The organism is Nocardia sp. NPDC003963, from assembly GCF_053605105.1.
The window spans coordinates 1-52,079 of the sequence record NZ_JBSGIP010000040.1 but is presented as its reverse complement, the minus strand read 5'-3'; the positions used below and the strand labels follow the sequence as shown (position 1 = coordinate 52,079).

Sequence of the window (52,079 nt, the reverse complement as noted above, 5' to 3'; positions counted from 1 at the left end):
ATGCGCTGCCGGCGGGCCATCTCACCGTTGATCACGTCTTCCATACGAGTGACGAGGTCGGCTTCCTCCTCCATATTGGTGACGACCGCGGTCACGTGGGAGAGCCGATCGAAACCCAGGAAGGTGGCGCCACCCTTGAAGTCGACGAGCAAGAGATTGAGCACATCCGGGGAATGCTCGGCGACCGCGGAGAGCACAAGGGTGCGCAGGAATTCCGATTTACCGGAACCGGTGGCGCCGATGCACATTCCGTGCGGGCCCATACCCTCTTCGGCTGATTCCTTGATGTCCAGGTGCACCACCTGGCCGGTGGGGTCGTGTCCGAATGGAATGTTCAGCCGTTTACGGTCGGCATCGCGGCGCACCGGCCACTGCCGATCCACTCGGATATTGCCCGGATCGGAGAGGCCGACCATATCGTCCCAGGAGGTGCTGCCACTGGCCTGCTCGGCGGCCACCGCTTCCACCACCGTGGACAGCCGGTACGGCGACAGTTTCCGGGCTACCGCGGTGGCCTGCGTAATCGACATATTGTCGGCGGTACCGACCAGCCGGCTGCCGCGCGGTGTCAGTTCCTGGAGTGCGCGATCGTCGGTGACGGTGAACTTCAGCGACCGCGGCAACGACTGCTCGGACTCGCCCATCCGCACCCAGGTGCAGCCGTCGATCCCGGAGATATCGCGGTCGGTGTTCGCCCCACCGGATTCCACGACCAGCACGAAATGCGATTTGTCCAGCGCCGGCTCGTTGTTCGCCGAGAACGGGCCGCGGTTGAGCCCGGCGAGTACTTTGGTCCGCAGTTCGGCCACCGTCCGATACACCATCCGGCTGGAGCCGATGGCATCGGTTTCCGCCGGATGCTGGGTATGCGGTAGCCATTTCAGCCAGGCCCATTGTGGATCGTCCGGGTTGTTGAGCACGGCCGCCACCGCGACCTGATCCGGTCCGTGCAGGACCGCGATCTCGGCCAGCATGGCGCGGACCAGACCGGCCACGGCTTCCGGGTCTCCATCGAGTCCGACCAATGGTGCGGACAGCAGATTGATCGCCACCGGCATTCCGCCGACCGTGGAATACGCCTTCGCGAACCGGGTCAGCTCCACCACACCGACCGGATCCAGGTCGGAGGTGGGCGCGGCCTCCGGCACGATGACCCGGACCTGGTTGGCGATCCGGCCCCGGCCCATCCGCACCCGTAGGAACTGGGGATTGGCGACCTGCACCTCCCACATCCGCTTACCGCCGACCAGGCGGCCCAGCCCCGCCGGGCCGGGGTGGGTGTAGGAGAGATAGTCGTAGAGTTCGGTTTCGGCCTCGTGCACCGTTTTCCGGTTGTCGGTGATCGAGCGCAGATAATCCTTGCGTTCCTCGTTCAGTCCCGCCGCGGTGCTGTTGGCTCCCCCGCCGCCGCCCAGCTGGCCGCCGAGCATGCCGAACATCGACACGATCATCATCATGGGGAACATCAGCATCATCGGCGACATGGCGCGGCCGCCGGAGAACATCATCACCATCATGCCGACCATGGCGCACACCATGATCACAGGCATGATCATCTTGAGCTTGGACATCGGCACCGGCCGGGGCAGCTCGGTGGGCGGTTGCAGCCGCAATTCGGTGACAGCGGGAGCCTTGGGGCCGCGCACCGTCCGGGCCGGCCGGACGAAACGACGCGTCGCGGTCATTTGTTACCCGTCATCTGCACACCCGTCATATTCGGCGGTATCCCGTCGTGTTGGATCATGGCGTCGCCGACCGAGAGTGTGGGGCCCACGGCGAACAGCGAGACGATGCTCCACGGCGCCGGCACCGGTTCCTTCAAGCCCAGGGCGGCGAGCGATGGATCGCTGCGGCCGCCGCCCTTCAGATCCGCATCTATTCCGTAGCGGACACCGCTGTCCGATATCCAGAACAGCGATTCACGTAGCGGCGAACCGGGTTCGGCCCCGGTGACCTGGACGAATTTACCCGTGGTGCGCGGTAGATAGGCATAGTCGGCGGTCATCCCTCCCGAGTACGGGGCGGTGACCAATCCGACGGTACGTCCCTGTTCCTGTTTGGTGAGCGGTAACTGCCGGCCGAAGAGCAACCGGGTGTGCGCGTTCGGATCGGTACCGGTGCGTTCCCAGTGGTAGCAGGTCACCAGATCACGGATGGGGTCGAGGATCTCGACCGGCTCGGCCGGGTAGGTCGCGGTACCCGGCCAGTCGCCCGGGCGTAGATTCGCCGCCGCCACATCGGGCCCGATAGTGCTCGTGGCGACCGCGCCGTGCGAGTTGGCATTGCGCACGATCGACGCCAGCACCGGGCTGACCCGGACCAGCCCGGCAGTGGACACCAGATAGTACGTAGCCGGTTGATTCGGTGTGGATACTGTGACGATCGATCCGACCACCGCGTCGAGCGCCGGTTTCAGGGTCGTGGTCGCCCCGGATCCGGGGACATCCGGCACCCGGATCGGCGCGACCTCCGGTATCGCCCCCAGCAGCCCGGGTGACGCGGCGGCCACCTGCGCGGCGCTGTCGATGCCGAGGGCCAGCATCACCGGTGAATCGGCGAGGTTTATCTCGGCGCGTACCACACCCTGTATCGGATCGGCGTACACGAGCCAGGTCGCTTCTTCGCCACGAAGCAGCCGCGCCTGCCGACCGCTCAGCTCGTGGACGGCGTCGTCGTCGACGGTGAGCGGCCCGGCCATGGCGGTGGTGAGCACCGCCGAACGCAACAGGGTCGGCAGGCCGGTCTTCTGGTCCACGGGTGCCGCGGCACCGGTCCGGGCAGTATCACAGACCGTCCATTCGGAGTCTTTTTCGTCTTCGTCGTCGATCTGCCCGGGCGCACCCGGTATTCCGACCCAGGGACCACGCGGATACTTCGCGAGCTCGGACTGCGATACCTCCACCGGTTTGGCCGGCTGCCCCACGATGAGCCGGGCCGAAGTGAGGTTGAGGGCGGGGTGCAGACGCTCACCCAGTTTCACATACAGCGCGCCGGTGTCCTTCTCGGCGATGATCGGTGAGTCACCGACAGGTTTCGCCGGTTTGAAGAACGCGAGTACGGCGGCCCCGGCGATACCCACGCAGGCCAGGGCCACCCCGACCGCCAGCGCGGTGGACCGGCCCCGGGACGGGTCGTCGATCATCGAAGCGTCGCGCCGGACCAGGGCATGTTCGATCCGGTGCAGCAGGAACCGCCAACCCGAAACCTGGTGCTTGGTCACCACCCGGAAGCGTGCCACCGGTATACGTTCCCTTCCGCCGACCTCGGCCACAACCTAGCGCGCACGCCTGAACCGGCCACTCCCCAGAATTGGGAACAGCCGGCCGGGCGGGTTGCGGGGCGCTACTTTCCGACCGGCGCCAACCCCTGGAGCGCGGCGGTGATATCGAACGCGTCGACAGTCATCAACTCTTCATCGGTGAGCGAGGCGATATCCACATTGTCGCGGGTGAACCGGAAATCACGCTCCGCCTCGGCGGCCTCCACGACATTGCGCACGAAACGGCCGTTACCGGCGAGATCGATGAGACGGCGACCGTCCCGGTTCTGTTCCGACATCATCGTGCACCGGTCCCGCAGCACCTCACGGGCCTGATCCGACAGAATCGAATCCTTCTTGCCGGCGATATGATCGGCGATCTGGACGAGTTCGTCCGGGTCGTAGCTGGGGAACCGGACGCGCTTGGTGAAACGCGAGGACAGACCCTCGTTCGACTGCAGGAACCGGTCGATCTCGGCCTCGTAACCGGCGATGATCACGACCAGCTTGCTCCGGTCGTTCTCCATCCGGGCCAGCAGCGTATCCACCGCCTCCTTACCGAAGGCGTCACCACCTGACAACCCCTCTTGGATAAGGGTGTACGCCTCGTCGATGAACAGCACCCCGCCGAGCGCGGAATCGATGAGCGCATTGGTCTTGGGTGCGGTGTGGCCCAGGTGGGTGCCGACCATATCGTTGCGCGAGGCCTCGATGACCTCGGCGTTCTCGACCACGCCAAGGCCGGCGAAGATCTTGGCGATAACCCGGGCGATGGTGGTCTTACCGGTACCGGGAGGGCCGGAGAAGATCAGGTGATTGGATCGCGAATCCACCGCGAGACCACGCTTGGCCCGGACCTGATCCATCAGCACACCGGATTTGAGCCGGTCCACCTGCTCCTTGACCGAGTCCATACCGATCTGCGACTGCAGCAGTTTGGAGGCCTCTTCGAGCAGTTCGTCGCGTTCGGCCTTGGCCGCGTTTGCCGCTACTTCGGCCGGATCGTCACCGGATTTCGGATCCCAGATATCGATCCGGGAGGCGATCACCGCGGGCGTGGTCACCTCGAGCCGGAAGTTCTTGTCCCGTACCGCGTCCTGCCACTGCGGGCGATTGGGCCACAACCCCGAGCCCTGCAGACCCTTGAGGATCTTGTCGGCCGCATCGTGTTCGCCGTTGTGCCGCAGAATCATCCCGAGCAGATAGTGCGCATCGGCCCAGATGTAGGACAGGCTTCCGGACTGGCTGTCCTCCACGATCCGCTGTGCCCGCGGCAACGCTTCCCCGAACCTGCCGAGGTGCGCCAGCGCACTGGCCGACATCAGTTCGGCGGCGATATCGAGCAGCCCGTCCTCGATCACTGTTTTCGCGGCGCGCGCGGTGAGGACATCGGGCCAGCGCCCGGTCCGGTAGAACAGCGCTATCCGGGCGAAGTCGGCGACGTCGTCACCACGCACCTCGTCCAGGATCGCGACCGCTTCCTGCCATTCCCCGCCGTCGGCATAAGCACACGCCTGGGCGATGGCGATCTGGTCGCGATCGGCCATCGCGACCCGCAGGCCGAAGACACCGATCTCGACCTGACACCACAGCGCCCGGTCCACCAGACCGGCACGCTGCTGATCACGATAGAGATTGTGCGAGGAGCGATAGGCACCGTAGATGACCTCTGACGTGACCTCTCCCGCCATGGCTCGCCCCAGCCACGCGTCGCACATATCCGGATCGATATCGGTGGCCGCCGTGAATGCCGCGCGAGCGTGCTCCTCATTGCGCACCCCACCGGCGACCAATCCCAAACTCTGCACGCCCGTGTAGAACGCGTCTTCGGCCGCTGACACCTCGGACTTCCCTTCCGCCAACCCTCGTCTGCTGGCAGGGTAAGCCACCCGGAGCCGACGGTAGGCATCGGGTATTTCCCGACATTGGGAAGTGCCCGAGGCCGCACCGGCCCCTCGGCGAGGTATTCGATAACTTTCCGTGGACAGGCCGATCGCTCCAGAGAAGATCCGGACGAAAGCCGCAAACCTCCGCAAACGATTTCCCATCGCCGAACGAGCCATAATTTAGCGATAAAGTAGTACTTCAGTTTTACATCGCACTCCACCGCAACCCCGCCCCACGGCGGCGATCCGACCACACCTTCGGTGCGAAACGTGTTGATATACAAGGCTTTCAGGAGAACACGCGATGACCCGCCGGCAACCCGGCGGCTACCCGAAGCGGACGAAGTTATTTCCCCCAAAAACAGTGCCGTTGTTGAACGGCACATTATTTGCGGCTATAGTTGGCGCCAGGTCACCAGTTCCCTCATCCCTGATGACCTGAACCGCGGCGGCCGGTGGAAACAGCGAGCCACCGGCCGCCGCACCTAATCAATTCACCCGCGGCGGCGGCCCTTCGTCCGCACGAACCGGGGCGGACACCGCCGGAGCCGCGACTTCCGGCCGGGCCGTGTTCGCCCCCGATTCCCGTGCGGCGCCGTCTTTCCCCTCGGACCCTTGCTTCTGATCCCGATCGGCCGATACGACAGGCGCCGGCGTATCGCCCTCCGCCGCAACGGCGGGAACCACCGGCTCGGTGCGCTCGGACGGTTTGCCCCACGGAGTGCGCGCCGGCTGGGGCGTCGCGGCCGGACGGGACGACCAAGGGTTCGGCCGGGCAGCCCGGCGCCGCCGGCCACCCGCGGTACGGGCGGGTTTGTCGCCGTCGGAAGCCCGCCGACGCCCGCGCCCTTTGGTCCCCGCGCCGCCCGGCGAGCCCCCGGGCGCGGGCGATTGCCGATTCCACGGGCTGGCCGGACCGCCGCCCGCGCCGGCCGGTGCGCCGCCCGCGCCCCCGGCCTGCCCGGCCGAAACGCCGGAATCATCCACAGCCCGAACCGAATCCGTACCGCCGGCCTGTGCCACCGGCTGCTCGGCCGGCCCACCGAACTCGCTCGGACTGTTACCTGCCGGATCACCCACAAGTGACCGAGGCGCGGCCGCGGCGGCCTCTTGGCCGACCGCACCGGAAAAGCGCTCACCATGGGACTCGGCCGATTGCGCAGCGGCCGGAGCAGTCTCGGCGGCAGGAGCGGCGGCGGGACCGGTGGCGGGACCGGTGGCGCGGAGATCACCCGCCCCCGGACCGGTCCCGGCGCCCGCGCCCGGCGCGCCACTGTTCCCGGCCGGTGCGGGCCCCGCCTCGGGCGATCCGGTGGCTCCGGTCGGTACCGCCGGGGATTCACGGTCGGTGCGCGCAGCCGCTCCAGGGTCCTCGGCCGGTGTTGCACCCGGTATCCAGTTGCGCGGTGCGGTGGCGACTTCCGGGGCCACGCTCTGCCCGGCCGGTACGTTCGCGACCGGGGTGTTCGACGGGGCGATCTGCTGAGTAGCCGGACCGATCGCGGCGGGTGGCATCCCGACCGGAGTGGTGAAATCGAGCGCCGCCACCCCGGTGGCGAACTTCTCCGCGTGTTTCATGATGTCGTCGGCATGGTCGTCGAGGACCTGGGCGTAGCGGCGCACCTCGTCCGGATCGATGTACACGACACCGTCCTTGCCGCCGTCGACGCCCAGCAAATCCGCAGCGGTGTTGTAGACCACCCCGTTGATCATGTCGCCCACCGCGTCCTCGAGCGGTTCGATGGCCTTGCCCAGCACTTCGGCCACGATGTACCCGATGAGCATCTCCTCCATGGCCTTGACCAGCCGCCGGGCCGCCAGCGAGATGGATTGACTCAGCGCGAAAGAGGCACCGGAGGTCGCCACGGTGGCGGCCATGGCGGCAGCATAGGCGGCGGCGAGCACCGCGAGCTCGGTCAGCACCGCCACTTTCACCACGGCGATCACTTCCGCCGCGATTTCCAGCGCCTTCGCCACCCCGCGACACAGTTCGTCCAGCCGTTCCATATGCGAGGAACTCAGGCTCGCCCAGGACGCCACCAGAGCCCGGTACGACTGCCCCTGATAGACCGACCCCATCTCGCCGATCGCGCCGGTCGCCGCGTCATGAGTCCCGGAGACCTCGTCGGCGAAAGTGCGTACATGCCCGGCCAGCTCGCGGACCTGATCCTCGTTGATATCCGGATAGGGGATACCGATGAAGTTCAGGAACATCGCCACTTCGTGGGGTATCTCGATAGCCAAGGGCGAGGGTTCCGCTCAGACGACTCGTACCACGACCGCGCTGGGCGGCATGGAGGAATAGGTCACCGTGGCACCCGAATAAGGCGCCTCGATCACCATACCGTTACCCGCGGCGAGTTGAACGTGTTCGGGCCCACGGGAACTGAACGACGAGGCCGGGAACACGAGATCACCGGCCCGCACCTCACGCGGATCGATCCGCTCCCCCGCGTAGATCTGTTCGTACGTCGTCCGCGGCAGGACCACTTCCCCGTTCGTCGCCTGCGCGATGGCGTACTGGGTCAGGCCCGAACAATCGAAACCGCCCCCGCTGGGACCGCCGGCTCCGCCGCCGCCCCAGATATAGGGAAGACCGAGTGCGCCGTCCGCCGCCTGGGCCGCCCGGCCGCCCCGGGTCTTGTCCCAGTTGCGCCGGATACCGCGGCGTCCGGGCTGATGGACCACCTGCTGACCGGACACCATGCGCGGTCGTCGGCGCCGTCGTTTCCGGGACGGCGCCGACACTGTCCGAGTGCGCTCGGCGAGCGCCACCGGCGGCATTATCCGGGCCGCCTGTCTGCGTGCCGCGTCGATATCGGCGTTCACCTGCCTGGTCGCGTTCGTGATGGTCTGCTGGGCCGAATCGAGTAGAGCGGGGCCGCTGAACCGGGTGTCACCGATGATGGTGATGGCCTGGAGCCGCGCCTGGAGATCGGAGATCTGGCCGCTCAACACCCCGCGTCCGTTGAGCGTTCCGGCCCCCGACTCCCCGGCTGTCTTGGTCACGATGCCGTCCCGGCCGTACTGGGTGTCGAGCACGGTACGCTGAATTCCGAGCGCGTCACCGTAGCCACGAGCGCCCCCGCCGGACAGTCGGGTCAGATCGGCCGCCATGTTCTGGGCGAGCATCGCGGACGCGCGTTCGGCCGGCTGCCCGGCCCCGTACAGCCCGAGCAGCTCGCGCAACACACCGTGCACATCGTCGGTCAGTGCCGGCATGCGATCAGCTCACCCTCGCTCATCGCACCGACTTACCTCTCTGCCCCAGCACTCTGGGCAATTTCTCGGCAATCAAGCCTTTGTTGTCCGTTCGACTATGCGACAACACGCGAATGAACGGCGGTCCCCCTATTCCCACCTTTAGGAAGACAACACAATGAAGAAGACATCACGGGAGGCGACAACAGCGGATGGACACAAAGACGGCAGACGCGGATCTCGATACTCCCGGAACGACACCGGCCGATCGGCGGCCACCCGGTGGACTCCGACCCGGTGACCCCCGCCCCGGCCAGCCGGTTCCCGGCGCCGCGGAGGACCGGCCGACCACCCTGATGAACACCACGGACCCGGCCACCGGCAAGCCTGTCGCGATGAGTGCCGACGGCCCGGCCGCCGAGACCGCGTTGCTGGCCGCCGAGCGATCCGGGCCCGCGAAACCCCTGCACAAGGTCGAGCTGGTGCGGATGAAGGTGGACAGCGAAACGAACACCATCGTCAACAATTTCATCGCCGACGCCGAGAACGCGATGCAGCAATCCGTCGATATCCTCGGGTTCGGCCGGTCCGATCCACCGCCCGCGCCGCGCGGCGGCCAGATGCCGGCCAAGGTCCAGGCCGCGTATATGCCGGGCGCCGGTAAAGGTGTCGACCTGTACAAGCAGCAGGTGTTCTCCGCGGGCGCGCGGCAGGACTCGCTGGTCGATATGGACGCGCAGGTGGACGGCACCTCGCAGGTAGTGGCCGCCGAACAGGCGCAGACGCTGCTGAAGATCACACATATCGAGAGTGACCTGAACGCCGCCCTGCTGACGGTCGCTACGAAGAAACTCAAATCCGCCGAGGCGGCCGCGGTGATGGACCATATCGCAGCCGCGGTGGTGAAAGTGGACGAAGTGGTCACGGCCGCACAGGATGTGAACACGGGCGCCGCCGGCGGCGGCAGTTCGGGTGGATCCGGTGGCGGCGGTGCCGGTGCGGGCGCAGGCGGCGCCGCGGCTGGAGCGGCCGGCGGCGGTCTCGGGTCCATGCTGCCGATGCTCGCCATGCTGCCGATGGCGCTGATGCCCATGCTGGGCCAGCTTCCGGAACTGCTCGGGCAGAAGAAGGACGACGAGGACAAAGAGAATGAGGACGCGCCGGCCGGCCAGCCGGCCCCCGCCGCCGCGGGCCCACCCTCCGATCCGACAGCCGCCGGTCCGCCGGTCGGCGCGGCACCCACGCCCGGCGAGAATGCGCCGCAGAATCCGGGGCAGCCGAACCCACAGAACGAAATTCCGTACGGCCCGACATCTCCCAGCAAACAGGTCTGACGGCTCCCGCCCGGCGGAACCGAGCCGGCCGGGCGACTGCACAGGCTGTCGACACACACTCGCCCCGGGCGAGGCCCCGGAAAGCGTTCCGCCTACGCACGGCCGATCCATTCCGGCGGATCTCCGTTCTGGCCGAACATGATACGAGCCGGCCGATCACGCCCGGTCGAGCGCTCGCCGGCGGAACTTCACCGGCCTTTACCGCAGCCGACCGGCCACCGAATCCATCCGTCTCCGTGCTCTGCCGGAATGGGTCGAACGTCGCGCTCATGTGATCTGTCGGCCGGAAGCACCTCCGTGGCTGTCGGTCCTAGCACGGTACCCCGGCCGGACGACGGGGGGCACGATCCGGGACGACAGCGACGAGGTCAGCCGTATTCGACTGGCGATATGTGCCGCCGAGCGGGCGCCCGGGTGCGTTGCCCGGCCGACGGATCGCTCGCGGTGCCGTCCATACCCTCCCGCGCCGCCGGTGGGAGGGCCTTCAGCGGAAGATCAGGACGATGTTCCGCGCTGTTCCGGCGGCGGCGTCACCGAGGGAGGCATCGCACCACGCGGTGGACCACCGGATTCCGGAGCGGCGACGGCGCCGGTCGGCGGTCCGGCGACAGCCGACCGATCCGATTCTGCGGGCGTACCTGCCTGTTCCACCGGTGCCGAAACACCGGACGTTCCGCTGTCCGGGCGCGCCACCTGCTGCTCGTCGGCCGCGGACACCGCGGCCGGGGCGGCGACGAACAACGGGTGGTCGAGAATCGCGCAGTGCGCGTAGACCGCGTCGCGCAGAACCTGCCGACTCGGCTCCTCCGCCAGGAGCGCCACCAGCTCGTTGCACCGTCGATCCCACACCATGGCGCGCAACGCCGTCACCTCATCGTCAACCCGGATGGCGCCGAGATCGACCCGGGCCACATCGATCCGCTGCGAGATCATCTCCGCAGCCAGGAGGTCGTCGGCGTCGCGGAGTTCGTCCCACCAGGACTGGGGCACCTCCTCGCCGGCATCCACCCGGGCCAGGATCCGATCCCGGATCGCACGCGCGCCCGAGGTGTCGAAATGGACGGGAACGGACCGGCCGACCTGGGCATGCGCGTCCAGCGCCAGTTCCAGACAGCGCCTGTGCACCTGGGCATCCGGTATCGCCGCGACCGATTCCAGCGCGGGCACCGAACCGGTGAGGCCGAGCCGGTCGGTCGTATCGGGTGTCGCCGCTCGGAGGTCGAGTTCGGAGCCCGCCTCGACGAGTCCCTGCATGGCGACATCGCTCAGCCGACTCTGCAGGCCGGGGTCGATCGGACCGGAGGAGGCCAGCGCGGAGAGCACCGCATTGGCTTTCCCGCCCCATGCCCGGCCGAATTCGACCAGGATCCGCGCCGGGTCCGAAATCCCTTCCCACGGTGCGGCGATATCGCCGTCGGCCCCGAGCAGCTCGTCCCACAGCCACGGTGTCGACACCTGGCGCGGCAGGAAGAGACCGGCGGGCAGCCAGCCCCGGCCCTCGTTGGAGGTGATGAACAGACCCGCGCCGGCGGGACCGCGCAATACCGCTACCGCCCAGGTCGTTCCGACCGTATCGGTAGCGGCGAGAACGGCGCCGAGCAGTGTCTTGGCGATAACCAGATCCTCGTTCACCGCATCGCCGACGATGTACGCGGGCTCGGCTTCCTTGTCTTTCGCGGAGTCCACGGCCGAATTGAAAGGTGTCGGGCCGCCGACCACCGGGACCGGGGTCCCGTCCTGTGCGTTCGCCCCGGTGGGCGGGGCCGTGGCCGAACCACGGTCGTCGCTGGAACCTGCACCGGGTGGTCCCCCGACCATCGCGCCGCCCAGCGGGGCCGTTCCGGCTCCCGCGGGGCCACCGGAGGCCGCACCGGCAGCCGGCGCGGCTCCCGTCCCCGCCGCGGGCTCAGCGGGCGGCACGACGCCGGGCGTTGCGGTGGCGCCACCGGGTACCGCGCCGTTCTGGCTCTGACCGGGTGCGGCACCGCTCGGTCCCGATGCGCCGGGACCCGCCGCGGCCGCCGGGTCCATCCGGTCCGGTCCCTGCGGGGGCGTCGGCGGGACTGCGCCGGTGCCGGTGCCGTCCAGACCCCCGGGTACCCCGCCGCGACCGTTCGGGCCCGTCGAGACAGGGCCACTCAGCGCCGGGCCGGGATCGCCGAAGGTCCGGCCGGGGCCGCCGGTGTCCTCGCCCGAGCGGTTGACAGCCACGGCGGCTTCCGAGTCGGTCCGCTCATAGGCGTCCGCGGATTCACGCAGTGAGGCCGCGGTCTGTTCGTGCTCTCGGGCCAGGGCCTCCCCCGCACGCAACCGAGCATCGTAATACCGCTCCAGCGCTTCTTTGACCGGATTGGCGATCTTGCCGTAGGTCGGTTCGAAGTTGGCGAGCCATTCCGACGGCGGCTGGGCCCATTCCCTGGTCTCCGCCGCTACCTGATCGTGTTGGCCGGCCAACTGACGCAGTACCGCAGGGTCGATGTCCAACCAGTCCGGCATGCTCGATCAGTCCTTTCCCGCGGCAATTCTCTCTAATTGTCAATTCTTCCCAATGATGGGGAGACCGTACGGTCGGGCGACGGCCGGGCTACTACCGGCGGGCACCGGTGGTGACCGTGGCCCGGCGCGGGGCAGACGGGGCCGTCGGCGGAGCCGTGAACAGCGGATGCCCCAGCACCTGTGCGTGCGCGTAGATGGAGTCGCGCACTGTCTGGCGCGATTTCTCCTCGGTCAGCAACAGGGTCAACTCGTTGCAGCGCCGCTGGAAGGTGAGCGTGCGCAGAATCGACAGATCCGAGCCGGGATCGAGATCGGCCGGGTCGGAACGGAGTTCCCCGAGCCCGATCCGGCCGGTGTCGGCACGGTGCCCGAGTGCGGTCGCGGCGATCAGATCGTCGACATCCTGGAGTTCTTCCCACCAACTGTCGGCGAAATCGCGGCCGTCGCGCAGCGCGCGCAGGATCCGCAGTCTGATCTGCGGGGCCTCCATGGTGTCCACCTTCGCGAGTTCGGCTCGGCCGACCCGGGTATGGGCATCGACCGCCAGTTCCAAACAGCGCAATGCGATATCACGGTCGGCGACCTTGGCCGCGCGATCGAGCAACCGGGGCGCGGCGGTGAGACCGAGCCGATCCAGCGTGCCCGCCGTGGGGCTGCGTAGATCCATGGTCTCCGAGGCCGGCACCGAACCCGCCAGTGCGACAGAGCCGAGAGCTACGCCGAGACCGGAATCCAACGGCTGCGAAGATGCCAGCGCGGACAATTTCGCACCCGATTTCGCACCCCAGGTGATAGCGAACTCCACCAGGATCCGGGCGGGGTCCGCGATACCTTCCCATTCCGATCCCTCGGATACCGCCCACAGCCACGGCAGCGAGACCTCGCTGGGCAGGTGTAGCCGCGCGGGCAGCCAGCCGCGGCCCTCGTTCGACGTGACGAAAGCGCTGACTCCGCTGGAGTGGCGCAGAACCGCTACGGCCCAGTCCACACCGACCACCCACGAATCGGTGGCCGCGCGGATACCACCCAGCAGAGTACGCGCGAGGGCCAGATCCCCGTCGACACGTTCGCCGACGACGAAGGCCGGCGCGGACGCGGAGATCATGGCCGCGCCGACAGCGTCCTGGACGAGATCCCCCGGGCCGTGGGATTTCCCCGCACCCGCATGACCGTCCGGTACCGGCACCGGTTGCTTCCCGACCGTAGCCGCACTCACTCCCGACGGGGACCCGGAGGTGAGGGGCTTACCCGTGGCACCGGGCCCGCGCTGCGCTTCGACCGATGTCACCGCGCCCCGGCCGGCCTGCGTCGACGTCACTGCGGCCGACGCGGCGGCCGCACCACTCATCGGTGGACTGCTCGCCGGACCCGGGGTGCTCGCCCCGGGTCCGGCCCCGGCCGCAATAGTGCTCGCTCCCACGGCCGGACCCGTCGCCGCCGGAAATACCGCCGGCGGTACGGCGCTCTCGGTATCAGGGTCCTGCGTCGCGGATACACCCAGCTGCCGTGCCGCACCCCAGGCGTCCGGAGTATCGGCGCCGCCGTCGGCCGGTATCTCTCGGTCCGGTTTCACGGATACATCCGATTCGGGGTCGGACTCGGTACGCGGTGAGTCGGCGGCCTCGTCCGCGCCGGCCCCATCGGTGCCGTCGGCGCCGGCGCCGGTTTCCGCCGCGTCCGCATCTGTGTCCGCCGGTGGAGCCGGGTTCTCTCCCTGCTGCCCCGGCTGTGGGACTCCGGCCACTCCGGGCCCCGGGTCGGCCACAGCCGGTGCCGGACCCGTATCGGCCTGCCCGGCCGGATCCGTCAGTGCGGGAGGTATATCCTCCGCACCTACCGGCAGCTGTACATCGAGGGTCGGTGGTTCCCCCGGGATCGACGGACCCGGCCCCGGGTGCAACAGATCGTCGATGAGATCTATCAGGTTCTGCCCGAAGATCGGATCGGGCTGTACCGGCCGGTCGAATCCGGGGACCCACGGTCCGGGCTCGAACCCGGGATGGTTACGACCCGGACCGTCGGGGTGGCGACCGGGCCCCCCGCGGCCTCCGGGTTTGTGCGGTCCCGCACCCGGCAGACCACCCTTGCGCCACGGCCCCGGCTGCCCGAGAGCCTCGGAGATATCGTCCAATCGAGGTAACCCCTGCGGCCCCAGCGAACTCAACGCCGCGGCGACGATATCGCGCACATCTCCCCTCGCATCGGCCACGATGGCATCCGTGGCCTGCTGATCGACCGCGGCCTCCGCCTCATCCCCCACCTCGCCGTCGTCGTTGTTGTCGCCGCGGGTGGCCTCCTCGATCCGGTCGTCGGCAGCGGCGACCACATCGAGGATCTGGTTTCGGGTACGCCGAACTACATCGCCGAACGTATCGAAGGTATCGGCGGCGGCCGAGAGGGCGGCGGCGAACGCCCGCGGATTCTGCTCCAGGGCCAGCAGAGCACGCCGGATCTCCGCCAGCCCCGCCGACTGCTGCACCGTTTCCTCGAACGCGCGTCGCGCCTGCTCCACATCGACGAGGTTCAGGGCCGCTGCACCCTCACGTGCGTTGTCCGCCAGGCTGTGCCAGGCCGACGGCGGTATCTGCGGCCAGTTGTCGCCGACGATCCGATCCCAGTACGGACTCGTCTGCTCCGGCGCCATCGTGTCCGGTCAGACCGTGTTCGAGCGCACGGCCGCACCGCCGTCGATATCGGCGTCGGCCAGCACGGTCGTACCGTAGCCGGTGGCCTCGACGGTGATACCGGACTGTTCGGTGACATCGGTGGCCGCGGCCGCGCAGGTATCGCGGATCCAGTCCAGCTTGCCGGTCATATCGCAATCCAGCGGCGAATCGGCCTTCGATGCCAGCACGAGCGAATCCACCGTGGTACCGACATCATCGGTCAGCACCGTGAGCGCCCCCGCGGCATCACCGACGATCGCCTTCACCGCATCGAGGGAGACGATATTCACCATGTTCGTATCCTGTCTGTCCTGTAGAACCGATCAGGCCGGGCGGAGACCGAAAGCCTGGTCTTCCATGGCCTGATAGGCGGCCTCTGTCGGCAGGCCGAACGAATCGACGGTATAGGAGCGAGCGCCGTTGGTCTCCATCTCACGCCGCAGACCGAGTCGCGATTTGGCGTGCGCGAGTCCGGCGATCTTGAGAATCTCCGCGCCCAGCCAGCTGTCACCGTTGTCCCGGGCCTCGTCGGTGATGTGCAACCCGACGATCTCACCGTCTCGATCGCAGGCCACCCCAACGGTGTGGTCGGGGTTGAACACCTCGTGTACCTGCGGGGTAGCCGTGGCCGGCGCTGCCGCGCCGTCGACTTCGTCCTCGGTGTCGTCGTAGTCGTAGTCGTAGTCGTCGTTCATATTCTTCTCCTGCGGATCTAACCGGCTGCCCGGTCCAAGGTTTCCGACAGCGCCTGCCACGGCGCGTCGTCGATGGTCATCACCAAACGGAGCGGCCATACCCGCGCGCCCAGGTACATCTCACCGGAACCGTCGCCGATCACGTCCAGATAGTCGGAGCCCTCCACATCGGAATTCATCGAGACCGTGGTCACCGGCGGATTCCCGTCGTCCACACTGATAATGGAACCGGTCCCACCTGGTATGAAACTCTTCCGGCACCGTGGACTGCTGCCGATGGCGACATCGGCGCTATTGGTGGTCACGGTGATATCCGGATTAAGCAGCAACTGCATCACCCAGGAACGTGCGGCCAGTTCGGGTCGGCTGCCGTTCACCCCGATGACGAGCGATCCGGCCAGATCGACCACCAGTATCTGGTCGCTGTGGGTGATGCCGACGATCACCAGCCGGTTCGGACCGTCCAACGGAGCGGGCAGATCATCGGCCGCGACCGTACTCGAATCCGCCCCGATACCACCGTTGGCCGCCGGGAACTTGGTGACGATCCCCGTAGCGACATCGACAACGAACGCGACGGCCGGGTTCGGCGCACCGGATCCCAGCGCGGCGAGCCGCGTGAGCCCTTCCTCGTGCAGCCACCCGATGGCATCGGCCGCCGATACCGAATCATCGGCGGCTTCCACACCCGCGAGGTCGGGACCGGTCATCGCACCGCCTCGGCGACGCCGGCGGGTTCACGGCCGTCCGACGTACCGTCGGACTCGGTTTTCTCGGCGTTCTCGGCGATCACGGTTTCCATGATGGCCTGATACTGCCGGGCCGCGTCCTGGGTGCTCTCCCGGATCGCGGCCATGATCTCGGTCGACAGTTCCGCGCTGGTGAACCGGTCCACGGTCCCCGGCGCCAGATACAGGCTGGTGAGCCGCCCCATCGCGTCCACCTCGGGAATGATGGTGCCGCTGGGCGAGGGTCGTCGGGCGCGCACATCGTCGATACGCTCGCGCATATCGGCGATGCGGTGCCGCAGTTCGCGGGCCGCGTCCAGCGCGGCCTGTACATCTGGATGGATGCTCATGCGTTACCTCCGGAGCGGGTCGGGGCCTGGTTGGCCGGCGTCGGGGTCGGCTGGGTGACCGTCGGCGCGATGGTGGGCCGTTCGCCGATGACGGGTTCGGTGTGCGGGGTGTCGTCGACGTACATCAACCGGTCGGGATGCCAGGCGACCACACGATTGCGTTCGTTACCGCTACCGCCGCCGGCACCACCCATGCCCGGCCCCATACCGCCCATCGGCATCATCGGCATTCCGGCACCGGCTCCGCGACCGTACGCGGCACCACCCGCGCCGCCGGCGCCACCGCCCAACGGCAGCTGGGCCGGGGAGCCGACATTGCTGCCGGTGGCGCCCGGAATCAACGGCACCATGGTCGTCGCCGAGAGAGCCTGCACATCGGAGGCGCTGGGAACCGTGCTCCCGGGCAGGGAAGGCATAGAAGGTGATCCACCGCCGGGGCTGCCGAGCGACGGGATCCCGTAGCCACCGAGACCGTAATCGTCGAAGGAGTCGTCGTACCAGTCGTCGTCGGAGATATCGTCGTTCTGCCCCAGCCCGTTGCTGCCGAGCTGCATCATGTTCATCAGCATCGGCAGCATCTGTGAGAGGGAATCGGCGGAACCACCGGAGCCGGACTCCGCCGCCGCACCGTTGCCCTGCGACGAATTGGCCAGACCGGTACCGGTTTCGGTGGCATAGGAACCGGCGGCCTCGTCCGACCGCAGATTCAATTCGCTGTATTCCGCGGTCGCGGCGGCGAGGGCCGCCTGATTCTTCGCCCGGGCCGCGGCGAGCATCCGCTTCCGGGACGCGATGATCTCTTCCGGCGTCGGGTGTTTCGCCTTGACCCGGGAGAAAGCGTTGCCGTAGTCGTCGGCCCCCTGCGCCAGCTTCTCCATCGCGTCCCCCAAATGGTCCATCCAGCCGCGGTAAGTCGCGAATCGCTGGGCGACCTCCGAGCCCACCGGAGTCCAATTCTGCAGGATCGCTCCCGCGCCATCCATATCGGAGGATGCCTGGGACCGCGAGCTGGCATTGAACAACCGCACCGAATCGGCGAACCGGTGCGCCGGTTCCGCCCCGGGACCGCTCTGTAGCTGCTTGGCGAAGGTCAGCGGATCCCCGGTGACAACCGGCATATTGCCCAGTCCCTCCGGCACCCGCCGGTAGCCGACCGGTTCCACGGCCGGGACCGGGTTGGCGACCAGTTCACCCCCCGCCGCGTTGACACGGCGGGCACCTTCGTCGTCCGCCCCGGAGTACTCGGTCGCCGCCGCGCCGATATGGTGCGCATCGCGCTGGATCTTGTTCAGCACGCCGATGGTCGCGTTGAACAATGACGCTGCCTGTGCGTTGAGCTGCGGAACCGCCTGCGCCGAGATCGGATCCGCCCCGGCGGGCAGCACCCATTCGCGCGGCATCGCGGCTCCCGTGACACGTGCGAGATCCGCCGACCGGCCCGCGACGGACACCAGTTCGCCGAGATCGACATTCAGTGGCATGTCCCATCTCCTCTCACCGAGCACATACCTCCGCTAGACCGGCATCGAAAGCGCCGGTATATCGGCTGTGGTCTGGTCTCCGGACGTCGCCATCGTCTCGGAGTCCTGGCCCTTGGTGCCCGCGGCCTCCACACCCTTCGGATGTTTGAAGCCCGCGAAATCACCGAACTCACCCTCAGTATCCGACATTTCCGCCTCGAACTGCCGGAGCTCCCCGTTCACCACGGCTTCCAAGGTGCCGCTCTCCCCTTCGCCGAATGCGACCAGCACGGCGGTCCGGTACTTCGACTCGTCGCTCGAACCCGTATCCGGCTTGTCCTTCGGAGGCTCCTCGTTCTCGCCGGTGTCACCACCGACGCTGACCATCGCGGCGGGCTGGATCTCCGGGGTGCCCTCGGCTTTCGCCGGTACCTCCATCGGCTTCTGCGGTTCGGTGACCGGCTGCCGGATGATCCAGGTGCCGATATCGCCGGTGGCCAGTTCGGCGGGATCGACCGCGGGACCGATATCCTTCGAATCCGCCCACGCGGCGGCCGTTCCCTGATAGGCGGCCTGGGCGTCGGTGCCGCTCTTGTTCGCGAACGCCTTGTCGAGCGCCTGCGCCACCGCGAGCGGAACCCGCTGGGTCCGTCCGTCCGGGAACGAGTAGGCCACCAGACCGTCCTCCCCCGGTACACGGTTCGGCACCCCGGTACCCGGCTGGGTGGAGGTGGCGCCGCCAGGGGCTCCGGTCGGCGAGTGTGCGGGTTGGGCCGGGGTCGCGGCCGGGTTGTTCGCGGCCGCAGCCGCCTGATTCGACCACGGCGTGGTCCCGACGGGTGGCTGCGCCTGCGGCAGGGTCGGGACAGCGGCCTGGTCGAAACGCCCCGGATCGAGATCGTCGATCCGGCCGGCCATATCGCTGTCGGCCATATCCCGCATGGCCTTCTGCTGCATCATCATCGGCAACATGCTCATGAGGCCGCTCATCCCGCCCATCGGATCGGTGGACCCGAGTTGGGAGGCGCCAGGGTTGAAAGAAGAGCCCGGATCGAAGGAAGCCGGGGTGACCCCACCGGGGGTGTTCGCGGAGCCCGACAGGCGCTCGGCCTGATCCCGGAACCGCTCGCTGGCATCCTGCAGAGCCGAGGTATCCGGGGTCGCGGCATCGCTGGTGCCGAGGTTGCCGGGGTTCCAGGGATTGTTCAGGCCGATCTGCGAACTGTCGGGCGTCAGACCCGGGTTGTACTGCTGACCAGCATAGTTGCCGACGGAGTTGGCCAGATCCTGCGCGGCTTGCTGATCGGCTGCCGCATCCGGCTCGCCGATACCCTGCGCGGCCAGCTCGTTGGCCGCGGCGGCATCGTCCATGGTGGAGATCAGTTCGCTGAAGGCCTGAGTGATCACGGTCAGGAAGTTGACCTCGGAGGCATCCGGAATATCCGTCATCACCAAGTTCACCCCGGCGATCAGGGCGGCGATATTGGCTCTCCCTGTTTTCTGGATCTCCTCCACCTTTTCGACCGACTCGGCGACCTTCTCCTGCGAACTGGTCAATTTCTCGGCGGCCGTGGCCAGGCCGGCCGCGACCTGCTTGTACGAACTGGCACCTTGGCTCGCCTGGCTATCCGCGACGCCGATTGCCGGGAGTTTGGGAACATCCTTCAGCGTGATCGGTTTTTTCAGGTCGGGTTTGCCGAACAGTTGATGATTGTCGACCACCGAGGCGGCGAAGGAATTCCCTGCGGCTCCGTACCATTTCACGAGGTCGGGGTTCAGTTCCGTGGGCCGGAGCAGGAATCCGGTTCCCGCCGCCGGCGTACCGTCCATGGCGAAGGGCTGCTGGTACATCACTCCAGCCGCCACGGCAGGATCCAACCCGTCCCAGGTCAGCGGCGTCTTCGGGGTCGCGCCACTATCCGGGTCCCCGCCGTCGGGCTCGTCGGACCACAGGTTGTACGCCCCGACCAGGCCCGCGCTGCCCAGCCCGATCAGCCCGGCCCGACCCCAGTTGTGGGCCAGCTTGCTGCCGTTGCCGAACTGATTGTTGAACCCCTGCGCCCATTTATCGGATTTCTTGGCCTTGGCGAGAGCCGCTTCACCCTGCCGGGCGGCCGAACGGTCCTGTTTGGCCTGCCCTCGGGCCCGCTCTCGGGCCTTCTTCGTGGCTTTCTGGGCGTCTTGGGCCTTGCGGACCGCTTTCTCCGCCTGCTTTATCTCCCGGCGGGACGCACCACTCGCCCTGAGCTGTGCGAGGTGTCCCTCCGCATCGCGGAGCGCGTTACGCGCGAAGATATCCGACCGCGCCGCATCCTTGAGCCCCTTGACCGCGGCGGCGAACTGATTGCCCGGTTCCTCCGCCTTCGCCAGCGCCTTGGCCGTGGTCTCCGCTCGTTCACTGAGCCCCCTGCTGATCACCCTGCTGTTGAGGCCGTGTGCTCCCAATCCGCCCAGCAAGCCGAGGCCCAGACCCGACGCCAAGTCCATAACCCCGGTGTTTCCGTCCACCGCCTGCCCCGCCACACCGCCGAGCGCGCCGCCGAGCATGGCCCCCTTCGCCCCCGGTACGAACCGGCTGACAGCCGTACCGACCGCGATATCGGTTAAAAATCCCTGCCAACCCATCGGACTTCCTCCTATGCCGATGCGACGACGGGCGCGGACTGATCACCCGTGGCATCGGCAACTGGCGCCGTTTCGGTGGCGGGCGCTTTCTTTTCGATTCCCGGCGGATGGAAGAATCCGGTGAACCCCCCGAATTCACCCGCACTGTCGCGCATTTCGGCCAGCGAATGCACAACCTGTAGGGCGCCATCGATCACTGCCTCGAGCGAGCCGTCGGCGGACTCGTCGACAACGACCAGCACCGCGGTCCGCTCCTCCCACACGCCGATATCGCCCGTGATCACTTGATACGGATCGATTCTGGTGCCGATCCGCTTCGCGTCCGGCCACGCCGCCGGCGTGCCCTCATAGGCTTGTCGCGCATCGGTTTTCGCGGCATTGCCGAACGCGGCGTCCAACACCCGCGCCACGGTCGCCGACACCTCTTGTGTCCGGCCGTCCGGAAAGGTGTAGACGACATTATCGTCCGAGGTTCGCGCCGGCGCCGCCGCGGGTGGCGTCGCCGCGGGCCCGGCGGGCGGCGCTACGGCCCGGGCCGGCGCAGCGGCCGGCGCGTTGGACTGCACGGCCGGCGGCTGCGCGGCGGCCGGGGCTGTCGACGGGACGGTCCCGGGAGCCGCCACGACGTCGCCGTGTCGTTCGTCCTCTTCGCGATTGCGCTGCCTACCGCTACGGTCGTTGCCCTCGGGGCCACGGTTACCCAGCATCGCCTGCATGAGCTGCGGAAGCATCATCGATTCGAATCCCGAACCGAGTCCCGAGCCGCCACCCAGGGCCGGAACGGCGGCGGTCGGCGAACCGACCCCGCCGGAATCCCCGCCGAGCGAAGTCGATGGGCCGGTATCGGTTCGGCCGGGATCAATACCGGGATCAGTGGTCGCGGGGTCGTCGTCGCCGAGGTCGAGCGCGGGCGGAGCCGAAGTGTTCCCGCCGGGGGTGGTCGCGGTGGGGGTGGTCGCGGTCGGTGTCCCGGAAGCAGCGGGCTGGTAGTAGGGATCCGGGCTGCTGTTCCCGGGAGTCACCGGAGTTTCGGGAGTGTCCGGTTTCTTCGCTTCCTCGGCCGCCTGCTTCGCCTCTTCGGCCGCCTTCTTCGCCGCTTCGGCCTCCTGCTGCTGGGCCTCGGTCTCCGCTGCCAGGTTCTGGAACGCCTGCCCGTAGGCGGTCACGAGCGCCTCGGCACCGGCCAGGGCGGTCTCGATGAGCGTCAGCACGTAGGCGTCTTCTTGCGGCTCACCGGTGATCTGGGTCGTATCGATCTGCAGCAACGGCAAACCGGTGTTCGCACTGGGTTTCGCGGCGAGGTCCTCGGCGTGCTTGTTGATGCGCTCGATATCGCGCGGATCGGTCCCCGCGAGTCCTTTCACACCCTCGATGGTCGCATCGATATCGGACCGGCCGGCCCCGCACAGTTCGGCCGATCTGTGCACCGCCTCGGCCACGATCTCCGACCCTTTCCGGAGTCGGCCGTACTGCTCGCGCATCGCATCGACACGCTCGCTATAGGTGGGAATGTGTGCCGCGTCGTCCCCGGAGATATCGGCGATATCCAATTCTTTCGGCAAATCGGTCTCGCCGGAATCCTTCCCGAAATTGCTCCGGAGCCCCTTGTACATCGGCGGCAGGGTTCGGTAGTTCTGCTGCATGGGCGAGTTGAATGTGAGCCCGGGAGGCATACGCGAGGGATCCGGCATATAGACGTGCGCCATCTTGGCGGGCCACTCCTCGTCTTCATCGCTGATATCCATCAGGGGTATGGCCGGGTAACCCATCACATTGGCACGAAAAGAATCCTCGAGAAAGTTGCCGAGCGACGGCGCGGTCGCCGCCCCGAACAATCCGAGATAGGTCGATCCGGGAGTCAGGTGCGCACCGCCGATCTTGGTCGGCAGCCAACCCAGCACCGGCCTGTTCAGCGCGAGCTTCGCCGCCGCGTCCCGGGCAGCCTGAGAACCACCTTGCGCAGCCAGATTCGCGGCCTCGGCCCGCGCGACCGACCGTCCCGCACCGATGAGTCCCCGGACTCCGAAACTACCCATACCACCGGCCAGCCCACCCACTGCCGCGAAACCCGCGCTCAGGGCCGCGTCCTGGAGACTCTCCCCCTGCGCCAGCGATGTGATACCGCCGACCGCCGCCCCCACCGCGGCCGCACCGATCGGACCACCGACCGCGAACCCGGCGACACTCGCCGCGCCGACCAGGATATCGTCGCCGTGGTCCTTGAAGAAGCTGCCGACACCGCTCCAGATTCCCACGGCCTCACCTGCCGTGAGTCGAGGTGTTCCGCGCGGAAGTCACACCTGCACATACCATCCGGCGCGCGGTCTGCTCCCGGCGGGCTCGAGGCACCGGGCACGGGCGGACGACCATGCGCGTGACTCCTTCCTGACCCACTCATTGTGTTGGATTCCCAATGACGGGAAGCGCTGACCTGGTGTAACGGGTCATCATCGAAGTCCCCGGTCATACACTGACGTGCACGAACACGACTGCCCCGAACTTGTCGAGGGTCGGATAGCGCCGCAGGAGGAAACTTTCGATGAACCTGCGTTATCTGCACGGTGGAGAGCCGGCAGGTGGTCCGGTCCCGATCCGCTGGTTCCCGGACTTCCGTCCCAGTTCATCCGCGGCATCGGCGGCCGCCCGGCGGGGCGAATGTCCGGCGGTGAATGCCGTATGACCGCGCCGACGCTGACGAAACCCACCCGGGACGCGGAGCGGCCGAAGTGGGATCCGCTGCGCTTCTATCCGGACACGCTCGTGGCCCGGGGCCGGATGTGGCTCGTTCGGCACCCGTGGCGACGACGGCTGCTGTGGTCGCTGCTCATCGTCTTCGCCCTGGTGGTCTTCCCCGGAATCGTCGGCGCGGTGGCGACCGCGCAGACCAGCAGCGGCGTCTCCCAGATCGACGGTCTCAGCTGGATGAACGTCCGTGATTCGAACGGCGTTCCACTTTCCGGCTATATCTTCGCCACCGACAAGGGCGGTTTGCTCAATCCGGGCAACACGGTGTTGTGGACGCTGATCAGCCTCGAATTCGTCGGCTACATCGCCATCGTGACCACCGCCATCTGGATCATCGGCTTCGCCTTCAGTTTCACCTGGCTCGATATGTTCGGGGATGCCCTCACCGGCGTCGCGGGCGCTCTCACCCGCCAGATCGCCACCCCGCTGGTCCTGATCACCGCCGCCACCATCGGTACGTTCTTCGTCGCCTGGTTCATCGTCCGCGGTTTTCCCAGCAAGGCGACCATGCAGATCATCACCATGCTCGGTGTCGCGATACTGGGGCCGGTCTTCCTCGCCGAACCGCTGGCCGATGTGCTGTCCTCGGACGGTCTGCTCACCCAGGGACGGAATGTCGGGATCTCCGTGGCGGCCGGACTCACCGGAGACAACAATCCGAACCCGACCCAGCTGGTCACGGTCATGCAGCACGACCTGGCCGACAATTTCGCGCGTAAACCCGTTCAGGTCTGGAACTTCGGCCATATCGTCGACAACTACCCGGCCTGTGAATCCGGTTGGACTTCCAGCGTCCTGACCGGCAAAGACGGCAACGTCCGCGAAGCAATCAAGAACTGCGACGATGCCGCCTACGCCAGAACGAAGACTCCCACGATGGGCCAGGTCGGTACCGGGTTGATCCTGCTGGTCTGTGCCACGCTGCTCCTGGCATTCGCCATCTACCTGGCACTCAAAGTGATGAAAGCGGCCCTCAACGCCATCTACCACGGGTTCATGGCCATCTTCGGCTTCGCGGCGGGCGGATTCGTGTACGGACCCACCCAGACCTTCCTCGTCCGCAATATCGTCGATGCCTTCGTGGCAGCCGCACGGATGACCGTGTTCATCGTGTTCCTGGGCGTCTACGTGCTGTTCATGGGCAACCTGTTCAACGAAGCGACCGGACAGGTCATGTCGGTGATCGTTATCGCCTGCGTCGTGGAAGTCGTCGCCATCTCCCAGGTACGCCGGCTCAATTCCAGCCTCTCCCGCGGCAACAACTGGATCGCCAACCGGTTCTCGCTGGCCATTGCCGGCAGTGGTGGCGGCGGCGGTGGCGGCGGCGGTGGCGGTGGTGGAACCGCGCTCGGTATGGGCCCGAGCGGTGGTGGCGGTGGCGGTGGTGGCGGTGGCGGACTGTCCGGCCTGGCAGCGGTCGCCGCGCTCAACACCGTCAACAGTTCACCCATCACCGGCTGGCTGATGATGGGAACCCCCAACCCACTCAACCCGCTCGCTTTCGGGCGGCGCCGTTCGGACCTGGCGAATATGCGCACCGCCGCATCACGCGAGGAGACCTACCGCTGGACCGGAATGGGCCGGGCGAACTGGCTCCGCAAGGCACATGCCCGGGCCGATCCGCACGGCGGCATGATGAACGCGCTCGGTATCGCGAACGCACTCGACGGCCTCGGCGACAGCCGCGTACCCGACAGCTATCTCGCTTCGGTACTGCGAGCCGGTGGAACGCCCGAGGAGCAGGTCCACCAGGTGCTGCGGGCGCAATCGGCGATGAAAGCCAGTATGTCGACGAATCCGTACGGCTGGGCACCGCTGCAGAAGGCCATCGCGGCGTCTCGCGCGGTCGAGAACCATCTGCGGCCGACCGACTCCATCACGACCCAGCGGGCCTTCGCCGCCCAGGCCGTGGTCGCCGCCGAGAACTTCGCCCGGCATACGAGTACTCCGCCGCCGGGAGCCCTGACCGATCTCGCTTTCATCCAGCGTGTTCGCCAGAACTGGGATTCCGATATCGCGCTGAGCGCCGCGATCAGTCCGAACGAATGGAACTCCGTGGGTCGTAATACGCGCTGGGCCATCGCGAGCGAGGTGGCGACGTCGTTCCGGCAGGCCGCCGTGAATTACCACAACAGCCCTTCGGATGTCACTCGGCTCGAGCTGGCGCGGTGGTCCACCCGGGTCGCCAACCTCGACCACCTCGATCCGGCCGCCGGCCTCGATCCCTGGGATTCGTAGCACCGGCCACTCGCGCGGCAGGCGGGTGGGAGTCCGTACACTGCGGCTCCCGCCCGCCGTTCAGGCGAAACGACGGGCTTCGTAGCTGCGCGGGAGATTCGCGATCTTCACGGTCTCACCGGTTCTCGGCGCATGAACCACCTGACCGTTGCCGATATACATCATCACGTGGCCCATCTGACCGTTCTTGAGACTGGTGGACGGGAAGATGAGATCGCCGGGTTGGATATCGGCGGGATTCACCGCGGGGAGTTGCCGATATTGATCGTTGGCGACTCGCGGGATATTCACGCCGGCATGCTGGGCCGCGTACTGGGTTAGTCCCGAGCAGTCGAAGCTGTTCGGCCCTTCGGCACCCCACACATACGGATCGCCGATCTGCGCCAGCGCGGTCTTCACGGCGAATTGCGCACGCTCCGAACCGCCCGGTACGGCCGTGGGGCCGGTCGAGGCCGCCGCGAACTTCACCCCGCCGGGAAGTGGCTTACCGATGATGTTGTACAGGTACTGGTTGGTGAGCTGATCGATCGCCGACGCCGTATCGCCGTTGTTGGCAGTACCGCCGGATACGATCTTGTGCGCGGTCTGCAGGGCCGCGGTCAGAATCTGGCGGACCTTCCGCTGCCCCTCTTTCGTGTACGCGATCGGCCCCAGCTCGGCCAGAGCTTCGTTGGTCATCTTCAACAGCCGCTGAATGGCGTTCTGGTCGACCTTGTTCGAGGCCCCCAGGGTCGAGATGTAGTTCACGAACTGCTTGTCCAGATTGTTGAAGGCGCCGGCGCGATTCGCCTGGAACAACCGCTTCGCCTTGACCATCCGCGGACCGTCACCACTGCCCTCGTCCGAATCGGTGAGTTTGTCCCGCAGTTTCTTCGTACCCGGTCCGGTCGGCTCTCCGTCGCCGTATACGGACCCCAGTGCATTCAGCGCCTTCATCGCCTCCTGGGACTCCGGGTCCATCGCCGTGCCGCCGCCCACCGCGCCGGGCGCGGCACCGCCACCGGAACCGCCACCGAGCAGACCCGACAGTGCCGACCCGATCATCGGCAGCAGGGCGGCGCCGGCCATCATCGCCATGGGCGCCATCTGCGCCACGGTCTCCGGATCGACCAGCGGTTCGGGTTCGGGCCGGTCCTCGACCGGGGCAGGCGGAGCGGGCGCGGGCGCGGCCGGCGGAGCCGGGGCCTGGGCCTGGGCGGCAGGGGCCGCGGGCGCGGGTGCGGGCGGTGCGGGGGACGCCGTGGCAGGTGGCGATACCGCCGCACCGGGTGTAGGGGCGGCGGCCGGTGGGGGTGCGGAACCGGCCGGCGCGGGATTACTTCCGTTCGGGGTCTGCGAACCGGGCGGCGCCGACGGTGCCCCCGGTGCCGAACCGTTCGGTCCGGCACCGCCGGGGCGACGCGCACCGGGCTTCCCCGGCGCCGCCGGTTGAGCATCACCGCCGTCCCGTTCCCCGTCGAGGCCGATCTCTATCGGATACGGACCGATTTCCGCGCTGGTCACACGGCGGCTCCCAATACCCGTTTGATCTGTACCTCGGCACTCTCGGGAACACCGAGGCGCACGAACTTTCCGTTGTCCACCGTGACCAGTTCGCCGGGTCCGAGCGCGATCCCGACCCGGGTCGCGGCACGTCCGGTGTAGTCCCAGAACACCAGGTCTCCGGCAGATGCCGCCGCCCGGGCGACCAGTTGCCCACAGTATCCCTGCTCACCGACCGTCGCCGGCAATACAACGGATGCAACAACTCCGGTGGGGTCCCCGCAATTCTTCACCGCGGTCGCCGCCGGCGCCCGGGTCGGGGCGCACACCCCGGTCGAACCAGCGACCGAGGCACTGTAGGTCACGTCACGTACGTAGTCCGGCATTGTCGCGGTGCCTCCTGCTTCCGGATACCGCAGCGCCAGATCGGCAGCACACGAGACAGCCGGTCCGGTATTGATCACCTGCCACGGCTCGTCCTGTATCGGCGCCGTTTTCATTGCAGATTGGCATGCCAGATCCCGGTCGGTGACATTGGGATCATCGGGATCCAAGTTCAGCTCGGCGTAGGGGTTGGTCGTCGGCCGCTGTTCCCGCGCCGCCGATTCCGAACCGGGCTCGCTCGTCGTGGTCGGGGCCGGGGTAGTCGGCGATGCCCCGGGCTCCGGGCCGAGCGCAATATCGCATTGCAACGTGTAGTGCTTCTTCCCGACCGACATCATCTCCCCCAGCGGGGCGAATGTCGCGAACCCACCACCGCAGCAACAGCACAGCAGCAGGACCGCCACCACGATCAGTAACCGCAGCGACCCCTTGGAGTCTTCGGACCCCCATCCACTCGACATCTCACCCCCCGGGTCACCGCACCGCCTCCGGCTCTCGTCGCTCGGTCTTCGCGACGGCGGTCGGCGTACTGGTGATGGCTTCGGCCCGATCGGTCCGGGCGGGGCCGAGCACCTTACCGCGCCCGATCCGGTTCAGCGCGTCGCGCATGAACATCTCGCCCCGGCGCTCCTCGGGCACCTGCCGTCCGGCACCCACCGGTGGCGACGTCTCCTCGCGCAGCGCCTGCAACAGGAACGGAGCTTCCTCCAGATCGACTCCCAGCCATTCCAAGCTGTTCCGGGCCAGCGTCTCGTCACGCTGGCGGAAAACGAAACGGTTGGGGATCAGGTTGTGTGCCGCCCCCTGGAAGTCGGTGGCGGGGTCGTGCGACGCGAGACCGATGGCAGCCAGGTGTTTACGGCCGTCGCGGCTGAAATCGGAAGTGACGGCCGAACCCACTTGAGTCTGCGTGAAATGGTGCGCCTCGTCCCCGACCAGCAGCCCGAACCGGCCGTTGTCGGACAGGAAGGCCTCCCGGGCCGTAACCCCGACCAGCTCGTACAGCGCGGTACCCAATCGCTTGGTGAGCGGCAGCCGGTTGTACAGATGCGGTGTGGTGAGTTCCTCGGCGGTGGGCAGGGCGAGCCGATGAGTGCGGACCACCGTGGCCGCGGCGTCGAGCCGGATCGGCGCCAGTCCGGGATCGAACAGCACCGGTACCCGTTCCACGATGGTGCCCAGCCGGGACGCCAGATCGGCATACTCCTCGAGCGCCCCGGGTTGGTCACTCAACCGGCGGACCACCCGGTACAGGTCCAGCAGACTGGCGATCCCGTGTTCGGCGATCCCCCGCTGGGACAGCAGATTGCTGATGACCGCGCCGGTGCCCGAGGTGGGCGAGAGGTCCAGCAGCGGGAGCACCGAGTCCAGCGCGCGTTCGCCGGCCACCCGCGGATCGAACAGGCGCAACGGATCCAGCGATACCGTGGGGTTGGCCAGATCGATGACGACGGCATCGTCGATGGCGGTGGCGAAATGCTCCCATTCCCCGACCTGACTGCGATCGATGGCGAGGAACTGCCCGCCCATATCGTGGACGAGCACCGCCATGAGCTTGAGGAAATACGATTTACCCGATCCCAGCTCACCGGTCACCGCGAACGACGCCGACAGATCGTGCAGCGCCGCCTCCATGATCCCGAAATGGATCGGCTCGAAATGGCCGGACAGCAGATTGATCCCGATGACGGGGCCGCTGTCGTCGCCGATCTGACTAGTGGTGAAGGGTACGAATCCCGCCCACATATCCGAGGGCACGATATGGGCGAAATCGTCGAACGCCCGCCGCGGCGGGCTACCCGGGACCAGCAGCGACCAGAGATCGACCTGCGCGCCCACCGGTGCGGTCATCTCCACCTGGAACCGTTTGTACCGGCGCCGCAGCGTGTTGACCGCGTCCATGGTCTCGTCCCGGGACGGGCCGCCGATGGCGATGACCGTGGTGAACGAGACCTCCGATTCGCCGCCGTTCACCTCGAAATGCTGGTTGTATTCGCTCAGCATCTGAGCCTTGGACATGAGCGTGTTCTGCGCGAAGGAGATCTCCTGGTCGCGCTGGTCCATCTGCTCACCGAGCCGCCGCAGGTTGATCTCGTTGGCCTTGAGCACCTGGTCGGCGGGTTTGGTGGAGATCCGCATCCCCCAGTCGACGGTGACATCGCCCAGACCGTCGATCACATTCAGGAATTCACTGCCCCCGGGAAACATCATGCCCGCGTACGGGAAGGAACGCGGCGTCAGCATCGCCTGGTAGGAGGGCCGATAACCGGTGTCCGGCTGTACCACCTTGATCACCGGGACGAACGAAGGACGCAGGCGCCGTTGTGAATCGGCGCGGGCCCCCTCGTCCAGCGCCGCGGATTTGAACACCGCCGCGGTCGCGTCGTCGAGGGCACCGGCCCGGGTGGGGGCCACCGGATCGCCTACCGCGCCGCGCGCCAGATAGTGCTCCCACAACCACTGGAACATCGCCGCCGGCACCGGCACCGGATCGAAGTCGGCACCGATCCGGGACAGGATCTCGTTGGCCTCGGTCTCGTAGGTGTCCAGTTCGGCACGCGAAATGGCGGTGGCATCGATCGTGGTGGTGCTACCCCGCCACATCCGCGAGAGCGCGGAGATACCGCCGGTGTTGGCGGTACCCACCGGGATCGAGAGCAGGAAGATCCGAGTCTGCGGGGAGATGGCGCGGACCCGCTCGTAGGAGGCGAACACCTCGTCGGCGTAGTCGGCGCATTCGTCGAGATCCACACCCTCGACCATTTTGCTCAGCACGTCGATCGTGTTCTGCCGGGCCTGGATACCCAGTAGCAGCGCTCCGTTGGGCAGGTTGTTGACCAGCGAATGATGCGCCAGTTTGACGTCGAATTTATCGCCGGCCTTGCGCAATCCGTAGCCGAGCGGGGTGATGAAATAGGTTGCCGTGACCAACCCGGTATGGGTGAACTGCAGATGCCCGCGAATCGCGGCCGTGGGTTGTAGATCCCGATTGAACCCCATCAGCGTCCCTCTCCGCTCTTCGATCGCCCCCCGTTACCGCCGATCATCGACCGCCAATTGGAGGGCGTACCGGAGGTGACGACGGGTTCGACCACTTCCACCGGACGCAGGAAGCGGTTCGTGCCCAGTATTTCGAGGATCTGCCCGCCGCGCGCGGCATCGCGTCTACCGCGTTCCCGCGCCGACAGCGACACAGCGGGCTCGTGCGGCAGTATCGCCACCACCGTTTCCTCGACGAACATGGTGATCCGGGCCGACTCCGGGGTGACCGGCATCCCCGAGGCGAGCGCCGGTTTCGGATAGAGGAACAAACGGCCGAACCAGACGATCCGGGACAGCAGCCGCACCCCGGTGTACGGGATCAGGCCCAGCCCGAACCCGATCACCACGGTCAGCGCCACACCGACCAGGAAGGTGATCGCCGGATTCACCGGCAGGGTCATCGCGCCGAGGCCCGTGAGTATCAAACCCACGGCCACACCCGCCACCTGCGGCAGGGTGTAGGGCCCGAACGGCAACTTCTGGCCGTTCTGGGCCTTGCCGATCATGGTGGGGACACGTTTGACCGGCGTGAAGACCTTGATCACCTGGGTCACCTATAACCACCCACGGGGTGGTCCGGCACGATCATGTTGGCGTCGCCGCGGGCGTAGTTCACCAGGGTCGGCAACATCCAGAACAACACCGCGGCCAGGATCGCCGAACCGGCGACACCCAGGATCTTCGCCGGGGAGAGTTTCGATTTCGCGGCCTCGGAGATCATCACACCCATCGAGACGATGGTGATGAGGATCAGGCCCGCCCAGCGGACGAAGACGAGAATGCCGTACAGGATATTCGATATGTTGCCCATGTCTTGGTCGCCTCACGTCAGTTCTGGGTGGCCCGTGGAATCTCTACGGTCGTAGTGGGTGCTCCGGTTGTGGTACCGGGCGCCGGACCGGCTTTCTCCCCCTGGTTCACGACGGCGGTGAGCGGCTCCTTCAGGGCCGGCAGTGCCTCGATGACCCGCACCTGCCACTGCCCGTCCCCGCGAACCATCGTCAGCGGGTAGGCGAGCGCCGGCGCGGCCCCGGACGATCCCTCCGGAGTCACGGTCGCCAGCACCCGCGCGGTATCGCCGGCGGTACCGCAGGCCGAATCCTCGGCGGTGACGGCCACGGTTTTCAGCTCGGTGAACGGAGCCGGGCGCAGCGACGCGATCCCGGAGTCGACGCTCACGTAGCGCGCGACATCACCCGAGCCGGTCAGATAGGCGGTGAGGAACCCGGTGACGACCTGGGTGAAGGGGGTCTCCTCGCCGCACGGCGCCGAATAGGCCTGGGCCAGATCGGCGCCGATCCCCGGCGGCTGTACCGCGGCGGGCAGGGTGAGTGCTCGCAGGTTCCCCTCCGACAGCGAGACCGGCACGCGATAGTACTGTCGAGCGCCGTCGGTCTGACCACGCCCCACGTGTACCGAAACAGTTACCGACCAGACCTCCACGGTCCCGGCGGACAGCGTGCGGCTGGTGTAGACGACGATCGGGTCACGGACCTGCTGGCCGGTCTTGGGAAGCGAGAGTTGCTGGGATCCACCCACGTAACGTGACAGCGCCTCCTGCTGCGCGCTCCCCGCGCTCAGATAGGCGACCACGAAATCCTCGGCGAAGGAACCGGCCAGGCGATCGTGGCCGGCCACGGTGACCATGGCGTCGTCGCCGGGCGGTCGGGGATCGGAGGCGAAGAAATCGTAGACCGCGTGTCCGCCACCCAGTACCGCGAGGACGGCGAGAACGACCACGACAATATTGTCGCGGCGCCTGCGCGCGGCCATCTGGCGAAGCAGCGCTTCGCCCGAATCAGCACGTCCGGCCACCCCAGTCCTCACTCTCGAAATGGTAAAGAGCGGTCGGGCGACCGATCGGAGATCTCTTCCCACATCTGGGGACTCGGCCGGCCCGGCACGCCCGCCGTTCTTTCAGGACATCGCGCTGTGCCGCAACCGGCCGGCCAGCCGGTATCGGAGTTGATCGTCGTATCCGATCGGCGTTCCCGGTGCGGCCAGATCCGTCGGTTCCGGCTCCACCATGGGGATATCGTCGGCGACCCGTACCAGCTGGGCAATGGCCAGCTCGCGATTGGAGAACCCGGGATAGGGATAGAGCAGCAGCGAGGTCGGGGTGTAGCCCCCGGCGTAGTTGAGCGCGCGCACCGTCACGCCGGCGCTGTCACCACTGCGCACCCGGGAGCCGAGGTCCACCAGCCGGACCCGGTCGTCCGGATGGAAGACATCGACCGGCCGGAACAGATAGTCCCATCGAATCCACGGCGCCGGATCGGTCAGCCAGTGGGAGATACTGGCGTGCGCGAGTTGCACCACCGCCAGGTGATTCCCCGCGCGCCGGTGCGCCTCACGCAGTCCGACGCTCTCCAGCGTCGGCCAGATCGCCGGGTCGGCATCGGACGTGATGTCCTCTATGAGCCACCAGGCACCGCGCGCGCGTTCGTCGTCACGCGCCCGAACCGTGATCCGCCACCGGGTGGCCCGGCCCGCGTTACGCAGTACGGAGACTTCGAACTGCAGTTTGTCGCCGGGCACGGGGCGATAGAGGAGATCGAGTACTTCGGCGTGCCGGTCGAAGGCCGAGACCCGGTGGAAGAACTCCGCGATGGACATCCGCGGTACGTATTCCTCGGGCGCGATACCGGACAGGGCGGTGATACCGCTGGGCTGCGCGAGGGTCTGGCTGTCCAGATCCCAGATCACTCCGACAGCGCCCGGCAACGGCGGGACCGGGCCTTTTTCCGGTCCGGCCCACCACCGGACCGCATGGACTTCGCCGCCGGGCCCGAAGACGGGACGCACCAGCAGCCGGTGCGGGCCCGACCGGGTAGACACGATCTTGTCCACATCGACCGAGCCTTCGATGGAGGCGCGGAGGGCTTCGGTGATATCACGGGTGCTCAACCCGTCGTACAGTGCCGGCGTGCGAGCGAGCTGCCGTTGCAGTACTCGCCGCCAGTCGGCGAACTCACGTGCGGTATCCCCGACCGACGCGACCGAGAATCCTTCCGGCGCCAAAGTTTCGACCGTCACCCAGGGGATCACTGCGCCCTCTCATCGCGTGCGTCCTACTGTTGCGCGGTGGATGCCTCAAACGAGACAACGGCCGCAAAAGATAATGTACCGTTGCGCAGCGGTACGTTCAACAGTGGACCTTGGGCTTGATACAAAGCGCGAGCCCGGCAACCGCATCGGCCCGCAACCCCCGTTGACCGAGCCCCGAACGGGCCCACTCGGAAATTCTACGGAAATCGTTGGCAACACGAACCGTTCGGAACGCGCAGCGGCGGCCCACATCGAGTATTACCCGAGCCGAAGGCATATCGCGAACCCCACCGGACAGCTTCGCTAATCATCGGCAACCGCCCCCGGGGCGACGAACACGGCACCGGCCACATCGCAGCGTCTCAGCGCGGCGTCACGAACGCGCCGACCGGCGTCGGCTCCCGTTTTCCGAGAGCGGGATTCACCCGCTCTGTGAGGTGAGGGCGATAACGCCGGCACCGGCCAGCAGGCCGAGGTCCTCCAATTCCGAGGACACCGCGCGAAGTCCGGTGAGGAACGGTAGCCGCGCGTGCATCGCGACGGCGTTGTGCACCGATTTCCACAGCGGCGACCCGGATATGGCGATCGGCCCGCCGATCACCACCCGGTCGATATCGAGCAGGGGGGCCACCGAGGCTATCGCCCGGCCCAGCGCCGTACCGGCCCGCTCCAGCGCCGCGACCGCGATCGGGTCGGCCTCTCGCGCGTCGGCGGCCAGGTTCTCGATCGAATCCCCGGCCCAACCCTGCTCGCGCGCCCATTTCGTCAGTGCCGCAGCACCGACCACCGATTCCAGACACCCACGGCCCCCGCACGCGCAGCGGTCGTCGTAGCCGGGCACCAGCACATGACCGATCTGGCCCGCGTTGCCGGTACGCCCGACCACCACGAAACCGCCGACCATCACACCACCGACGATCGTGTCCGCGATATACATCGATAGCGAGTCCATGACTTCCCGGGTGGCACCGAAATGACGTTCGGCCAGCGCCAGGCACACACCGTCGAGGGCCATCGCGACGGTCGCCGCGGGAAACAGCTTCTGCACGGATTCCACGAGCGGGAAGCCGGCCTGCCATTCCCTGACCTGATCCGGTGCCACGACACCGGAGGCCATATCGATCGGACCGTTCGAGGCGATACCCACCGCCGTGACATCTCGTCCCGCGGCGATTTCGAGCAGCAGGGCCCGAACCCGGTCCCAGGCCCCGTCCCGCGGGACCGGGATCCGCTGGACCCGGTCGGCTCCGACGTCGTCGGCGATCTCGATTGCGGCGAACCGGGTCGGACCGATCTCCAACGCCAGGATTGTCATCTACGCACCACCAGAGTTAGATCCGCGTTTGCCCCCGCAGCATAGTCAGACGGCCGCGGACTCCGTCGGGCGTAGTGGGCGGCCCAGCACGATATGCCGCTTCGGCGCACCGGCCACCGCCGTACCGTGGGTCGGGCGCGGGCCGTTGCGGATGATCCGCATCGGGCGCTTGTGGTCGATGGGCACGGTCCGATGGCGGTCGAGGTTCTCGATGACATTGCCCGAGTTGTCGTAGGCGACGCCCGCCCAGATCATGGCTCGCGGCGCATCGCCCCGCTCGGTGAGTGTCTCCGCCAGCCGGCTGCACTGCTCGAAGAGCGGGCATCCATAGCAGATGCGCACTGCCGAATGCCAGGCCTCCGGCGTGCCGGAATCCAGGTCCCAGCTGTCGGGGACCTCCGCGCACGGCGGCCGCTGCGCCGATTTGACCGGCGCGGGCAGCGGCGTCGCGGGAGGCCGGGAAGTGGTGGTGGCACGGGGTGTGACCACGCCGAGGGAACGAACTCGCATTGCGCTCATAACCGTCTCCGGAACTGCCGAGGGCACGCCGGGGGAACCGATACGTGTCCCGTTGGTCGGGCGGAACATCAGGGCTGCTCAACAGTCCCCGGAAACCAGCTGATGTCAGCTGTATCACGCACGTTAAAGCACCACGGGCCCTTCAGGCAAGGCCTCATGCCGTTAAGTAACGGGACGTTGACATGTTTTTCACATCTTCTAGCCGCTGCTCAGCGGTTCGTTTGGTTACGGACCGTTTATCTACGGGCCCGATTATGGTTTCCTATACGTATGGCTGGCGAATCCGAGTACACGATCGACGAGCTGGCGCGGGCTGCCGAGACCACCGTGCGCAGTGTCCGCGTGTACCACGAGCGTGGGCTGCTGCCCTCGCCCGATGTCCGAGGAAGGATCGGTTACTACGGCTCCGACCACCTCAACCGGTTGCAGACCATCAGCCGGCTGCTCGGCCGGGGTATGAAACTGAACGGCATCCGAGAACTGCTGGCCGCCTGGGATCGCGGCGACGGGCTCGGCGATGTGCTGGGCGTCACCGACCAGACCGTCAGCACGCCCGGCCGGCAGGCCCCGGCCGGTCCACCGCAGCCCGAACCCGAGGAGCCGGTGCACGAGCTCCCCGAGTACGTGCAACAGGCACTCGCCGCCAGCGACGACCCCTTCGACGTCTACCGGGTGACCAATCCACGGTGCAGCGATCTCGCCACCCGGCTCACCGATGCCGGCCTGCCCGCTGCCGCCACCTTCCACCTGGTCGAACGGATGCGCGCGGACTGCGACCGTATCGCCGACCGCTACGCCGCCGAGATCTTCTACGTCCTCGCGGGCCGGGCCTTCGAGCAGTCCGAACGAAACCCCAAGGACCGCACCAAGCTGGAAACAGATCTGGCCATCGCGCGGCTGATCGTCACCCGGGCCTCCTCCGAACTGATCGACCAGGCTTTCGGGCGCCGCGCGGAACTCCCGGCACCGGATGTGGATATCGCGCTACCGCGTCCCGGACAGCAGAGCGCGGTCCAGGACGGGAAACAGCCCCCGCGCACACGCGTATCCGAGGGGGAAATACGGGCGAAGGTCCAGCGTCTGTAACGAACGACTGTCGGGGTGACAGGATTTGAACCTGCGACCACCCGCTCCCAAAGCGGGTGCGCTACCAAGCTGCGCCACACCCCGTACTACCCCCGGGAAGGGGGTGATCACCGGTCTGGAGCGGGTGACGGGAATCGAACCCGCACCATCAGCTTGGAAGGCTGAGGTTCTACCATTGAACTACACCCGCATGCCCGCGACGCCGGTGCGATCGCCACGATATGGGACCGCCACGATGTCGTGTGCACCGCGACTCTACCCAATCGCGGATTCATTTCGCCAATCAGCCCCCACCCCGGCCCGATATCGTCCGCCCGCCCCGGGGAACCGGCAGGAGCCCGATGGTTCCCCGGCCGTGGGAAACCCCTGGTCCCGGATTCGAGTGACCGATTCCGGGGCGAACGGCGTTACCCAGCGCCGGAATTTTCTGCAAAAGTGTGTAACACAGGCGATTCCGCGACGATAGGCGCAGAGATCGCTGTTGTTCCGGAGCCCGAGAACTTGTTGCAGAACGCAGGTCGGCGGGTTCCACCATCTTGCTACGATCTTCTTGCCGGACGGGGTATCTGGAAAGGGGGCGGTGGCGTGCACCCGACAAGGTGGACCATCCGCACAGCAGTGCGAAAGAGCCGGCCCGACCCGGCACCGACGCGGCGGACCGTTGTCCGTAGCGCGAGCTCCACCACCACCGGTGGTCGATATGACCGCTGAGCACCGGCCACCGGTCCGTTCCACCGCCCGGGAGTGGGCGCTGGCCGCGGGCGCGCAACCCGACGCCGATACCAGTGCGGCCGAAATCGAACCTGTTCTCGTCGAGATCCTCGAACAGTTACTGGACCTCACGGTCTCCGACCCTTTCCCGATCCGCGCCGCGCGCCGGCTCGGTGCCCGGCTCTGCGCCGAACCGCTGCACCGGGTCCGGATGCTGGCTCTGGTCACACGCACCCTGCTCGGTTTCCCGGCCGGTCCGCGCGGCTCGCTGGTGGCGACGCAGTGGCCGCTGGTGGCCAGCCAGGCCATCGACAGCTACGCCCAAGCACTCCAGGAACTGGCGCTCGCCCAGCAGAAGAAGAACTTCTCCGACGAGGCCACCCAGCGGGTCCGCGAGTTCGCGGCACTACAGCAACGTCTCGAACACGAGGCGACCCACGATGCGCTGACCGGATTGGCCAACCGCACCCTGCTGCGCAAACGCGTACGCATGATGGCCGAACAGGCCGATCGTGGGGTGGGTCTGCTGGTCGTGGACCTGGACCGGTTCAAACAGATCAACGACAACTACGGGCACGCGGTTGGCGACGAGGTGCTGGTGGAACTGGCGAAACGACTACGCGAGGTGGCACCACCCGGCGCGGTGGTCTGCCGGTACGGCGGAGACGAATTCGTCCTGGCCGCCGGTCTGGCCGATAATTCGGTCACCGAACTCGCCCACGATATCGTGCACGCCCTCAACGATTCGGTGTGGTCGTCGGTCGGCCCGGTACCGGTATCGGCCAGCGTCGGCACGACCTACGCGGCCCCGGCGGACCGTAGCGAACTGGCCGAGTTGCTCCGCCGCGCCGACCTGGCGATGTACTCGGCGAAAACCGCGGGCGGGCGCCGTTATGCCGGGGCTGAGCCGCTGGAACCGTCGGTCGATACCGCCGTCGCGGGCTGAGCGCGGTGGTTCAGGCCGGTTGGCACCGTGCGCACCAGAACAGGTTCCGGCCCTCGAGCACGGTATGGCGCACCGGATCGCCGCAGCAGCGGCACGGTTCGCCGGCCCGGCGATAGACATAGGTACGCGGCCGGTCCGCGGCATACGGCGGTGCGCCGTGATCGTGCTCGGGTCGCACCACGTGCATCTTGCCCCGGCGCACACCCACCCGCATCAGCTCGACCAGATCCGTCCACAGTTCCGACCATTCCCCGGCGGTGAGCGCGGTACCCGGACGCTGCGGGGATATCCCGTGCCGGAAAAGCACTTCCGCGCGGTAGACATTGCCGATTCCGGCGACCACCCGCTGGTCCATGAGCAGGGATCCGATACTGCGCCGTGAGCGGTGTATCCGCGCCCAGGCCGATTCCGGGTCGGCGTCCGGGCGCAGCGGGTCGGGACCGAGACGGGCGAGAAGAGCCGCCGTCTCCGGCGGCGTGAGGATCTCGCAGGCGGTGGGACCGCGCAGGTCGGTACCGAACCCCCGCCCGTCACGGCCCGCCCCGATCAGCCGCATCCGCACCTGCCCCACCGGTTCGCCCATCGGGGGCTCCGATTCGGTGAAGGTGCCGTACAGCCCGAGGTGGACGTGCACGGACAGCTCGCCCTCGTATTCGTGGAGAAGATGTTTGCCCCACGCCTGTGAATTCAGCAGGACCCGCCCGTCGATACGGGCCGCGCCCGCCGCGAACTTGCCCTGCGGACTCGACACCCGCACCACCGCGCCCGCCAGCCGCTGCTCGTGCCGGCGGGCGAGACGGTGCAGGGTATGACCTTCCGGCACCCGGCTACCCGCCTGCCCGGTGGATCAGACGGCGGGCAGCGCCGGCGGTCGGCCGGACTTCTCGTACTCGGCGAGAATATCGATCCGGCGCTGATGACGTTCCTCGTCCGACCACGGGGTCTCCAGGAAAGCGTCCACGATCGCCAGCGCCTCCTCGCGGGAATGCATCCGGCCACCGATACCGATCAGCTGCGCGTTGTTGTGTTGCCGGGCGAGCCGGGCGGTTTCGACGCTCCAGGCCAGCGCGCACCGCGCTCCGGGCACCTTGTTCGCGGCGATCTGCTCACCGTTACCGCTACCACCGAAAACCAGCCCGAGGCTGCCCGGGTCGGCAACGGTGCGGCGGGCCGCCTCGATGCAGAAGGCGGGATAGTCGTCGAGCGCGTCGTAGACGAGGGCGCCGCAATCGACGACCTCGTGACCGGCCTTTTCCAGGTGGTCCTTGACGGCGTTCTTCAATTCGAAACCAGCGTGATCGGCACCCAGGTATACGCGCATGGCTGCGATTCTGTCAGGCCCTCCGCCGGGCACCGACGGCGGGCGGGTGGACCGAGTTACTGCTTAGAGTCGTGGGTATGCAGCCGCCCGACCCTCAGCAGCCGTCCGGATACGGCCCCGGTGCCGCTTGGTCCGCGAGTACGCCGGAGCCCGGGCCCTACCCGTGGCTCACCGACCATCCCGGATCTTCGGTACCGCTCCCGGGCGGATATCCCCCACCGCCGGTACCGCCGCGCGAACCGCGCGGCCTCTCGCCGTTCGGGATGCCGGCCCGGCACAGCTGGGAGATCCCGCTCCTGGTCGTGATCGTGCTCTGCACCGCTGTCGCCTACCTGCTGGCGTTCCTGCTGCTGTTCCTCGGCGCGGTCAACCAGTACGTATTGATCCTGGTGGCGGCACCGCTGCTGATCTGGTTCGGGCGCGGTATGAACCTCTCGTCGCAGCGGGTGAACGGGGTGAAGATGTCCCCCTCGCAGTTCCCCGACGGATACCGGATGGTGCAGGAGGCCGCCGCCCGGTTCGGGATGGCCGCTCCCCCGGACGCCTATGTGGTCCTCGGCAACGGGCAGATCAACGCCTTCGCCTCCGGACACGGTTTCCGGCGCTTCGTGGTGGTCTACAGCGATTTGTTCGAGATCAGCGGCGCGGCCCGGGAACCGGACGCGCTGGCGTTCGTCATCGGCCACGAGGTGGGGCATATCGCGGCAGGTCACGCTTCCTACTGGCGTCAGCTGGGTATGTTCCTGGTGCCGTTTCTGCCGATCCTCGGCAATTCGCTGATCCGGGCTCAGGAGTACACGGCCGACAACCACGGTTACTGCCATCGGCCGCAGGGCGCACCGGCCGCGATGGGCACGCTGGCGGCCGGTAAGTATCTGAACTCGGTGGTGGGATTCGACGAGATGGCCGATCGCGCCGCTCAGGAACGCGGTCTCTTCGTCTGGATGGTCAACGCGACGTCCTCGCATCCGGTGCTGACCTGGCGGATGTGGGCACTACGCGATCGCAGCCGGCACGGGCGGCTGTTCTGGCGACCGAACCCGGTACCGCCGCGGTTCGGGCCGGCGGCCGGCCCGCCACCGGCCCCCGGCCGTGGGGGAAACGCGGTCACGCTGTCCAAAGCCCCGCTCTGACCCGGCCCGCGGACGAACCGGTGTTCCGGATTCCGCGCGGAATCCGGAACACACGCGGTCAGTCGAATTCCGGATTCTCGTCCCGGGTGCGCTTCAGTTCGAAGAAGTGCGGATAGGCCGCCAGCGTCACCACGGCATCCCACAGTTCGCCCGCCTCTTCACCCCGCGGGATCCGCGAGAGCACCGGGCCGAAGAACGCGACTCCGTTCACATGGATGGTCGGCGTGCCCACATCGGGCCCGACCTTGTCCATCCCCGCGTGATGGCTGGTGCGCAGCGCCTCGTCGTATTCACCGCTGTCCGCGGCGGCCGCCAGTTCGGCCGGCAGCCCGGTCTCGGCGAGCGCGTCCGCCACGATCGTGGCGAAGGTGCCCTGCCGGTCCCCCTCGATCTCGAACTCGGCCCGGCGGTTGTGGAACCGGGTACCGAGCGCGGTGTAGAGCGCGGGCAGGATCTCCTCGCCGTGCTGCTGGGCCGCCGCCACGGCCACCCGGACCGGGCCCCAGGCGTATTTCATCAACTCCTGGTACTCCGGCGGCAGATCACGGCCCTCGTTGAGCACCCCCAGACTCATCACATGGAAACGCGTCTCGATATCGCGAACCTTCGCGACCTCGAGGATCCACCGGGAGGTGATCCAGCACCACGGGCACAGGGGGTCGAACCAGAATTCGGCAAGGTCCTTCTTCTCGGCCGAGTCGGACACGTTTCGTTCCTCTCCACAGGTTGTCGGCGGATACCGCCCGCCGGCGCGGTGACCGCCGTACAGCCGACGGGTCGCCGGGCGCAGGCGCTGATACGAGCAACCCCGGCCGAGTGGTTTTCGTTCCCGAACCGGCGCGGAGATCGGGGGCGTCCTTTGTAGGCTGGCGGGAAGAGTTCGGATCGTCGCTGGAACAACCCACCACAAGGGAGTGTCAGCCATGACATCTGCGCAGCATTTCGTCATCGTCGGCGCCGGCCTGGCCGGGGCGAAAACGGCCCAGGCGTTGCGGGACAACGATTTCGACGGCCACGTCACACTGATCGGCAGAGAGGACCGGCTGCCCTACGAGCGGCCGCCGCTGTCCAAGGAGTATCTGGCCGGTAAGCAGACGGTCGAGGACTTCACGGTCCAGCCCGCGGCCTGGTACCGGGACCACAATGTGGACCTGCGACTGGGCACCGAGGTCACCGCGATCGACCGGGGTGCCCGGACGGTGCGCCTGCCGGACGGCTCGACCCTCGAATACGACAAACTCGCGCTGGCGACGGGCGCCTCGTCCCGCACCCTGCCCATCCCCGGCGCCGATGCCGACGGCGTGTACACCTTGCGCACCCTGGGCGAATCGGATGCCCTGATCGAACTGTTCCGTACCGCGCGACGGCTGGTGGTGATCGGGGCCGGCTGGATAGGTCTCGAGGTCACCGCGGCGGCGCGCGCGGCGGATGTGGCAGTCACCGTCGTGGAGACGAGTTCCGCGCCGCTGCTGGGCGCGCTCGGTCCGGAGATGGGCGAGGTGTTCGCCGCGCTGCACCGGGAGCACGGGGTCGAATTGCGGTTCGGTGCGCAGGTCCAGCAGATCACCACCGCGGACGGCCGCGCGACCGGTGTCGTACTGGCCGACGGTACCGAGCTCGGCGCGGACGCGGTGCTGGTCGCGGTGGGCGCCCGGCCCGAGCTCGGACTGGCCGAATCGGCCGGTCTGCTGACCGGTACCGGCGTACTCGTCGACGCGAGCCTGACCAGTAGCGATCCGAATATCGTCGCGGTCGGCGATATCGCCGACCAGGATCATCCGGTGCTGGGTCGCCGGATCCGGGTCGAGCACTGGGCCAACGCCCTGAACCAGCCCACGGTGGCGGCCGCGGCCATGCTCGGCCGGGCGGCGTCCTACGACCGGCTCCCGTACTTCTTCACCGACCAGTACGACCTCGGTATGGAGTACACCGGGTTCGCCGCCCCCGGCGACTACGAACAGGTCGTCGTGCGGGGCGATCGCGACGGCCGGGAGTTCGTCGCGTTCTGGCTCGACCCACAGCATCGTGTGCTGGCGGGGATGAATGTGAACGTCTGGGATGTGGGTGAGCGGATCAAGGAGTTGATCCTGTCCGGCGAACCGGTCGACCCGGCACGTCTGGCCGATACCGCGACCCCGCTGTGAACCGAGGGCCACGCGAGTAACACCACTGAGTCCGGGCACGCGGGCGTGCGCGGCGGCTACCAGGTGCGACCGGTGATCAGCTCGTAGGCTTCGACGTATCTGCTCCGGGTGGCCGCGACGATATCGGCCGGGATCTCCGGGCCGGGCGGTTCCTTGTCCCAGCCCGTGGAGGTGGCCCAGTCCCGGACGAACTGTTTGTCGAAGGACCGCTGCGGGTGGCCGGGCTCCCATTCGGCGGCGGGCCAGAAACGGGAGGAGTCGGAGGTCAGGACTTCGTCGCCCAGGGTGAGGACATCTCCGTCCCAGCCGAATTCGACCTTGGTATCGGCGATGATCACGCCGCGGTCGGCGGCATAGGCCGCACCGCGGGAGTACAGGTCGAGCGTGCGGTCGCGCAGCTGGGCGGCGACCTCGGCCCCCTCCTGCGCGACCACGTCGTCGAAGGTCATGGGCTCGTCGTGACCGGTATCGGACACTTTGGTGGTCGGCGTGAATATCGGTTCGGGCAGTTTGTCACCCTCCCGCAGACCTTCGGGCAGCCGGATACCGGAGACCGAACCGGTGCGCTGGTAGTCCTTCCACCCCGAGCCCACCAGATAGCCGCGGGCGACACATTCCACCAGCACCATCTTCAACGGTTTCACCCGGACGGCCCGGCCCGCGAACTCCGGCGGGACATCGGTCGTGGACAGAACATGGTTGGGGATATCGGCGAAGTAGTCGAACCACCAGTTGGACAGCTGGGTCAGCAGGGCACCCTTGTCCGGTATCGGGGTGGGCAGCGATACGTCGTACACCGAGACACGGTCCGATGCGACCAGGAGCAGTGTGTCGCCGTCGGTGTACAGGTCGCGCACCTTGCCGGCGTGCACTTGCTTCACGTTGTCGCTCCGATCCCGGTCGAGTGGCCCGCGGGATCCACTCCCGCGCGGGCAACCTTACCCACGTGGCATTGTGGACAGCGCCCGTGCCCGTTCCAATCGTGTCCTCGAAGGAGCCCGATGTCCGCACCGAACCTCACCCGCGAACAGGCGATCGAACGCGCCGAGGTCGTCTCGGTCGAGAACTACCGAATCGAACTCGATCTCACCGACGGGGCGGGGAAACCGGGCGAACAGACGTTCCTGTCCCGGAGTACGGTCACCTTCACCGCGAAACCGGGTGCGTCCACCTTCGTCGATATCGTCGCCCGGGGAGTGCGTTCGGCGGTGCTCAACGGCACCCCGCTCGATATCGACGGCTACGACGAAGCCACCGGCCTCACCCTCGGCGACCTGGCCGAGCGCAACGAACTCGTGGTGGAGGCCGACTGCGAGTACTCCCATACCGGTGAGGGCCTGCACCGTTTCGTCGATCCGGCCGACGACGCGGTCTACCTGTACTCACAGTTCGAGACCGCCGATGCCAAACGGATGTTCGCCTGCTTCGACCAGCCCGACCTCAAGGCCACCTTCGATATCGAGGTCACCGCTCCGGCGGACTGGAAGGTCATCTCCAACGGCGCGTCCACCGTGGACGGTGGAAAGCACCGTTTCGCCACCACCCCGCTCATGAGCACCTATCTGGTCGCGCTCATCGCGGGCCCCTACGCCGAATGGACCGATAGCTACACCGACGACCACGGTGTGATTCCGCTCGGTATCTTCTGCCGTGCCTCGCTCGCCGAATACATGGACGCCGACCGGCTGTTCACCGAGACCAAACAGGGTTTCGGCTTCTACCACAAGAATTTCGGGATCCCCTACGCCTTCGGAAAATACGATCAGCTGTTCGTACCGGAGTTCAATGCCGGCGCCATGGAGAACGCCGGCGCGGTCACCTTCCTCGAGGACTACGTGTTCCGGTCGAAGGTCACCCGGGCCTCCTACGAGCGGCGCGCGGAAACCGTGCTGCACGAGATGGCGCATATGTGGTTCGGCGATCTGGTCACCATGAAGTGGTGGGACGACCTGTGGCTCAACGAATCCTTCGCGACTTTCGCATCGGTGCTGTGCCAGGCCGAGGCCACCGAATACACCAGTGCCTGGACCACCTTCGCCAATGTCGAGAAATCGTGGGCCTACCGCCAGGATCAGTTGCCCTCGACCCATCCGATCGCCGCCGATATCCCCGATCTGGCCGCGGTGGAGGTGAACTTCGACGGCATCACCTACGCCAAGGGCGCGAGCGTCCTGAAACAGCTCGTCGCCTACGTCGGCCTCGAGCCGTTCCTGGCCGGGCTGCGCGCCTACTTCGCCGACCACGCCTACGGCAACGCCACCTTCGACGATCTACTCGCCGCGTTGGAGAAGTCCTCCGGTCGTGATCTCTCCACCTGGGGCGCCCAATGGCTGAAGACCACGGGTCTCAATACCCTGCGCCCCGAATTCGAAGTGGACGCCGACGGGAAGTTCACCTCGTTCACGGTGATCCAGGAAGGCGCCGCACCCGGCGCGGGTGAACAGCGGGTACACCGGCTGGCCATCGGTGTCTACGACGACCGCGACGGCAAACTGGTGCGCACCCGGCGAGTGGAACTCGACCTGGACCCCACCGAACGCACCGAAGTGCCCGATCTGGTGGGCGTCGAGCGCGGTGAGTTCGTACTGGTCAACGACGACGACCTCACCTACTGCTCGGTCCGGCTCGACGCGGACTCGCTCGATGTGCTGGTCAACCGGATCGCCGATATCGCCGAACCGCTCCCCCGTACGCTGGCCTGGTCCGCGGCCTGGGAGATGACCCGGCAGGCCGAATTCCGTGCCCGCGATTTCGTCGCACTGGTACAGCGCGGAATCGGCGCGGAATCCGAGATCGGTGTGGTCCAGCGGCTGCTCATGCAGGCCAACACCACCCTCCGCAGCTACACCGACCCGGACTGGGCGGCGACCACCGGCTGGCCGGAGTACGCGAACCGGCTCCTGGAACTGGCGCGGGAAGCAGCCGCCGGCTCCGATCACCAGCTGGCCTTCGTCAACGCCCTCACGGGCGCCAAACTGGCCGCCTGGCATACCGAGGTACTGCGCGAACTGCTCGACGGCGACCCCGCCCAGGTCGGGTTGCCCGGACTGACCGTCGATACCGACCTGCGCTGGCGGTTGCTCACCGCCCTCGCCGCGGCCGGGGAAATCGACGCCGACGGCCCGGAGACGCCCACGATCGATGCCGAACTGCGTAACGACGAAACGGCCGCCGGACGGCGTCAGGCCGCCACCGCGGCCACCGCCCGCCCGCTGGCGCAGGTGAAGGCCTCGGCATGGGAAACGGTGGTGGGTGACGATTCGGTGCCCAACATCACCGCACGATCCATCGTCGGCGGTTTCGCGCCGGCCGGACAGGACAGTCTGCTGACATCGTTCGTGAGCCGGTACTTCGACGAGATCCCGGCGGTCTGGGAGCGCCGGTCCAGTGAGGTGGCGCAGACCGTGGTGGTCGGGCTGTACCCGGCCTGGGATATCAGCGCCGAAGCGGTCGCGCGCGCCGACGAATTCCTCGCGGCCGACCATCCGCCGGCCCTTCGGCGCCTGGTGAGCGAGGGCAAAGCCGGTATCGAACGTTCGCTGCGCGCCCGCGCCTTCGATATCTCCTGACCCCGACGAGAACGGCGGGTCCACCCTCCGGGGTGGACCCGCCGTTCTCGTCTACTGCGAGCGCGCCCGGCCGTCAGCGGCCGATGGCCGCCGCCATGACCCGGACCGCCGAGATCAGACCGTCGATCAACTCGCCCTGCCGCAGCGAACTCAACGCGGCGGTGACGCCGAGCTGGCACACGCGGTCGTTCGCCCGGTCGGCCACATCCTTACCGGAACGGACCTCCACCGAGTGGTCGTTCGGGGAGACGGCGATGAGCACCGAACGCGCCGCCTCCGGGGTCGTGGGGAACAGCGCGTCCACCGCGGCCGCGGCATCGGGGCCGAGATCGCCGATGAAGACATTGAAACGCACCTTGGTGGCACGAGTGGCCTCGGTGAGCACATTGTCCATGGCCAGCCGCTCGTTGTTGTCGAACGGAGCCTCTTTGAACACATCACCGGCCTCGTGCACACCGGAGACCCGGCCACTGGTGGTGAGCGCGTATCCGTGCGGCAGGTCGGACTCGACCACCGCCGGCCAATTAGTACTTGCCACTTGCCCGGCCTCCGATCAGCGCTTCCTTGGGTGCCTCGAGGGAGTCGAAGGCCACATGCGAACCGTGCGACGACTCTCCGGCGTCATAGGAGTGACCGGGACCGGTCACTTCATCGGTGGCACTCCACAGCACCGGGGCGGCCGTCCACTTCTTGCTCATATCGAAGTGGACCGGCTTCTCACCGGGCAGCGGCTTACCGATGAACGACAAACCAGCGATTATGAGGTAGATCCCCAAGGGGATACCGGCGAAAACCGCCACTGTCTCGAGAATGCTCACGCGACAACGGTAGACGATCCTCTGTAGTAGTTCACCGAGGGCTAGCCCGTGTCAGCAACAACACCCCCTATACCCCGAGGTCAACCCCCAATTCCACCCTCGAACACCACTGCACACCCCGAGTCGAGTCTTACGAGACACCACAAAGGGTTGAGGCCCGTCCCGCCCTTGGCCGGAGGTGCTCAATGGTCACGTTCCGTGGATGGCCGACCGCACGTCGCATGCGCGAAGCGCGAGTCCCGAGGCCTGAACGGCGGGACACCAGGGGGCCTCGACCCCGCGACGCCGAAGGCGGCGCCGAAAACACAGCACCTTCACGAACAGGCCCACATCTCGCCTTCTCCGAGCGCCCGACCAGGCCCGGGGCTCGAACATCCCACACGCCGAATCTCGACAACGTCACATACCCGTAGACCACAGGGTCATACGCCTCGCAGCCCACACGGTCGCGCAACGAGGTCGCACACACCACAGCCTGTCGAGCGCATGGGCCCGTATGTTCCAGACCGGTGTGCCCATCAGGATGTCGCCGGTGTCGTCGTAGGCAACAAGATCGCACACCCCGTAGCCGATTTGGTCGCGCACGCCGAATCCGGCGCGGATCTACCGGACGAGACCGACCGCCGCACCGCGCCCGGGCCATCAGGAGCCCGTGCTCGCCTCGCCGCCGAATGTACCGCCGCCGACGATGGTGGACGAACACCCCCGCCTCCGCCTCCGGGGCCGACCGAAGGCCGACGGCCCCGACGTCTACCAGGCCGAGTTGACCAGCGAGTTCGCCGCCATTTCGAGGTAGTCCAGGAGCTGGCGCCGATGTGCGTCGTCGAGCGCCTCCGGTTCGATCTCGGCGACAGCGATTCGCATACAGCGGAGCCAGGCGTCGCGCTGTACCGGCCCGATCTCGAACGGCATATGCCGCATCCGCAACCGTGGATGACCGCGCTCGTCGGAGTAGGTGCGCGGGCCGCCCCAGTACTGTTCGAGGAACATCCGCAACCGGCGTTCGGCCGGGCCCAGATCTTGTTCCGGGTACATGGGACGGAGTATCTCGTCCGCGGCGACCTCCCGATAGAAAACGGCCACCAGCCGGTGGAAGGTCTCCTCCCCACCGACCGCCTCGTAGAAAGAGACCGTGGCCTGTTCGCCCGCCGGAGTGCCCGAAGCCGCGTTACCCGAAGTCATGAACCCTCTCGTTTCGCTGGATGCGCCGTCCATTGTGCCCGCGCCGGCACGGGTTCGCAGATTCGCCGGGCCCGACCGCGACGCGACCGCTCACACCTGGCGTTTCCCGCTTCGTGGCCACCGGGCGTCGCTTCAGCGACAGTTAACCAGCCATTGTGCAAAATAACCGTGCGCTGCGGGGGTTTCCATGGTCAACTGGGTTCTGTCTCCGCCGAGATACCATATGATCTTGAAACGCAGAATTTGGGGTCGACATGAAGCAACGGACCGGCGCCCGATCACCGGAGGCGATACGCCACCGACAACTGAAGCCCGCCGACGTCCACGCTCGTGGGTCGGGGGCTCCTCCGCTGCAACTGCTGTCCGATCACACGGCCAACCGGCACACTGCCGAAACCGCTGTTCTTTCCGAATCCCGTTCCGAGAGCGATTCCGCTCCCCACCTCGCAGTACCGCCGCCGATCAGCTGGCTGAAACGCCGTGTGCTGCTGCTCAACGCCACCTACGAACCGCTCACGGCGCTCACCGCTCGCCGCGCGATCGTGCTGCTGGTCTGCGATAAGGCCGACGCGGTGCACCACGACCCCACCGGGCCCGTACTGCACTCCGCCGGAGCAGCTGTCGCCATTCCGTCCGTTATCCGGCTGCGGACCTATGTCCGCGTCCCCTACCGTGCTCGTGTCCCGATGACCCGGGCCGCTCTCATGCAGCGCGACCGGTACCGCTGCGGATATTGCGGCAGCAAGGCCGAAACCATAGACCATGTCGTCCCCCGCAGCCGCGGCGGCGAACACAGCTGGGAGAACTGCGTCGCGAGCTGCGCGCCCTGCAACCACCGCAAAGCCGACAAATTACTCAGCGAGCTGGGCTGGACACTGCGCGCACCGCTGATCTCGCCCAAAGGACCGCATTGGCGGTTGTTGTCCACGGTCAACGAACTGGACCCGGTCTGGCTGCAGTACCTCGGCGAGGGCGCGGCCTGACACGTCGACGCCCCGCGGCCGCCCGCGATCGGTGTCAGGATCCCGCAGCCGGAGTGAGGGAGAGTCCCCCGGTCCGGCGGCGGGCGACCGACCCGTAGCGGGCGTCCAATCTTAGCCAGGTGTTGCTCGCCCGGACCCGGACCGATTCACCGGGCGGGATCCGCTCGGCGTCCGCCCGGTCGCCCGCGTGCGGGATGAAGTCCATGGCGGTGAGCGCGAAAACCACTCGCATCGGCACCTGCACCCGTACCTGTCCCGCGGATACGGTCAGCACGGTCTGGTCCAGCAGCGAGGCCGGCGGGCCGTGCTCGGAGCCGTGTTCCTTCGCCAGATCGGCCCCACGTTCGGCGAGTTCGACCAGAGTGCGGGCGGGCAGATCGTCGATATGGCCGAATCCGCTGTCCGGCGGCAGGGCGCCCCGCCATGCCGAATCCAGCGAATAGCCCAGATCGATCGGACCGGCCGCGGACAGCCCGGAGAGAACCGTGTCCGCGCCGACCGTCACATCGTCGGCAGCCAGTTCCGCGGCCACCGTGCGGGTCGCCAGCGCCTCGAAACCGGTGCTGACCCAGGCGGCCACCAGCCCGCTGCCCCGGCGGCGCAGCCGTACCACCGCCGCCGGATCGAGACGCTGCGCCCGGGTGAGGAATGTGGCCAGGTTCTCGCGCTCCGCCGGGTCCGGTACGGACAGGACCCGCTGATCGGATGTCACGACCGAACCCGTACCGCCGACCGGCTCATGCCCTGTCCATGGGGCATGAGCGAGGGCCCTACATGGTCACGCTCCGCTACCGCCTCCGGGCCTGACTCGCTCATGCCGTGCCCATGGGGCATGAGCGAGGGCCCTACATGGTCACGCTCCGCTACCGCCTCCGCGCCTGACTCGCTCATGCGGCCAGCCATTGGGAAAGGTAGGCGCGTTCGGGATCGGTGAGGCGGCGCAGCCGCTGGGTCTCGATATCGAACGCTGCCAGCTGAGTGGTCGCGGTGACGGCGGCGGGCGAGCCGGGCGCGGCACCCGCGGCCCGCACCTCGTAGGCGACGGTGAAGTCGACCGCCCGCAACTGCTCGATCCACATGGCGATATCGAGCGGTGTGTCCTCGTGCCGCAGCTGCCCGCGATATTTCACGTGCAGATCCGCCAGCACACAGCCGTTGCGTAGCGCGACAGTCGGCCGGTCGTCCTCGAACAGCCAGGGAATCCGGGCCTCCTCCAGCAAGGTCACCATGCGAGCGTGGTTGACGTGCTGGAAGACATCCATATCGGACCACCGCACATGCACAGCGGTGTGGAACCGACGTGGCGACGCCACAGCTGGCGCCTCCACATCGGGCCTCGTTCCGTTGCGGGGAGCAGCGTTCGTCACCGTGGTACCTCCGATTGGGCACCCACCCCACTCACCATGCTGCGCACCTGCCGCGCCGCGACCGACAGCGTGGCGAGATCGTGGGTTCCGGACTCGAACAGTTCCGCCAACGCCGCGCGGGCACGGCCGAGCCGGGACTGATTCTTGGACTCCCAGTATGCAATCTTCTCGTCCGCGCTCTCCTCGGGGTCACCGCCGGAGAGGACGTCGAGGGTCAGCGAACGCAACGAACTGTACATATCGTCGCGCAGCGCGAGCCTGGCCAGCGCGTGCCAGCGGTCCCCGCGTTCCAGATGGCTGACCGCCTCGAGCAGCCAATCGATCTTCAGATGCTCGTTCAGCGCGTAGTACAGCGCACCGACTTCGGCACCGGAACGATCGGTGATATCCGCGATATCGATGACATCGAGCAGCGGGAACAGATGCAGCAGCCCGAAAACCTCGGTCGCGAGGTCCAACGGCGCACCGTGCGCGACGAGGTCGGCGGCCTGATCGGTGAGTGTGGTCACGTGGTGGCCGCGCAACCAGCCCGGTACCTCGGGCGCGAGTTCGCGCACTCCCACCCGGTACCGGTTGATCTCGGCGCCGACGGCGACCGGTTGCGGGCGGTTGGTGAGCAACCAGCGCGAGGCCCGGTCCAGCGTCCGTTTCGTCTCCAGCTCGAGCTGGTCACGCACGCCCACCGTCGTATCCACGGCCCGTATCCGGGCCCAGATATCGTGCAGACCGAAGATCTCGGTGACCGCGGCGAAAGCGCGCACGGTATCGCTCGCGGTGGCGCCGATCTCCTCGCCGAGCCGGAAGGTGTAGGTGACGCCGCCGTAGTCCACCACCTCGTTGGCGATCATGGTGGTGACGATCTCCCGGCGCAGACGGTGCTTCTTGATCGCCGCGCCGAATCGTTCCCGCAGCGGAGTCGGGAAGTAGTCGGGCAGCCGGGCGGCGAAGAAGGCGCTGTCGGGCAGATCGCCGGCCAGCAGATCCGCTTTGAGCGCCAGCTTCACATGGGCCAGCAGGTTGGCGAGTTCGGGCGAGGCCAGCCCGGTGCCATCGTCGAGCCGGCGTTTCAACACCACGTCGGTGGGCAGTGCCTCGAGTTGCCGGTCGAGGCCGCGCTGGGTCTCCAGTTCCTCGATGAGGCGCCGGTGCACATTGAGCATCCGTGCCGCCTCGGTCCGCGAAATTCCCATCACATAGTTCTGGGAAACGTTGTCCTGCAGCACCATCTGCGCGACTTCGTCGGTCATTTCGGCGAGCAGCGGATTACGATCCGCGATATCCAGCTCACCCGCCGACACCACACCGTCGAGCAGAACCTTGATATTCACCTCGTGATCCGAGCAATC

Annotated in this window: 41 protein-coding genes and 2 tRNA genes; 8 read left to right on the top strand and 35 right to left on the bottom strand. The window is 67.4% G+C overall.

Annotation, left to right across the window (positions count from 1 at the left end):
- The 5 genes from eccCa to ACWEWT_RS32260 form a co-directional block, all read right to left on the bottom strand.
- On the bottom strand, positions 1-1,685 hold a 1,685-nt coding region (gene eccCa / locus ACWEWT_RS32280; RefSeq protein ID WP_452564631.1), incomplete at its 3' end, for a type VII secretion protein EccCa.
- Positions 1,682-3,220, bottom strand: a complete 1,539-nt coding sequence (eccB, locus tag ACWEWT_RS32275) for a type VII secretion protein EccB (RefSeq protein WP_452564630.1) — start codon at positions 3,218-3,220, stop codon at positions 1,682-1,684. The genes eccCa and eccB, both read right to left, overlap by 4 nt.
- Positions 3,221-3,342: 122 nt before the next feature.
- Positions 3,343-5,100 carry a type VII secretion AAA-ATPase EccA gene (gene eccA, locus ACWEWT_RS32270; protein ID WP_452564629.1) on the bottom strand — a complete coding sequence of 586 codons (1,758 nt, stop codon included), beginning with the start codon at positions 5,098-5,100 and terminating at the stop codon, positions 3,343-3,345.
- A gap of 534 nt (positions 5,101-5,634) precedes the next feature.
- Positions 5,635-7,389: a WXG100-like domain-containing protein gene (locus tag ACWEWT_RS32265; protein ID WP_452564628.1), complete on the bottom strand. Its 1,755-nt coding sequence runs from the start codon at positions 7,387-7,389 to the stop codon at positions 5,635-5,637.
- A 15-nt stretch (positions 7,390-7,404) separates the two neighbouring features.
- Positions 7,405-8,367 carry a C40 family peptidase gene (locus ACWEWT_RS32260; RefSeq protein ID WP_452564627.1) on the bottom strand — a complete coding sequence of 321 codons (963 nt, stop codon included), beginning with the start codon at positions 8,365-8,367 and terminating at the stop codon, positions 7,405-7,407.
- Positions 8,368-8,558: 191 nt separating this feature from the next.
- Here ACWEWT_RS32260 and ACWEWT_RS32255 point away from each other — a divergent pair, with 191 nt between their 5' ends.
- Entirely contained in the window at positions 8,559-9,680 is a 1,122-nt protein-coding gene (locus tag ACWEWT_RS32255; protein WP_452564626.1) for a hypothetical protein, read from the top strand.
- Positions 9,681-10,175: 495 nt separating this feature from the next.
- On the opposite strand, the gene ACWEWT_RS32250 is transcribed toward ACWEWT_RS32255, so the two are convergent.
- The 9 genes from ACWEWT_RS32250 to ACWEWT_RS32210 form a co-directional block, all read right to left on the bottom strand.
- Positions 10,176-12,176, bottom strand: a complete 2,001-nt coding sequence (locus ACWEWT_RS32250; RefSeq protein ID WP_452564625.1) for a type VII secretion target — start codon at positions 12,174-12,176, stop codon at positions 10,176-10,178.
- Between the two features lie 91 nt (positions 12,177-12,267).
- Entirely contained in the window at positions 12,268-14,820 is a 2,553-nt protein-coding gene (locus tag ACWEWT_RS32245) for a hypothetical protein (protein ID WP_452564624.1), read from the bottom strand.
- Positions 14,821-14,829: 9 nt separating this feature from the next.
- Complete coding sequence (locus ACWEWT_RS32240; RefSeq protein WP_452564623.1) at positions 14,830-15,135, bottom strand: hypothetical protein; 306 nt, start codon at positions 15,133-15,135, stop codon at positions 14,830-14,832.
- A gap of 30 nt (positions 15,136-15,165) precedes the next feature.
- A complete protein-coding gene (locus ACWEWT_RS32235) occupies positions 15,166-15,537 on the bottom strand; it encodes a hypothetical protein (RefSeq protein ID WP_452564622.1) in 372 nt (123 codons plus the stop codon).
- Between the two features lie 17 nt (positions 15,538-15,554).
- Positions 15,555-16,247 carry a hypothetical protein gene (locus ACWEWT_RS32230; RefSeq protein ID WP_452564621.1) on the bottom strand — a complete coding sequence of 231 codons (693 nt, stop codon included), beginning with the start codon at positions 16,245-16,247 and terminating at the stop codon, positions 15,555-15,557.
- A complete protein-coding gene (locus tag ACWEWT_RS32225) occupies positions 16,244-16,615 on the bottom strand; it encodes a YbaB/EbfC family nucleoid-associated protein (RefSeq protein WP_452564620.1) in 372 nt (123 codons plus the stop codon). The genes ACWEWT_RS32230 and ACWEWT_RS32225 overlap by 4 nt, the downstream gene beginning before the upstream one ends.
- Complete coding sequence (locus ACWEWT_RS32220; RefSeq protein WP_452564619.1) at positions 16,612-18,096, bottom strand: PPE domain-containing protein; 1,485 nt, start codon at positions 18,094-18,096, stop codon at positions 16,612-16,614. Before ACWEWT_RS32220 ends, ACWEWT_RS32225 begins: the two co-directional genes overlap by 4 nt.
- Before the next feature lie 33 nt (positions 18,097-18,129).
- Complete coding sequence (locus ACWEWT_RS32215; RefSeq protein ID WP_452564618.1) at positions 18,130-20,700, bottom strand: ATP synthase F0 subunit B; 2,571 nt, start codon at positions 20,698-20,700, stop codon at positions 18,130-18,132.
- Between the two features lie 11 nt (positions 20,701-20,711).
- The gene (locus ACWEWT_RS32210) at positions 20,712-22,955 is read right to left on the bottom strand and encodes a hypothetical protein (RefSeq protein WP_452564617.1); all 2,244 of its coding nucleotides are present in this window, start codon (positions 22,953-22,955) and stop codon (positions 20,712-20,714) included.
- Between the two features lie 421 nt (positions 22,956-23,376).
- Here ACWEWT_RS32210 and ACWEWT_RS32205 point away from each other — a divergent pair, with 421 nt between their 5' ends.
- The gene (locus ACWEWT_RS32205) at positions 23,377-25,683 is read left to right on the top strand and encodes a hypothetical protein (protein ID WP_452564616.1); all 2,307 of its coding nucleotides are present in this window, start codon (positions 23,377-23,379) and stop codon (positions 25,681-25,683) included.
- Between the two features lie 60 nt (positions 25,684-25,743).
- Here the strand turns inward: ACWEWT_RS32205 and ACWEWT_RS32200 are convergent, their stop codons facing one another.
- The 9 genes from ACWEWT_RS32200 to ACWEWT_RS32160 form a co-directional block, all read right to left on the bottom strand.
- Complete coding sequence (locus tag ACWEWT_RS32200) at positions 25,744-27,186, bottom strand: NlpC/P60 family protein (RefSeq protein WP_452564615.1); 1,443 nt, start codon at positions 27,184-27,186, stop codon at positions 25,744-25,746.
- Positions 27,183-28,010 carry a hypothetical protein gene (locus ACWEWT_RS32195; protein WP_452564614.1) on the bottom strand — a complete coding sequence of 276 codons (828 nt, stop codon included), beginning with the start codon at positions 28,008-28,010 and terminating at the stop codon, positions 27,183-27,185. Before ACWEWT_RS32195 ends, ACWEWT_RS32200 begins: the two co-directional genes overlap by 4 nt.
- A 13-nt stretch (positions 28,011-28,023) precedes the next feature.
- Complete coding sequence (locus tag ACWEWT_RS32190; RefSeq protein ID WP_452564613.1) at positions 28,024-30,549, bottom strand: ATP-binding protein; 2,526 nt, start codon at positions 30,547-30,549, stop codon at positions 28,024-28,026.
- Complete coding sequence (locus tag ACWEWT_RS32185) at positions 30,549-31,145, bottom strand: hypothetical protein (RefSeq protein ID WP_452564612.1); 597 nt, start codon at positions 31,143-31,145, stop codon at positions 30,549-30,551. Before ACWEWT_RS32185 ends, ACWEWT_RS32190 begins: the two co-directional genes overlap by 1 nt.
- Positions 31,142-31,402 (bottom strand): hypothetical protein, encoded by a 261-nt coding sequence (locus tag ACWEWT_RS32180; RefSeq protein WP_030525365.1) that lies wholly within the window; start codon positions 31,400-31,402, stop codon positions 31,142-31,144. Before ACWEWT_RS32180 ends, ACWEWT_RS32185 begins: the two co-directional genes overlap by 4 nt.
- Before the next feature lie 17 nt (positions 31,403-31,419).
- Positions 31,420-32,418: a conjugal transfer protein gene (locus ACWEWT_RS32175; protein ID WP_452564611.1), complete on the bottom strand. Its 999-nt coding sequence runs from the start codon at positions 32,416-32,418 to the stop codon at positions 31,420-31,422.
- Positions 32,419-32,508: 90 nt separating this feature from the next.
- Positions 32,509-33,627, bottom strand: a complete 1,119-nt coding sequence (locus ACWEWT_RS32170) for a GAF domain-containing protein (RefSeq protein WP_452564610.1) — start codon at positions 33,625-33,627, stop codon at positions 32,509-32,511.
- 433 nt (positions 33,628-34,060) lie between these two features.
- Positions 34,061-34,954 carry an ROK family protein gene (locus tag ACWEWT_RS32165; protein WP_452564609.1) on the bottom strand — a complete coding sequence of 298 codons (894 nt, stop codon included), beginning with the start codon at positions 34,952-34,954 and terminating at the stop codon, positions 34,061-34,063.
- A gap of 45 nt (positions 34,955-34,999) precedes the next feature.
- Positions 35,000-35,473 (bottom strand): hypothetical protein, encoded by a 474-nt coding sequence (locus ACWEWT_RS32160; RefSeq protein WP_452564608.1) that lies wholly within the window; start codon positions 35,471-35,473, stop codon positions 35,000-35,002.
- Positions 35,474-35,743: 270 nt separating this feature from the next.
- Between ACWEWT_RS32160 and ACWEWT_RS32155 the strand changes: the two genes are divergently transcribed.
- Complete coding sequence (locus tag ACWEWT_RS32155; RefSeq protein ID WP_452564607.1) at positions 35,744-36,559, top strand: MerR family transcriptional regulator; 816 nt, start codon at positions 35,744-35,746, stop codon at positions 36,557-36,559.
- A gap of 10 nt (positions 36,560-36,569) precedes the next feature.
- On the opposite strand, the gene ACWEWT_RS32150 is transcribed toward ACWEWT_RS32155, so the two are convergent.
- A tRNA-Pro gene (locus ACWEWT_RS32150) sits at positions 36,570-36,643 on the bottom strand.
- 32 nt (positions 36,644-36,675) lie between these two features.
- A tRNA-Gly gene (locus tag ACWEWT_RS32145) sits at positions 36,676-36,749 on the bottom strand.
- Between the two features lie 510 nt (positions 36,750-37,259).
- Here ACWEWT_RS32145 and ACWEWT_RS32140 point away from each other — a divergent pair.
- Positions 37,260-38,216: a diguanylate cyclase domain-containing protein gene (locus ACWEWT_RS32140; RefSeq protein WP_452564606.1), complete on the top strand. Its 957-nt coding sequence runs from the start codon at positions 37,260-37,262 to the stop codon at positions 38,214-38,216.
- A 10-nt stretch (positions 38,217-38,226) separates the two neighbouring features.
- On the opposite strand, the gene ACWEWT_RS32135 is transcribed toward ACWEWT_RS32140, so the two are convergent.
- Together ACWEWT_RS32135 and ACWEWT_RS32130 are read right to left on the bottom strand one after the other, a co-directional pair.
- The gene (locus tag ACWEWT_RS32135) at positions 38,227-39,039 is read right to left on the bottom strand and encodes an Fpg/Nei family DNA glycosylase (RefSeq protein ID WP_452564605.1); all 813 of its coding nucleotides are present in this window, start codon (positions 39,037-39,039) and stop codon (positions 38,227-38,229) included.
- A gap of 24 nt (positions 39,040-39,063) precedes the next feature.
- Positions 39,064-39,537 (bottom strand): ribose-5-phosphate isomerase, encoded by a 474-nt coding sequence (locus tag ACWEWT_RS32130; protein ID WP_452564604.1) that lies wholly within the window; start codon positions 39,535-39,537, stop codon positions 39,064-39,066.
- A 77-nt stretch (positions 39,538-39,614) separates the two neighbouring features.
- Here ACWEWT_RS32130 and ACWEWT_RS32125 point away from each other — a divergent pair, with 77 nt between their 5' ends.
- Positions 39,615-40,670, top strand: a complete 1,056-nt coding sequence (locus tag ACWEWT_RS32125; RefSeq protein ID WP_452564603.1) for a M48 family metallopeptidase — start codon at positions 39,615-39,617, stop codon at positions 40,668-40,670.
- Positions 40,671-40,728: 58 nt separating this feature from the next.
- Here the strand turns inward: ACWEWT_RS32125 and ACWEWT_RS32120 are convergent, their stop codons facing one another.
- The gene (locus ACWEWT_RS32120) at positions 40,729-41,376 is read right to left on the bottom strand and encodes a mycothiol-dependent nitroreductase Rv2466c family protein (protein ID WP_452564602.1); all 648 of its coding nucleotides are present in this window, start codon (positions 41,374-41,376) and stop codon (positions 40,729-40,731) included.
- A 217-nt stretch (positions 41,377-41,593) separates the two neighbouring features.
- Here ACWEWT_RS32120 and ACWEWT_RS32115 point away from each other — a divergent pair, with 217 nt between their 5' ends.
- Positions 41,594-42,814, top strand: coding sequence for an NAD(P)/FAD-dependent oxidoreductase (locus tag ACWEWT_RS32115; protein WP_452564601.1), 1,221 nt, complete (start codon positions 41,594-41,596; stop codon positions 42,812-42,814).
- A gap of 56 nt (positions 42,815-42,870) precedes the next feature.
- Here ACWEWT_RS32115 and ACWEWT_RS32110 read toward each other — a convergent pair whose 3' ends face one another.
- Positions 42,871-43,695, bottom strand: coding sequence for a phosphoribosylaminoimidazolesuccinocarboxamide synthase (locus tag ACWEWT_RS32110; RefSeq protein ID WP_452564600.1), 825 nt, complete (start codon positions 43,693-43,695; stop codon positions 42,871-42,873).
- A 120-nt stretch (positions 43,696-43,815) separates the two neighbouring features.
- Here ACWEWT_RS32110 and pepN point away from each other — a divergent pair, with 120 nt between their 5' ends.
- Positions 43,816-46,383 carry an aminopeptidase N gene (gene pepN, locus ACWEWT_RS32105; RefSeq protein ID WP_452564599.1) on the top strand — a complete coding sequence of 856 codons (2,568 nt, stop codon included), beginning with the start codon at positions 43,816-43,818 and terminating at the stop codon, positions 46,381-46,383.
- A gap of 73 nt (positions 46,384-46,456) precedes the next feature.
- Here pepN and ACWEWT_RS32100 read toward each other — a convergent pair whose 3' ends face one another.
- From ACWEWT_RS32100 to ACWEWT_RS32090, 3 genes are all read right to left on the bottom strand, one after another.
- On the bottom strand, positions 46,457-46,897 hold the full coding sequence (locus tag ACWEWT_RS32100) for a DUF5130 domain-containing protein (protein ID WP_452564598.1): 441 nt from the start codon (positions 46,895-46,897) through the stop codon (positions 46,457-46,459).
- A gap of 10 nt (positions 46,898-46,907) precedes the next feature.
- Positions 46,908-47,201, bottom strand: coding sequence for an aa3-type cytochrome oxidase subunit CtaJ (ctaJ, locus tag ACWEWT_RS32095; RefSeq protein ID WP_452564597.1), 294 nt, complete (start codon positions 47,199-47,201; stop codon positions 46,908-46,910).
- Positions 47,202-47,951: 750 nt separating this feature from the next.
- A complete protein-coding gene (locus ACWEWT_RS32090) occupies positions 47,952-48,383 on the bottom strand; it encodes a globin (RefSeq protein WP_452564596.1) in 432 nt (143 codons plus the stop codon).
- Between the two features lie 254 nt (positions 48,384-48,637).
- Here ACWEWT_RS32090 and ACWEWT_RS32085 point away from each other — a divergent pair, with 254 nt between their 5' ends.
- Positions 48,638-49,366, top strand: coding sequence for an HNH endonuclease (locus ACWEWT_RS32085; RefSeq protein ID WP_452564595.1), 729 nt, complete (start codon positions 48,638-48,640; stop codon positions 49,364-49,366).
- Positions 49,367-49,400: 34 nt separating this feature from the next.
- On the opposite strand, the gene ACWEWT_RS32080 is transcribed toward ACWEWT_RS32085, so the two are convergent.
- From ACWEWT_RS32080 to ACWEWT_RS32070, 3 genes are all read right to left on the bottom strand, one after another.
- On the bottom strand, positions 49,401-50,078 hold the full coding sequence (locus tag ACWEWT_RS32080; protein WP_452564594.1) for a hypothetical protein: 678 nt from the start codon (positions 50,076-50,078) through the stop codon (positions 49,401-49,403).
- 175 nt (positions 50,079-50,253) lie between these two features.
- Entirely contained in the window at positions 50,254-50,679 is a 426-nt protein-coding gene (locus tag ACWEWT_RS32075) for an acyl-CoA thioesterase (protein WP_452564593.1), read from the bottom strand.
- Between the two features lie 50 nt (positions 50,680-50,729).
- Positions 50,730-52,079: NAD-glutamate dehydrogenase domain-containing protein (locus ACWEWT_RS32070; protein ID WP_452564592.1), on the bottom strand; the 1,350-nt coding region annotated here is incomplete at its 5' end.

Excerpts from the sequence above, each read along its gene's own strand:
- ACWEWT_RS32245 (WP_452564624.1), bottom strand. The coding sequence starts at position 14,820 with ATGGCGCCGGAGCAGACGAGTCCGTACTGGGATCGGATCGTCGGCGAC.
- ACWEWT_RS32165 (WP_452564609.1), bottom strand. The coding sequence starts at position 34,954 with ATGACAATCCTGGCGTTGGAGATCGGTCCGACCCGGTTCGCCGCAATC.
- ACWEWT_RS32090 (WP_452564596.1), bottom strand. The coding sequence starts at position 48,383 with ATGACTTCGGGTAACGCGGCTTCGGGCACTCCGGCGGGCGAACAGGCC.
- ACWEWT_RS32225 (WP_452564620.1), bottom strand. The coding sequence starts at position 16,615 with ATGAGCATCCATCCAGATGTACAGGCCGCGCTGGACGCGGCCCGCGAA.
- ACWEWT_RS32195 (WP_452564614.1), bottom strand. The coding sequence starts at position 28,010 with ATGTCGAGTGGATGGGGGTCCGAAGACTCCAAGGGGTCGCTGCGGTTA.
- ACWEWT_RS32130 (WP_452564604.1), bottom strand. The coding sequence starts at position 39,537 with ATGCGCGTATACCTGGGTGCCGATCACGCTGGTTTCGAATTGAAGAAC.
- ACWEWT_RS32220 (WP_452564619.1), bottom strand. The coding sequence starts at position 18,096 with ATGCCACTGAATGTCGATCTCGGCGAACTGGTGTCCGTCGCGGGCCGG.
- ACWEWT_RS32140 (WP_452564606.1), top strand. The coding sequence starts at position 37,260 with ATGACCGCTGAGCACCGGCCACCGGTCCGTTCCACCGCCCGGGAGTGG.
- ACWEWT_RS32255 (WP_452564626.1), top strand. The coding sequence starts at position 8,559 with ATGGACACAAAGACGGCAGACGCGGATCTCGATACTCCCGGAACGACA.
- ACWEWT_RS32085 (WP_452564595.1), top strand. The coding sequence starts at position 48,638 with ATGAAGCAACGGACCGGCGCCCGATCACCGGAGGCGATACGCCACCGA.
- ACWEWT_RS32260 (WP_452564627.1), bottom strand. The coding sequence starts at position 8,367 with ATGCCGGCACTGACCGACGATGTGCACGGTGTGTTGCGCGAGCTGCTC.
- ACWEWT_RS32240 (WP_452564623.1), bottom strand. The coding sequence starts at position 15,135 with ATGGTGAATATCGTCTCCCTCGATGCGGTGAAGGCGATCGTCGGTGAT.
- ACWEWT_RS32125 (WP_452564603.1), top strand. The coding sequence starts at position 39,615 with ATGCAGCCGCCCGACCCTCAGCAGCCGTCCGGATACGGCCCCGGTGCC.
- ACWEWT_RS32160 (WP_452564608.1), bottom strand. The coding sequence starts at position 35,473 with ATGAGCGCAATGCGAGTTCGTTCCCTCGGCGTGGTCACACCCCGTGCC.
- ACWEWT_RS32190 (WP_452564613.1), bottom strand. The coding sequence starts at position 30,549 with ATGGGGTTCAATCGGGATCTACAACCCACGGCCGCGATTCGCGGGCAT.
- ACWEWT_RS32230 (WP_452564621.1), bottom strand. The coding sequence starts at position 16,247 with ATGACCGGTCCCGACCTCGCGGGTGTGGAAGCCGCCGATGATTCGGTA.
- ACWEWT_RS32250 (WP_452564625.1), bottom strand. The coding sequence starts at position 12,176 with ATGCCGGACTGGTTGGACATCGACCCTGCGGTACTGCGTCAGTTGGCC.
- ACWEWT_RS32115 (WP_452564601.1), top strand. The coding sequence starts at position 41,594 with ATGACATCTGCGCAGCATTTCGTCATCGTCGGCGCCGGCCTGGCCGGG.
- ACWEWT_RS32180 (WP_030525365.1), bottom strand. The coding sequence starts at position 31,402 with ATGGGCAACATATCGAATATCCTGTACGGCATTCTCGTCTTCGTCCGC.
- ACWEWT_RS32235 (WP_452564622.1), bottom strand. The coding sequence starts at position 15,537 with ATGAACGACGACTACGACTACGACTACGACGACACCGAGGACGAAGTC.
- ACWEWT_RS32155 (WP_452564607.1), top strand. The coding sequence starts at position 35,744 with ATGGCTGGCGAATCCGAGTACACGATCGACGAGCTGGCGCGGGCTGCC.
- pepN (WP_452564599.1), top strand. The coding sequence starts at position 43,816 with ATGTCCGCACCGAACCTCACCCGCGAACAGGCGATCGAACGCGCCGAG.
- ACWEWT_RS32215 (WP_452564618.1), bottom strand. The coding sequence starts at position 20,700 with ATGGGTTGGCAGGGATTTTTAACCGATATCGCGGTCGGTACGGCTGTC.
- ACWEWT_RS32205 (WP_452564616.1), top strand. The coding sequence starts at position 23,377 with ATGACCGCGCCGACGCTGACGAAACCCACCCGGGACGCGGAGCGGCCG.